Raw genomic sequence first — 57,671 nt, 5'->3', positions numbered from 1 at the left:
TCAAAAATAGCTTTTGTTCGTACCCGTTGAAGGGTGGCAGGAAGCATTTCGGTAACAAAAATTTCCGGAAAACCGTCATTATCTAAATCTGCAATATCAGCACCCATGGAGCCCATACTGATTTCCGAAATAACTTCCTCCAGTTGCTCCGAAAAGGTTCCATCTTTGTTGTTTATATACAAATAATCTCGCTCAAAGAAATCATTAGAAACAAATAAGTCAGGCCAACCATCTTTATTAACATCGGCCACAGAAACACCCAAGCCAAATCCAATGGCACTGCTGTAAATTCCGGCCTCTTTGGTTATCTCTATAAAATGGTCACCCTCGTTACGGTAAAATTTATTACCTCCTTGTGGATCAGGAATTTGCCGTTGTCCTTCCCGAAGGTCAAAAATACCCACTGAACGATTTGAATTATTAAGCAGGTAAAAGTCAAGGTCTCCGTCCAGGTCATAATCAAAAAATACTGCATGAAGCGACAAGCCTTCATCGGCTACGCCCCAGGCTTCTGAAGATTCCGTAAATGTAAGATCACCATTGTTGATGAACAGTTCATTATGCCTGATACCATTCCGTAAGGGACCGGATTTACAAACAAAAATATCCAATAAACCATCACCATTAATATCAACCATGCTAACGCCAGTTGACCAAACTCCAGAACAAGCTACACCTGCCCTTTCGGTAATATCTTCAAATTCAAAATTCCCCTTGTTGAGGTACAACTTATTATCAACCTGGTTTCCGCAAAAATAGATATCGATTAATCCATCATTGTTGATATCGCCAACAGCCACACCTGCGCCATTATAAAAATTGCGATAGGTATAGGCGTTTAATTTTTCATCGTAATTAAGATCATTGGAAAATTTAATTCCTGAGTGCAGGGAAGACACTTCTTCAAAAACAGGCAATTCAACAGGCCTGCCACACCTCATTACAGAAAGTGCAATTACAACTAGAAGGATGAAGCGCTTCATCAGAGAAAGACAAACTCAAACCAAGAATAAAACCGAAAATTAATCGCTAAGAAATTAAAAAGGCGCATGGATAATGCGCCTTTTTAATTGAATAACAGAAAAATCAATATCCAGGATTTTGAACTAAACCTGTATTTACTAGAATCTGGTTTTGTGGTATCGGGAAAATATTCTTGGATGGATCGGAAACAGGTTTCTCCCACCAAGCGGCATTATACTTGCCAAAGCGGATTAAGTCTGACCTGCGATAACCCTCCGCGAACATTTCGCGACCCCGTTCCGCCAACAAATCATCTGCCGTAAGCGCTGCCAACGGAGCAACACCTGCACGGGCTCGAACCTGATTAACTAACGACAAGGCTTCAGCACTACCAGGGGTTTGCCTCCATAACGCTTCAGCGCGCATTAACAGCACATCAGCATAACGGAAAATCGGGAAATCGTTACTTAAATTTGGCGCAGCACCCGTTTGAAACTCAAATTTGCCTACACGTGCACCTGCCTGACGGAAACTGTTTGGCGCAAGCATATTGATTTCAGGAGTAAACGTTAAAGGAGGGCCGTCTGGATCGGTTGGTTCTGCACTTCCATCAATAAGTCGAACACCGACAGCACTAAATTGCGGGCCAACCAGAAAACTTCCTTTACGCGCATCACCGTCAGAAAACGAATTATAAAATTCTTCTAGGCTTGCATAACCGTTCCACGGTTGTTGCTGTAAATTGAAGGTTTCTTGCGTTAAGTAGTGGCCTGTCATTTGTGCAAGGTTAAACCCACCAGCGTTAACTTCATCATAGTTAAGAATGAATATATTCTCAACTGAACCTGCATTATTTGCTTGGAAATTCCGGAAGAAATTTGTCTCCAATGAATAAACACCACTTGAAATTACTTCTTGCGCAGCGGCAGCAGCATCGGCCCATCGAGGAGTACCAGTATAAATACCGGCATTAAGATACAGTTTGGCCAACACACATTGAGCCACATACCAATTCATAGTACCATACGTGCGTGCTTTACGCAGATTATCCAAATTGGTTAAGATACTTGTCTCTACAAAGTTGAACACTTCCTGACGAGTCTTTGTATCAGGGGTTGTATCTGTTGTCGTTTCTGTAATAATGGGTACATTCCCATAAGCATCAAGCAACCATAAATAAACCATAGCTCTTAGCGCTTCAAATTCAGAACGTAACAATGGGTTAGTTCCCAAGGTCTTCAACAAGTTATTTATTGTAGCGATTGACGAATAGCAATATGCCCAGCCATTACCTATAGATTCCTCTGTAGGCAGGTACTGATGACGGTGAACGCGTATCCACTGACCACCATCTTCCCAGTCGGCACCCTTTTGGGCTATAACCATTTCATCGGATGAAATTTCATGAAGCGACCATAGGGAGTTATGCCCTCCCCAGGTACCGATTAACGGTACGTAAGCACTTTGTGCTACCGCGGCCAAGGCAATTGGATCTGTCGTTGTCCGTTGAACAGACTCAGGTATAGCGCTGAATACATTCTGATCAGGAGCCTCGCACCCCACAACTGCAACTAGAACCAAAGCTACAAAGGCTACTTTTAAGTTTAATTTTTCCTTTCTCATCTCCATTATTATTTAATAGTCAAATTAACGCCAAATGTAAACGTACGAGTGGTAAAGTACGTGTTTCTCCTCTCAATACCGGGTGCCAAAGATGCATTCAAGCCACCCTGTTCAGCATCGGTATACCTTACTTCAGGGTCAATTCCGGTATAGTTAGTTATAGTAAATAAATTCTGACCGGTTGCATAAATCCTCACATTGGAGAAAATGTTACCCACCTTGTTCAGGTTATAACCCAGTGTAATATTGTCCAAGCGGATGAACGATGCATCTTCAACATAAAGGGAAGAGAATGTTGGGGGCTGTGTAACGAAAGGTGTTTTGGAAGTAGTTACGCTGTTCCAAGTATTGGAAGCCGCATCCCGGTTTTCATAGAACCCACGATAGCTATTATACAATGTATGACCGAACACACTACGTAACAAAAAGTTTAAATCAAAGTTTTTATAAACAAACGTGTTGGTAAAACCAAGTTCACCGTCAGGAAGGCCGTTACCAACGGGTTGCCACAAATTTAATGGGTAGGATGCATTTATTGGCCGCCCTTCGTTATCGACATAATTTCCATTTTCATCTGTTCCGCCATAAACAGGGGCGTACATTTCACCCAGTGTTTGGCCAGGACGGTTCCAAACAATAGGGTTGTTGTTTTGTCCAGGAGAGCCCGGTGTGGATAAACGAATTTCAGAAAAGCCCAAATCACCTACACTAAACTGCTCAATAGTTGGCCTGGTGTAAAGTGTAAAATTCAAATTTGGAGTCCACTTTACCGGGCCAATGTTCAACTCATTATAGGATACTGAAAATTCAAACCCTGATGACTTTATCTTACCAATGTTTGCCCATGCACGACCCACAACATTGGCAGGTTGTGAAGCATCAAATGGATTTGGTGCGCCTTGTGGAATATCTACTTCAAACAGAAGGTCATCTATACTACGCGTATAGTACTCAACTGAACCGGTTAGTCGATTACCAAAGAAACCGAAATCAATACCATAGTTTATTTCGGTCTTCTCTTCCCACTTTAATGTTGGGTTTGGATCGCGGGCTTGGCGAGCTGTTACAAATCGATCGTTTGTCGTTAACGGATTTCCATCAAGGTCTACAATACCCCCGGGAACCAATACCGGCAAAGCCAGATCAGAGAATGGCGGAAGTGAACCCGTTTTTCCATAAGAGATACGGGCTTTCAAATTACTTACAGGCCCGAGATCGACCAAATCAGAAATCGTTACACCACCACTGGCGGCAGGGAAAAGACCTGTCTTTTCCTGTGAACCGAAACCGCTCCATGATTCAGAGCGCAAACTTGCTGAAAAGAAGTAGCTGCCTTTGTAATTTAAGTTCACACGTCCAAAACCAGACAATAAAACGTCTTCAGAATAATATCCATCAGCTTGTGTGTTAACACCGTCTCGGGTTGATCCCCAGGCAAGGTTCCTGAAACTTTGGAAGTCATATAAAAACCGGTTTACACGTTGGTTAAAACCCTCATAACTTCTCTTTTGAGAAGCCCAACCCCCTAAAAATTCAGCGTTCAAATCGTTCCCGAACTTACGGTTGTATTTGGCCGTAATTTCGAACAGGTCGTTCTTATTATCAAACACTGAACGTCTGGCCGAACCACGAGTTCCAAAACCCTCTAACCAATCATAAATGCTATAGAACGCCCCATCGATTCCCGTTTCCCTGTTTCTTGAATAGTTAATGGAAGCGGTAAGATTTTCAATTATATCGTAATCAATCCGGTAATTCGTTAATGAATTTGTTCTTTCTCCAACAAATTGCTGCTGTTTGCTTAGTGCTACAGGATTATAAAAATCGAATAAATTTTGTTGGAAATAACCACCATCGGCCGCAGAGTTTTCATTGTCAAAAATAGGTGCGGTTGGGTTGTAGATAACCGCATATCGAAAAGCTGCCATGTTAATAGATTCTTGCTTTCTGTCATTATATGCCAGGTTAACATTAAAACGGAGTTTTCCATCCAAAGCTTCCTGACCAAAATTTAAACGTGTATTCCAACGCTGAAAGTCAACGCCCTTTACAATACCTTGGTTGTTACGATAATTAACCGAAGCAGAGTAAGTAGTACCTCCACTGGCACCGGTAATATTTACGTTATTCGTATAAGATACACCTGTTTGAGTAAGTTCATTCAACCAGTTTGTGCGCGAGCCAAAGTCTTGTCCGCCACGGGCAACAAATTCCTCTGGAGACAATACTGTAATATTGTTAGCAATATTATCAATCGATACAAACCCGTTATAGTCAATATTAGTGTAGGTTCCTCTGCCACCTTTACCACTTTTTGTGGTAATCAGAATCACACCACCGGAAGCACGTGCACCGTAAATGGCGGCAGCAGATCCGTCCTTTAAAACGTCAATTGATGCCACATCGTTGGGGTCAACGTTATCCAGCGAAACACCCACTACACCGTCCAAAACTATAAGCGGCTCTGAACTGGCACCGAAGGTTGTAACACCTCTTAAGCGTAGGGTTTGCGATTGGTTAGGGTCGCCTCCCGGACGCACTACCGAAAGACCCGCTACTTTTCCCTGGAGTAACTGAGTAGGCGTAGTAACGTTACCACGGTTAAATTCTTTTGGACTGATACTGGCCACGGCACTGTTGATTTCCTTTTTCTCCTGTGAGCCATAACCAATCACAACCACTTCAGACAATGACATTACGTCTGAGGTCAGTGAAACATCTACTTGCGAGCGACCACCAACGGCCACTTCGGAAGAAGCATAGCCAACAAAAGAAAATACTAACGTAGCATTGGCAGAAACGTTTAAAGAGTAGTTTCCATTTGCATCGGTTGCAGTACCATTACTGGTTCCTTTTTCGAGAACGTTTACACCGGGTATTGGTGAATTGTCATCAGATGATGTGACCCTACCCGTAACGCGCTGTTGCGCGTATGAAGAAAAGCTGCCGACCAATAAAATGGCCATGAAACAACTCCGTATGAATAGGTAAAAATTATTCATGTTCAGTTTAGGTTAAGTTAGGTTGAGTGAATTATTTTTTAACAAAGGAGTAATTACCCGAGATAATGTTTATAGACACTTTGTAAACTCCTGCTTCAGCAATAGGGATGTTTGGTCCGTCTTGAGTACCAGTACCTGATGGAAAAGCACTTGCGCCCCAGTTAATCGCCCAACCTCCATTTGCCCTGAACTTGGCTTCGTTAGCAGTAAGCGTAACCGTCTCAATTTCCCAGAGGGCGGGATTAGCGGAATTCCTCGTCATTGGGGTATCGGCCCCCCAGCCTCCAGGAGTTGCTGAACCAATTAGCCCTACAAGATCGAAGTTTTGTCGAACCTGGAACCTACGAACATCACGTGTGAAATTACCTTTTGTATCGGTTGCTGTCGAAATCAGCCAATAGAAGTTATTTACTACGAGATCAGAGGTAAATGGCCGTTTAACTTGGGCAGATAATCCTGAAACCGAAACAGTAGCCTCCTCGACAACTGTTATTGAGTCATTTTCCAATAATTTATAGGAGAACGTCTGAAGGGGCGACCTTGACACACCCTCGTTAGCACCATCCGTTAGGTTAATAATGATGTCGGTTCCATCAAGGAAAAGCGCCCCAGGGCTCTCGAAGCTCATAATTGGGGGTGAATCAAAAATTTCAGTATCAGCGAAACCATTATCGCAAGCGTTAAATAATGGGATGGCCAACAGAAGCAGAAATAGACTGTAAAGTTTTCTTTTCATACTATACAATTGGTTTAAAGATGTAAACAAAATATTATGAATAGGTTAAGTTCATTAAAGATAGTGAGGAACAACCCGCATTAACAACGCTAAAGCTCAAAAAAACAGCTTTTTTATTTCGGAATCGTCATCGCAAACGTTTTCGATAAAATTTAATCTAGTAAACTTGGCGGCTAATTGACCTTTTAATGCGCGTTTTGTTTAACCCTCAACGTATTTAGCTCTAATTTGAAGATCATCGACTTGTAGAACTTAAGTCGTCTAAGGCTCCCTAAGCACCCTTAACCTTATAACATTTCAACAACGCTTGAGTCCTTTTTAAGCGTATTAACTTTCTCTTTTAAATGGATGGTAAGTTCAGCGCCCTCCAAAAGTAATGCCTCAACCTTATCTTTTGTAATCTTTATCTTCAACACTCTCCCCCGGAACTCGATTCGAAATGAATAGGATTGCCATTGGTCGGGAATGAAGGGATTAAAATGAAGTTGTCCATCCTTTATCCGCATGCCTCCAAATCCTTTGATGACGCTTAGCCAGGTACCGGCCATACTGGTGATGTGACAGCCATCCTCAGTGTCGTTATTGTAATCATCAAGGTCTAGCCTTGCAGTACGCAAGTACATTTCATAAGCTTTTTCTTTGTATCCCAATAAAGCTGCCAATATGGAATGAACGCAAGGTGATAACGATGATTCGTGAACTGTCATGGGTTCGTAAAAATCAAAATTGCGCTTTATGGTTGCAAGGTCAAACTGATCTTCAAAAAAGTATAGCCCCTGAAGAACATCGGCTTGTTTGATAAAACATGATCGCAGAATTCTGTCCCACGACCACTTCTGATTAATCGGTCGGTTTTCTTTGCCCAAATCATAGACCGTCAATAGCTCCTTATCTAAAAATCCATCCTGCTGAAGAAAGATTCCACGGGTCTTATCTTCGGGATAATACATGTTGTCAACAATTTTCTTCCACTGCACAGACTCAGCTTCAGAAAATTTTACACGCGATGTAAGCTCATTGAACGCACGCTCATCCCTGGCTTTAACATAGTTAATGGCTTCTTGCGTGTAGCCTAATGTCCAGCAGGCTATGTAATTGGTGTACCAATTATTGTTGACATTATTTTCATATTCGTTCGGTCCGGTTACACCCAACATCACAAATTTCTTCCGCTCTTCCGACCAGTTTACACGTTGCGCCCAGAAACGGGAAATACCAATCAGCACTTCCAGACCATATTCGATCAGATACTCCTCGTCTCCCGTATATCGGATATAATCGAAAATAGCATAGGCTATAGCACCGTTGCGATGAATCTCTTCAAAGGTAATCTCCCATTCGTTGTGACACTCCTCCCCATTCATCGTTACCATGGGATAGAGTGCAGCACCATCTTTAAAGCCTAACTTGGCCGCATTCTCAATGGCTTTTTGTAAATGCTTATAACGATAGACCAAAAGGTTACGCGCAACATGTTGTTCAGCCGTGCCCAGATAAAATGGCAAACAATACGCCTCAGTATCCCAATAAGTGCTTCCTCCGTATTTCTCTCCCGTAAAACCTTTAGGACCAATGTTCAGGCGTGGATCCTCACCGGTATAGGTTTGGCTCAATTGAAATATATTAAAGCGGATACCTTGCTGCGCGGCTACATCTCCATCAATAGTAATGTCGCATTCATTCCATTTGTGTTCCCAAACTTTACTATGCTCTTCAAACAATTTTTCAAATCCTTTGAAAACCGACTCATCTAAAACTTGGGAGCATTGTTCTATTAAATGCTCCTTCTGGTGATTCTCGGAAGATAAAACGGCTGCGTATTTATAGACTGTAAGCACTTTACCTTCATGCAATTCAACTTCTGTGATGTTGCCCGCAAATTTGTCACGTGTTTCAGTTTTAATTTTCAATTGAACCTCCTGATCGTTCTCCTTTATCACATACTGCATACCAGTGGCAACATGATAATATGTCTTCTTAGTTTCGGCTACTACAATGCATTTCTTTTCTTCTGCCTTTTTATAGACTTCATCCCAGAATTTTTCATCATAGTTTGAATCGGTATTCTTAACGTCAGCATCTACAAAAAGCGAAAGGGTGGCTTTGGCTGAGAAATTCAGCGGTTTCAGGGCATACCGTATTGCGCCCAACTCACCGTTAGCCATACTGCAAAATCGTTGTGTGTTGACTTGCATCCTTTTTCCATCCGGAAAAGTTACCGTAAACGACCGCGACAGTAAGCCCGTTTGCATGTCGAGCACGCGCTTGAAGTTCTCTACTTTACATTTGGCCAGGTCCAATTGTTGATTGGCTACAGTAACGTGAACGCTGATCCAGCTTGGTGCATTAAGTACTTTGGCAAAATATTCCGGGTAACCATTCTTCCACCACCCTACCCGGGTTTTATCCGGATAGTATACCCCAGCCACATAACTTCCCTGCAAAGATTCACCACTGTACTGTTCTTCAAAGTTGGCACGCTGCCCCATGCGCCCGTTACCAATACTAAAGACGCTTTCAGCAATTTTGTTATAGTGTGGATCAAATCCATCTTCAATGATATGCCACGGGTGATGTTTGAAGTAATCCTTCATATTGTTTAAAGGTTTTTTAGAATATTGTAAGATAGTTTTTGAATATGATCAACTACGAAGTTGGCTTTGCTTAATTGCTGAGGTTTGCCTATACCAACGCACCGCATGCCTGCTCGCAAGGCAGCTTCAACACCAGCTTCGGCATCCTCAATCACTATGCACTCGGCCGGATAAACTTTTAGCAAAGATGAAGCTTTTAGAAAAATCTCCGGATCGGGTTTTGAGTTGGTAATCATTGTGCCGTCAACTATAGCTTCAAAAATGCTTTCAATTTCAAGCTTGTGCAAAACCGTTCGGGCATTTTTACTGCTGGAAGCCAAACCCACTTTTATGTTGTGTGCATGGAGCGAGTCAAATAAGGCCTTTGCCCCCGGAAAAATCTCCTCCTTCTTCATGGCCTGGATATACTCAACAAACCAGGTATTCTTTTTCGCAGCCAATCTTTCCTTTTCATCATCCGGCAAAGAAATGCCCCCGATTTCAAGGATGATATTCAGCGACTCAATCCTGCCAACACCTTTCAAACGTTCGTTATCATGTGGTGTTAGTTCAATACCCAGTTCCCTTGCCAGGCGTTGCCACGCCATAAAATGATAATGGGCAGTATCAACAATCACTCCGTCTAAATCAAAAATACATGCAGTCACTGTAGTGTGGTAAAAGTGAAAAATAAATTTTGCCTTAATATTAGCTTTAGTTTTTAAATGTTTTAGGTTTAAAGGTTGTAATAAAATCAATGAACAAACTCGGGTAACTGGTGAACTTTCAAAGCAAATAGTATGACTGCAAACGATTGCGAAAATTTATTGTAACTTGTTTCCCGAGATTAATAGCTAACCGAACAGAACGTATTGGCATGAAGTACAATCAAGTAACGATTAAAGACATTGCACGGGAGTTGGGCATTTCACCTTCAACGGTTTCACGGGCATTAAAAGATCACCCTGATATTAGCCCCGATACCAAAAAAGCTGTAAACGAACTGGCCGAGAAACTCAACTACCAACCCAATATTGTAGCCCTCAGTCTCCGCCAAAGTAAAACCAATACTCTTGGGGTGATCATTCCTGAAATCGTCCACTTTTTCTTTTCAACCATTATTAGTGGAATTGAAGATGTAGCCTATAGCGCTGGGTACAATGTAATACTGGCTCAATCGAATGAATCACAAACACGCGAAATATCGGATATCAAGGCGTTGTTCAACAGCCGCGTTGACGGCATGCTCATGTCGGTTTCACGCGAAACCACGAATTTTGAGCACATTGAATCGATGTTGGCCAAGGGTGTACCAATAGTTTTTTTTGATCGCGTTTACAATACCGACCATGCCAGCAAAATAGTGGTAGATGATTTCACCGGGGCGAAAGATGCCACATTACACCTGATCGACCAGGGGTGTAAACGGATTGCACATATTGAAGGCCCACCAAACCTCGACATTAGTAAACAAAGACTGGAAGGATATAAAGAAGCGTTGAAAGAAAACGGCATGGCATTCAGTAAAGAATTGATAGCAACTTGCCCTTCAGGCACCATTGAGGAAGGAAAAAAAGCGACTGAAAAACTGCTGGCCTTAAAGAACCCTCCCGATGGCATATTTGCCACGAACGACCCTGCTGCGATGGGTGCCATGCAGGCGATTAAAGAAAAGGGCTTAAAAATGCCGAAAGACATTGCACTGGTGGGCTTTAGCAATTGGTTTTTCAGCTCATTAATGGATCCACCTCTTTCCTCGGTTGATCAACCCGGGTTTGAAATGGGGCAAGAAGCCGCCAAGCTTTTGATTAGGCAGATTGAAAAGCAGGATAAGGATGAACATGATATCTTGCCGGAAACAAAAGTGCTAAAAACCAGGTTAATTGTTCGTGAGTCTTCCCTACGTAAGCAATAGCAACTCACTCAGCACTTTAAACTCTCATATTGATTTTTGGAATTTTGATAACTATACTGATTAGTTATTATTGAATTCCCCTTACTTTAAGGGAAATTTTATTGCAAATCTCCCTATGTCTAAATTCAAATCGGTACTTAGCCAACAGGTTGGCAACCTTTTAAGCTTTGAAAAAACCGCAGATGGTGTTTTACTTCAAACCGAAGGCGCTAAATTCTCGGTCCGATTCTACACTGAAAACATCGCACGGGTAACAGCCACACGCGAAACGTTCTTTGAAGATTTCTCCTATGCAGTAGTGACCACTCCGCAAGAAGCCAAAATAGAAATTAATGATTCGCCTGACGAAATATTGCTTACTACTTCAGCGCTTCAGGTACGGATTATTAAAAGCCCGGTAAAGATTACTTTTTTAACCATACAGGGACAGGTTATTAATGAAGACGATGATTTAGGTACGGCATGGAACGGTGAACAAGTGACCACGTACAAAAAACTCCAGGAAGGCGAACGCTTTATTGGCTTAGGTGAAAAAACCGGACCGCTTGATCGCAAAGGACAAGGTTATACCAACTGGAATACGGATGCCTATGCTTACCACACAGGGGCAGATCCATTGTATTGCTCCACCCCTTTTTATATCGGGTTGCATAGTAACCTCATCTACGGAATTTTTCTCGACAATACCCATAAAACATTTTTCAATTTTGGTGCGTCCAACAATCGGTTCTCCAGCTTTGCCGCAGATAGTGGCGAAATGAATTACTACTTCATACATGGCGCCAGTGTGGGTGAAGTCATTAAGCACTACACCCATCTCACTGGCCGTATGGAATTGCCTCCATTATGGAGCATCGGCTACCAACAATGCCGCTACAGCTATTATCCCGATAAGGAAGTGATGACCCTCGCCAATACATTCCGCGAGAAAGACATTCCGGCCGATGCGATTGTGTTCGACATCCACTATATGGATCAGTACAAAATATTTACCTGGAGTAACAAAGATTTTCCTGACCCAAAAGGGCTGTTGCAAAAGTTAAAACAACTTGGCTTCCGGGTGGTGGTGATGTGCGATCCGGGAATAAAAGTGGAAGAAGGCTATCATACGTATGAAGACGGAAAAGCCAAGGATGTATTTATCAAGTTCCCCGATGGTGAAAATTACACCGGCATGGTGTGGCCGGGGTGGTGTCACTTTCCGGATTTTACCAACCCCAAAACACGCAATTGGTGGAAAGAACAATTCAAAGATTATGTTGATTTAGGAATAGAAGGCTTTTGGAACGACATGAACGAAATTGCCACCTGGGGCCATAGCCTGCCGGAGAACATTGAAATGGATTTTGAAGGTAACAAATCCACCATGCGGAGGGGGCGAAACATCTACGGCTTTCAAATGGCACGTAGCACTTATGAAGGCACCAAAGAATTACTGAAAGGCAAGCGTCCATTCAACCTTACCCGATCCGCCTTTTCCGGCATCCAGCGATACTCGGCCGTTTGGACAGGCGACAATGTTGCCTATGATGAACATATGATGCTGGGTGTTCGTTTGGTGAATAGTATGGGCTTAACCGGAATTGCGTTTGCGGGATATGACGTGGGTGGCTTTGTTGGAAACACTGATGAAAAACTTTTTGCACGCTGGATTTCCATTGGCGCCTTCTCCCCTTTCTTTCGTGGACATACCATGATCAATACCCGCGATTCAGAACCGTGGACATTTGGTGAACGGGTGGAAGAAATTTCACGCAACTACATCAAACTACGGTACAGGCTGCTCCCCTATTTGTATTCACTCTTTTACGATGCATCAAAAAGGGGTATGCCGGTAAACCGTTCACTTGCCATTGACTATCCATTTGACAATCATATTTATGATCATCGTTTTCACAATCAATACCTGTTTGGCCCGGCACTCTTAGTAGCGCCCGTGGAAAGCAACAAAGATCTTGTGAAGGTTTATCTGCCGGAAGGTAACTGGTACGAGCTTCTTACCGATGAACAACATTCGGGCAACAGCATCATCGTAGCCGATTGCCCGTTGGACAAACTTCCGGTTTATGTGAAGGGTTCATCTATTATACCCATGCGTGAAAAAGCAGGTTCAACCGTTGCTGATCGTGGAGAGGTTTTGGAAATCCATGTGTACAAGGGTAACCACGACAACAGTTTTGTATGGTATGAAGACGATGGTGAAACTTTTGCCTATCAGCAAGGCGAATTCTGTACACGTAAAATGGAATATCTGCACGCTGAAGGAAAATTTATAATCCACGCGGCTGAAGGAAAATATTTACCTGGTTACAAGTCGATTAATATTTTCTTTCATGGATTTGACGGACTTCACTCACCTTCTTTAAATGGCGTTTCACAATCCCTGCAAAAGAAAGATTATCGCTTTGTTCAGCCCATGGCCAATTACGATCCGGTTAATACTATGCCCGATGGACCATCGGTAAAAAACTTACCTTATCTTACGGTTGTGTATGATCAAAAACAAGCCGTTATTCAATGGTAGAACTCTTGTTATTTATAGATAGTAAGCCCATTAAAAAAGTAAAAGCATGTCATCATCAACAGCACCCGTTATAAGACCAAGACTAAGCTTTTGGCAAATATGGAACATGAGCTTTGGGTTTATGGGTATTCAGTTTGGTTTTGCGCTACAGAATGCAAACACCAGCAGAATATTTGAAACACTCGGCTCTGATCCGAAGAATCTTGCATTGTATTGGTTAGCGGCTCCTGTTACTGGTTTAATCGTACAACCCATAATTGGTTATTATAGCGATCGTACATGGCATCACAAATGGGGCCGCAGAAGACCCTTCTTTGCCATAGGCGCTGTTCTGGCTTCCATTGCGCTTTGCCTTATGCCTAACTCCCCTGCGTTATGGATGGCCGTTGGAGTGCTGTGGATTATGGACGCTTCAATTAACATAAGTATGGAGCCATTCAGGGCATTTGTTGGTGATATGCTCCCTCCGGCACAACGAACAACAGGCTTTGCCATGCAGAGCTTTTTCATTGGCATTGGCGCTATCATAGCCTCTTTCCTACCCTGGATATTTACAAACTGGTTTGGCATTTCTAATGTGGCCGATGAACCGGGAGTCATTCCTGACTCTGTGAAATATTCCTTTTACCTGGGCGCCTTTATGCTTTTTCTAACCGTGATGTGGACGGTGTTCAGCACGAAGGAGTATCCACCTGAGCCTGGCGTAGAAGAAAAACTACGAAACAGGGAACGTAAGAAAATTGATAATGAAGAATTCTATGCTGCCAAATTTTCTAAACTCGGTACAATACTGTTAGTGTTGGCAGCTGTTGTCGCTGCAGTTGTGTACTCAACAGGCATTGAAAAAGAACTTTATGTTCTTTCATTGGGATTCGGAATTTTTGGATTGGTGCATCTGCTCGCAACCCTTTACATTAAACAAGGTCGGTCCTATCTCGGTCTGGTGAATATTGTCAAGGATTTTAATTCTATGCCAAAGACAATGATTCAACTGGCATATGTTCAGTTTTTCTCATGGTTCGCACTTTTTGCGATGTGGATTTACACCACATCAGCAGTAACCAGTCATATCTATAAATCATCCGACCCAACATCAGTTGCCTACAATGATGGCGCCTCCCTGGTTGGAAATTTATTTGGTACGTATAACGGTATTGCAGCATTGGCAGCGTTACTACTACCGGTATTGGCAAAGTATACCAGCCGTAGAATAACACACATGCTAGCACTTTTTTGTGGTGGCGGTGGGCTCATATCCTTCTATTTTATTGCTGATCCATTCTGGCTGTGGTTTTCCATGATCGGTGTTGGTATTGCCTGGGCTAGTATACTTTCGATACCCTACGCCATGCTTTCCGGTTCTTTACCAGCCGAAAAGATGGGCTACTATATGGGTGTGTTCAATTTCTTCATTGTCATTCCGCAAATTGTTGCCGGAACGTTGTTGGGCTTTATGCTAACACACCTCTTTAACGGAGAGTCCATTTACATTTTAGTGTCAGGAGGAGTTTCCATGATCATCGCTGGATTGCTCAATTTATTAGTTGAAGATCATGATGAGATAGTAATCAAAGAGAAAGTATGAGATTTCTTATTGTCATAGTTTTCTGCAATCCCCTATTCAGTTGGGCGCAGGATTATTCTGCCTACACCGAAACAATCAGAAATTTTTATACACTGCCTCAGGAGGCAGATGCACGCTGGCAAAAGTTAATGAATGAAAGCAAAATTCCGTTGGTGGCTGAAGACTCTGTGGCATTTCTCTTCCGTGGCGATGCCAAATCCATTTCATGGATGGGTGATTTTAACGGCTGGGGGTATGACAAAACTTTTCCGAATAAAGGTGCTCAGATTCCCAACACCAATATCTGGATATTAAAAGCTTCATTTCCAAAAAACGCGCGCATCGATTATAAAATACTCATCAATGAAAAAGATTGGATTCTTGATCCGGCCAATCCTCACCATCAATGGTCGGGCGTAGGTGGTGGCAGCCCGAATTCAGAACTGCGTATGCCCGGTTGGCAACCTGATCCGATTACGGTTTATCGGGAAAATATACCTCGGGGAAGACTTCATAAGGATGCCCTATTCGACAGTAAAATACTAGGGTATCAGGTAACGTACTCAACTTACCTTCCGCATAACTACAATACCGGCAAAACCTATCCCATCCTTTACGTAACCGATGGATACGAGTACCTGCATGAACGCATGGGCAACATGACAGTTATATTAGATAACCTTCTGGCCGATAATAAAATTGAACCCATATGTGTAGTCTTTATTGATCATCGCGAACCAGCAAACCGTTCGAACAACAGAAGGATGACGGAACTTTCCATGAGCAACAAATACCTTAACTTCATTACGCAAGAGTTTATACCCCTTATGGAAAGCAACCTAAGCGTATCGAAAGAACCTGCCCAGCGTGGAATATTAGGTACTTCAATGGGTGGATTAACCGCTGCTTACTTTGCCTTTTCAAAGCCAGAAATCTTTGGACTGGCTGGTATCCAGTCGCCAGCGTTCTGGTTTAAGCAGGAGATCTATGCTTTCTGCGATCAGGCCCAAAACCCTCCGGTAAAAATCTATATGACAACCGGTACGATTCACGATGCCAAAGAAGGTGCACTTAAAATGAAATCGATTCTGGAAAAAAATACCTGCACCTACCAATATACCGAAACCAACCAAGGGCATTCGTGGGGCAACTTCCGCGACACTATAGACGATATAGTGGTATATTTCTTTCCGAAACGGTAGCTGAATTCAGGCACCTTATTTGTAAGATTGCAGAAAATTGTAATTTCTATGCGCATATTCTACCTATCCAGCCTGTTTGTACTTTTAATTCTTAGTGCTTGCTCATCGGGAAAAAAAGCCTACCAGCGAGGTGATTATTACGATGCCGTAATGCAAGCCATTGGCCGGTTGCGCCAAAATCCTGATCACGCCAAGTCAAAGGAAACTTTGCGCAACAGCTACCCTGCGGCAGTGGATTGGCTGGAAACGGATGCCAAAAATCAAATCGCCTCCAATTCAAATACCAAATGGCAAAGCGCCCTTAATTCTTATGGCCGGATCAACAACATGTATGAAGCAATCCGCCAATCACCCGGAGCCTTGAAGGTGATTCCTAACCCTAAAAACTTCTACACCGAGATTGGTCCCCTGAAAGAAAAAGCAGCCGAAGAACTTTATCAGGCGGGCATTGCCTCGCTCATGAAAGGAACACGCGAAGAATCCAAACGGGCTTACTTCCAATTTAGTGAAGCCAACCAATACGTTCCGGGATATAAAGATGTAGTGGAGTATCTTGATAAATCAAAATTCGAGGCTACTACTTTTGTAGTGGTTGAGCAAGTGGCCGTACCTACCCGGTACAACCTTAGCGGAGGATTCTTTCAGGATAAGGTAGAAGAATTTCTTAACCGGAATTATCCCGAGCGGGGCTTTGTACAATTCTTTACACCTCAGGCTGCACAAAGTATGCGGCTGGCACGCACCGATCAGATTATGCGTCTCCAATTTGATGATTTCAGTGTCGGTAATACAACAGTTCGCGAACGCGAGGAAACCGTAAAAAAGGATAGCGTAAAAGTAGGTGAAGCAAAAGTTGACGGGAAAACCGTGCCCGTATACAACACGGTAACGGCTAAGCTTGTCACGGTACGAAAGGAAGTCATATCCGAGGGTTTGTTGAGCATGATCATTGTTGATGCAAGATCCGGTAGTGTCTTAACGCATCGCAAATTTCCAGGACGTTACGAATGGTTTACCACCTGGGGGCGCTTCAATGGCGATGAGCGTGCACTTTCACAGGCGCAAATCGATTTGTGCAAGCGAAGGGAAATCCAACCCCCCGATCCGCAATCCCTGTTCCTTTCTTTCGCCAGCCCTATCTATGATCAGTTAATTCCATCAATTCGCTCATTCTACCAAAATTATTAGGAACCATTACCTACTTTGAATGTGGGAGACACTTGAGTATGTAAGCCGGCAGACAAAACTGCCGGATTGTAAAACCATTTTACGCTTGTTCGGGTTTACTGTACCATGAGAAACGCATTGTTGTATATTTCCTTTGCGCTGTGGGGCGTTTCGTGCGCCCAGCAAAATGAAAAAAATAAACCAGAAAATATGAAAGGCGAATTAGCCGTGGCCACCTTTGGCAGCGGATGTTTTTGGTGTACCGAAGCCGTATTTCAGCGGGTAAAAGGCGTTGAGAAAGTTGTTTCGGGCTACTCGGGTGGCAACGTTAAAAACCCAACGTATCGCGAGGTTACTTCCGGCCTGACCGGCCATGCAGAAGTTACCCAAATCACCTTCGACCCAACCACGATTTCGTTTGAAGAATTATTGGAAATCTTCTGGGGAACGCATGACCCTACCACCCTTAACCGCCAGGGTGCAGATGTGGGAACACAATACCGCTCAGCAATCTTTTACCATAATGACGAACAAAAAAGACTTTCAGAGCTTTATAAAAAGAAATTGGATGCCTCAGGTGCATTCCCAAATCCAATTGTTACGGAGATAAGCCCCTATACGGCATTTTATCCGGCTGAAGATTACCACCAAAATTATTACAACCTTAATGGCAATGCCCCGTATTGCTCGTACGTTATACAGCCTAAGCTTGAAAAATTTAAAAAAGTTTTTCAGGATAAACTTAAACAGAATTAGAACCATCCACACAAAAATTTTCCCGACAACTAAAAATTATTGTAACCTTTGACTTAACAAATCGTTAAAACCTGTGAGTAGAGTAATTCTTCTCATAGGTTTAGGTTTAGGTAAACAAAAAAGTCCCGGGGCGCGGGACTTTTTTGCTTTTAAGAGGTTTTTAAAAATTCACTAATGTTATTTTAATTTTCACGCCTCTACTGAAATTTCCATAATACGAAGTATTTCTCCAGCCCGTCCTTTTACCGGAGAGAAATATGACCGGATGTTTACCGCGTCTCCCTTTCTGCTCAGCCGCTTAAATACTCCTTTGCGGGCTTTACCTGCTTCAAGATCGCGCCAAAACTGACGGTACTCCTCGCTATTCTTTTCTTCCTTGCTAACAAATATCCGGTGGTGCTCCCCTACAACTTCGTTTTGTGAATACCCAAGGATGGATAGATAATTTGTGTTGATCTTGACCAATTTTCCTTCCACGTCATATTCGGCCATGGCCAGGGAAGTATTCAGGGCTTGCATAGTACCTTCCGTTTCAGATTGGTTGCGCTGCATCTCTTCCTGGGTGGCCTGCAATTCTTCCATATTCTGGCGCATCTCTTCTTCCTGCGCGCGCATTTGCTCAGTCATCTCCTGCGATTCCTCCAACAAACGCTGGGTACGGGCATTGATCTTCACCGATGAAATTGTTGAAGCAATGCTCTCTGCAATTTTCTGCACAAACTCCATTTCATAATCAGCAAAGGTGTTGAACGATGCAATCTCCACGACCCCAAAAATCTGTTCGTTCACTTTTAATGGAACAATAAGGATAGCGGTGGGGTTGGCATCACCTAAGCCCGAAGAAATCTTAATGTAATTCTGAGGAACTTCAGTTAAATACACCGTATCACCCTCCTGCCAGGCCTGACCAGCCAGTCCTTCACCTTTGTGGATTTTATGATCGATAAATTTCTTTTTATCCCAGGCATAACATGCCTTCATGGACATAGTAGGCTCATCGCCAGACTCATCATCCATTATATAGAGGGCACCTTGATTTGATTTGAGGTATTTAACCAGGTTGGATATGATCTCGTCCGCAAGTTTCTCCAGGTCGTTGGTATTGGTGCGCAATATCTCCCCAAATTTAGCCAGTCCTTCCGTTGCCCAGTTTCTTTTGGCATCATCCTCCGCTACACGCGCAAGGTTGTTGCGCATGTTAATTAGGGCATTGCCCAACACATCATGCTCACTTAAAGGTTTAAAATCCGAGCTGTAGTTACCCTTACCGATATTCTCAGCAAAGTGCGTGGTAGCCTTAAGGCCGTTTACAAGGTTATCCATGGCGGTGGCCATCTCGCCAATTTCATCGTTGCTGAATTTGGTTTGCTTGTCTTCCACCAATTCACCTTTTCCAAGTTTTACCACCACATCTTTCAGGAAGTTAACCGGCCGTGTTATGGCCCGCATCAATAAATAAGCGCTAACCAATCCTAATAAAATGGTTATACCCGCCAGGATAAGGGTGATGTTCCGCAAATTCTTTGAAGAGTTAATCAGTTCTGCATCGGAAATAGTATTGATTGTTGTCTGTGCGTGGGCCAATCCTTTCAGGTCCACCAATATCTCCTCTAACTGTGGGTTAATTGTACTTTCCAAAACATCTTCAGCCAATAACTTGGTAATTCCGTCTTCATAGCTTTCAAACGAAATCAATTGAGAGGTAATTTGATCTTCAGCATAACGCTGCACGCGTTCAAAACTGGCAAAAACCGTGTCTACCAAAACTTTTTGGCTGTCGATTTCCCAGGTGTTCTTTAATGCTTCAATACGCTCCTTCAGGGCAGGGTATTCGTGGCTTACCAATAACTTCAGGGCATTTTTATTTTCATCGTTGGTTTGCAGGTACACCCAACTGGTAATCAGTTTCTGATACCGCTCAACGGTTAACACAAACTCGTTGATGGCATCTTTTGAAGGCCGTACGACTTCTGCCGATTTACTCACCACGTTATCAATTTGGTTACCGGTTAGGAAAATGATGGTGGCATTGATGACAAACAATACCATGACGGCCAGGAAACCTGCCAGTATTTTATTACCTATTGTGAGCCGAAACCGAAAGCGTCTTTTTTTGTTTTTCATAGGATCGAGAATTCTGCTAAAAAATTACTCATAAAACATACCGGCAATGTACGGAGTTTATGGATTCAGCACAGGCCGGAAATGCCCAAAGGCGAGCAAAAATAGAACTATTCCCGATGCTGTAAATCTCAAAATTTCCCAATTTTCTGACATCTGCGCTCTATTTCCACAACTTGTCAATTTTTGTGAATCCGCTAACTCCTTTTGCACCCTAAAACCTGCTATCTTTCCCTGAAACGTATACTTTATGTGTCGCCTAATGGCTTATAAAGGCACGCCAATCCTGCTGGATGAGCTGCTGTACAAACCCAACAATTCCCTCATCAATCAAAGCATCAATGCCAAAGAACTGGAAGAACCCTTGAACGGTGACGGTTTTGGTATTGGCTGGTACACACCGGCCATAAGCGCAGAACCTGCCACGTTTGTTTCGTTGAACCCTGCCTGGAGCAACCGCAACCTGCGCAACATGGCACCTAAAATCCAGTCCAATTGCATGGTAGCCCATGTACGGGCAGCAAGTGTTGGGGAAGTATCGGAGGCCAACTGCCACCCGTTTCAATACCATGAATTATTAATGGCGCATAATGGTGGTGTTGAGCATTTTTCAAAAATTAAACGCGACTTGCGGGCTGGGCTAACCGATTCGTTGTATAACTGGATAAAAGGGCAAACCGATTCTGAACATCTTTTTGCCACCTTGGTGAACAGGCTTTTGACCGAACACAAAACCGTTACGGCCGAATCAGTAACAGAGGCTTTTGAATATACTTTTCAACGCCTTAAAAGCCTGATGATGAAGCACGGCATTACCGAAGAAGCTTATTTAAACATGGTAGTAACCAACGGGCACTTTATTGTTGCTACACGTTACGTTACGGATGATAAGGAAGAACCGTTAACCCTTTACCATTCCGAAGGTAGCCGATATGTTGTAGAGGATGGTATTACACGAATGGAGGCCCCTAAAGATGACGATGAAGCTGTGCTGATCGTTTCGGAAAAACTAACCGATGGAGATCATTGGACGCTTATCCCAAAAAATCATTTCGTTATTGTTGAAGAAAACCTGAACGTTCGGGTAAAGCCTATCAAAGCTTAAACCTGCTTTGAAGGCAGGGCTATCTTCTTTAGTTTCGCTGGAAATTTATTACTGTGAAGTACGATGTAATTATTGTTGGTGGTGGTATTGTTGGCCTGGCCACAGCTTATCAACTGATAAAAAATAATCAGTCGATAAAAATTATTGTGTTGGAGAAGGAAACTTCGCTTGCACGGCACCAAACCGGCAATAACAGCGGGGTAATCCATTCCGGGCTATACTACAAACCCGGTAGCCTGAAAGCCACTAATTGCATACATGGCTACAACCTGCTGGTAAACTTTTGCAAAGAAAACAGCATACCCTTTGAATTGTGCGGAAAGATTGTGGTGGCAACAGAAAATGACCAGGTGCCTTTATTGAATAACCTGTTTCAACGTGGCCGGCAAAACGGCCTTAAAAATCTTGCGTTGCTCAACCCTGAAGAACTAAAAGAACGCGAGCCCCATGTTCACGGTGTAGCCGGGATATTCGTTCCTCAAACCGGTATTGTGGATTATCTTGTTGTGGCTGAGAAACTGGGTGAGTTGATCCGCAAAGCAGGTGGAGAAATTAAACTGAGTGAAAAGGTATTGGAAATTCGTGCTGAGGCATCGCATGTTCATGTTGAAAGTGAAAGAAAATCATACCAGGGAAAATTGCTGATTAATTGTGCGGGACTGTACTCGGATAAAGTGGCCCGCATGACCTCAAAGGTTAACCTGAAAATCATCCCCTTTCGTGGAGAATATTACAAACTGGTAAAAGAGAAGGAATACCTTGTTAAAAACCTGATCTACCCCGTTCCCGATCCAAATTTTCCATTTCTGGGTGTTCACTTTACGCGCATGATGCGTGGAGGTGTAGAAGCAGGACCAAACGCAGTGCTTGCCTTCAGGCGTGAAGGGTATAAAAAATCACAAATCCATTTGGGTGAGTTGGCCGAATCATTGGCCTGGCCGGGATTCCAAAAGGTGGCCTTTAAATATTGGCGTACCGGTCTTGGTGAAATGTACCGTTCATTCTCCAAATCTGCATTTACCAGGGCCCTTCAAAAATTGATTCCGGAAATACAGGAAAACGATTTAGCGGATGGCGGAGCTGGTGTTCGTGCACAGGCTTGCGATCGAAACGGTGGCTTGGTGGATGATTTTATGATACTGGAGGAAAGGCAAGTAATCAATGTTTGTAATGCACCCTCTCCGGCCGCCACTTCATCACTTGCCATTGGCGAAACCATTGCTACGTTAGCTTTCAAGAAAATTGAAGGATAGATATTGCTATTCTTCCCAACCGTTGCGGATAACCGGTTTGAAAATCCTGCAGACGATGCCCGCCTGGACACCCCAGATTTCAATGGTGTTATAGTATTTTTGATAGACCGCCCCAACGGAAAGATTTCCGTGCAGGACTCCAGCGCGAAACACCTGATGTTGGTATTGAACGCTGAATTCGCGTCTTGGGTTTGCCCCAGTGCTCCAGTCTTTTGAAAAGCGATACTCAAACCCGATTGTTTTGCTTTGATCAGGTGCATGGGCTGCCAGGTAAAAAGCAGACTCATTAAAAGATCGTTTGGCCTCAAAAGCCTCGGTCATAACACCCGTACCTGCCCGCAGGGTTATAAACCTGCTGGTAATAAGGTTCAGTTGTAAAATCTGCCAATCGTTAGTACGTATATGCTTAAAACCTTCAATGTCCTCTTCAATCAAATAGTTCATACGAAAATCTGTTGAGAACAAGCCCCAGTTGCCACGTATGCGTGGCCACAACACATAATAACTTGATGGCTTAATAGCCCCTTGCAGCATCACATCCAATGAAACCATAGCGGGATACCTCGCACGGTCATCACGGAGTTTGAACCCTTGCCACTGTGCAACGCCACTAAAAAGAAAATCAACCATGAAAAAGCTGCCACCACCAAAGCCAACATCATTTCCGCCAGAGCCCCCAGACGAACGAGAAGAACGCTCAGTATTGCTCTTAGAAGCGGATTTAATATCATCAACTTGCGCATAAGCCGACAGCGAAAGGGTTAGTATTATACTGAAGATTAGGGCTTTCATGGGGTTAGGGTTTAGGCTTTGAAAGCAATTAGTTTGCCATGTTAGCCTTTATCGCGGGTAACCGAAGCTTCAATCTCCACCAAATACTCCGGAGAAATCAGTGCCTTCACTTCAACCATTGTGGTGGCAGGCTTGATGGAATGAAAAAACTCGCGGTGGGCACGTCCAACTTCTTCCCACCGCGAAATATCAGTAACAAAAATCCGGGTGCGCACCACATCATTCAGCGTAAAGCCCGCCTCTATAATAACCCTTTCAATTTTTTGAAGGATAAACCGGGTTTGCTCGTACAGGTTATCTTTACCAACCAGCAAACCATTTTCATTTACCGCAACCGTTCCGGTTACCTCCAGTTGATTACCCACCAATACTGCACGTGAATAACCAACAATATCCTCCCATTTGGCACCGGTAGAAAAATTCTTTCTCATAGCGTTTTGTATTTTTGGTTCGTGAACAAGTTAACACCAGAAGAACTAACACGCTATAGCCGGCACCTAGTTTTGAAAGATTTTGGAAAAGAAAATCAAGAAAAACTAAAACAGTCGTCTGTACTGGTAATTGGAGCCGGAGGATTAGGCTGCCCAGCCTTACTCTACCTGGCCGCAGCCGGTGTTGGAAAAATCGGAATAGTGGATTTTGATAATGTCCAGGAATCAAACCTTCAGCGCCAGGTGCTCTTTACTGTCGAAAACATCGGCTATAATAAAGCACGGTCAGCCAAATACCATCTTGAAAAACTAAATCCGTTTGCAGAGGTCGTTGCTTATACCGAAAAGCTCACCTCCAAAAACGCCCTTGAAATTATTACGCACTACGATATTGTATTGGACGGCTCCGATAATTTCCCCACACGTTACCTGGTAAACGATGCTTGTGTGCTCACCAATAAGCCCTTGGTGTATGGATCGATTCTGCAATACGAGGGGCAACTTAGTGTTTTTAATGTTCAGGTTAGTCATGGTATGTTTTCGGCAAATTATCGCGACTTGTTTCCTGAACCGCCACAACCCTATGAAGTACCAAACTGCGAACAAGCCGGGGTATTGGGCGTGCTGCCCGGCACAATAGGAAGCCTAATGGCCAATGAAACCATCAAATTAATAACCAATATTGGTGAAACGCTTATTAACAAATTATTTCTTTTTGACAGCCTAACGCTGGACAGGCAATTCATAAACATACCAAACCGAAATACCCGCACCAAAATAAAAACATTGGTTGATTATGATGATTTTTGTGGATTAAATCAGCAGAAAAACAAATCTTTGGGCATGAAAGAAGTTACCGTACAAGAGCTTAAAGCCTTACTCGACTCGCAGGCTGATTTTCAATTGATTGATGTGCGTGAATTGTATGAATTCGAGCAAGCTAATATTGGCGGTGAACATATTCCGATGGCAGACGTACCGCATAATATTGACCGCATTCAAACCTCCAAGCAGGTAGTTATACACTGCCGAAGTGGCGGAAGAAGCGGAAATATCATTCAATGGCTTGAAAAGAATCATGGCTTCAAAAATCTCTATAACCTTAAAGGGGGTATTCTTGCCTGGGCAAAAGAGATTGACCCCTTGCTAGATGTTTCTTGATTTTTCGAAGTCCTTTAAAACTTTTTTGTAGGCCATAAAAGGCTTCCGACAATCATGGCAAATAAACTAACCATAACGGCCGGCACTAGTGACGGAATGTCTACTGGATAATATTCAAAATATATCCACGCGGCCATCCCCAGCATCATCGCCAGCACAGCACCAACAGAACTGCTCCGTTTCCAATACATGCCCGCAGCCATAGGAATGAATAGCGAAACAAGGCTTAAAATTGAAGCCCCACCAACCAACTCATAAATATTCGACTTTAAACAGGCCATAGCTGTAGCGATTACACTGACTGCAATAAGTGTCAACCTGGTTATCATTAAAAAATGTAAGTCAGTTGGCTTGTTTTTCATCATAGGTTTCAGGATGTTCTCCGTAACCACCGCAGCCGGGGCCAACATGGCAGAACTGGTGGTACTCATGATCGCAGAAAGCAAAGACCCAAAAAATAGAATCTGAACGGGCATAGCTGCATGCTGCAACACCATTGAAGGAAGGGTGAGCTGCGTATCACCATCAAGGCTTTCCGGATAAAGGAATTGGATACAAAGACTAATGAACAAGGGTAGCATGGCCACAGTAAGGTATAAACCTGCTGCATAATAACATGATCGCACGGCAACGGAAGCTGATCCTGATGACATGGAGCGCTGAAAAACATCTTGCGAAGGGATGGAACCGAGCCCTAAAACCGACCACGCAGCCAAATACGAAACAACTGAAACCGTGTTCGGCTCGGGAAAAAATTTAAAGGTTGATACAGGAGCAGATTGAATTACGTTTAATACCCCACCTGCTTTTGACGATAGTATATAAGCTAGCACACCAAGCCCTACAACAATAATAATGCTTTGAATAAAATCAGTTATGGATATAGCCCACATGCCCCCGATGAACGTGTATGCGGTAACCACAATGGAGCTTGCTACAATACCTTGCCAAACCGGAAGGCCTGCTACCACATTTAAAATCAAACCCAACGCTACCAATTGCGCTGCGATGTAACCAAAGTAAGAGGGTACCATAAAAATACTGGACACAAATTCAGTCTTTCTGTCAAACCGGTAGCGAAAGTAATCGCAAAGCGTAAGCAAGTTCATGGCATAGAGCTTACGGGCGAAAAACATTCCAAACAAAACCAGGCAAAGCGCTGCGCCAAAAGGATCCTCTATAACAGAAAATAATCCGCCTTTCAAAAATTCCGATGACGCTCCGAAGATCGTTTCGGAGCCAAACCAGGTAGCAAACAACGCAGAAGTACTCAGCACGATAGGCAAGCTTCTTCCCGCCAGCATAAAATCATTTGAGGTTTTTACCTTTTGTGCAGCCCAAATGCTGATCAGCACGGTGCCAATGAGGTAAAGGATTATTGAGGCAATTAGCAACTCCCGTAAGCAGGTTAAATTTCTGCTAAGATTACCTTTTTCCGGTTAAGTGTAAAGTAGTATAGATGTGGCTGCCTTGTTTACAAAAACGAAAAACCCCCGGAGTCCTTGACCCCAGGGGTTAATCTTGTCTATAGTTGGCTTTAATCTGTAACAAACATAAGGGAAGCTCATAAACCAACAATCGCGTAATCGTCAATCGGTTTAATGAAGGGATAAGGATGCCGAAAAGCAGGACAAGTTGAATCGAATGGTCTAAAAAATGAAAATCCCCGACATGTTCACGACAAGGGGGATTTTCAAAGTCTACAGTTGGCTTTAATCGATTGTAAAATTAAAAGAAAAAATTAAAAAAGCAACCCGGGTTTAAGTTTTAACCCCTATTTAATATCTGTGGTATCATTCTTAACGGAATCCGGTTTTATGAATTCCTGCTCAATTCGTTCTTTTAGCTGGGGTTTGGCCCCCGGAAAGGTGGTTCGCGTGGCTATATCGTAACTGGCATAAAATAGCAACGCAAAAAAAACAATTGCAAAACCAAGGAATATCTTCTTATTCCGCGTCATAAGGACTGTGAAACAATAATAAAGGGGCTTTCGCCCCTTATGTTTTGGTTTATTTAACCTTCTTAACCACGGCATCAAACGCTTCGCGGTGGTTCATGGCCAGGTCGGCCAATACCTTCCTGTTCAGGTTAATTCCGGCTATTTTCAATTTACCCATAAATTGAGAATACGATAACCCGTGTTCGCGAACACCGGCATTGATACGGGTGATCCAGATGGCACGGTATTCTCTTTTCTTGGATTTACGGTCGCGGTAGGCATATACGAGACCTTTTTCTACGGCATTCTTAGCTACAGTCCAAACATTTTTCTTTCTGCCAAAGAAACCTTTGGCGAGTTTCAGGATGCGCTTACGTTTAGCGCGGGATGCAACATTGTTGACTGATCTTGGCATTTTACTTTACATTTTTGGTTGGTGGCGAACCTTCTGTTTCAAGATTGCTTAGGCGCCAAAAACCGGGTTAAACATGTTGTCCCGAACTTTTCGGGACTAAACCGATTATGAATACGAAAACTTATACTGCGTAAGGAAGCATGAATTTCACGTTCTTCATGTCTTCGGCACGCACTACAGCTTTGTTACTTAATCTTCTCTTTTGCTTGGTTTCCTTCTTAGTAAGGATGTGGTTTTTGAACGCACGCTTACGCTTAACTTTACCGGTTCCGGTAATCTTAAAACGCTTCTTTGCGCCCGATTTGGTTTTTACTTTAGGCATTGTATCGAATAGTTTAAATCAAACTTTTATTTTCCTTTACCCTTAGGTTGAACCAACAGCGACATCCGCTTTCCTTCCAACTTGGGCATTTGTTCTACTTTACCGTGTTCCTCAAGGCCTTGGGCAAATTTTAGCAGCAAAATTTCGCCACGCTCCTTGTAAACAATTGTGCGGCCGGGGAAAAATACCGTAGCCTTAACTTTCGACCCTTCTTTTAAAAAGTTAACCGCGTGGTTCAACTTAAATTTAAAATCGTGGTCATCGGTATTAGGGCCAAAGCGGATTTCCTTTACTACCACTTTTATGGCCTTGGCCTTTATTTCCTTTTGCTTCTTCTTTTGCTCGTACTTAAACTTTGAGTAGTCGGTAACCTTACAAACAGGCGGGTCAGCATTAGGTGATATTTCTACCAAATCCAAACCCTGCTCTTGGGCTATTTTTAATGCCTCTTTAACAGGATAAACATCAATTCGTACATTTTCGCCTACTAACCTCACCCTGGGTGCGGTAATCCTTTCATTAATGCGGTAGGGCTCTTCTGGTCTGCTTGGCCCCCTGCGAAAGGGTCTGTTTGTCTGGTTTATAATACTTCCTCTGGTTTAAATTCTACAACATTTTTTGCTCAATGAGCCTATTTTATTTAAAAATAGGCTGCAAATATCGCCATATTATTCAGAAATCAAAACTTGGCGATCAGTTCTCAGGTGCTGCCGCTGAAGCCTTAAACTCCTCTACAAACTGGCCAAAAGGGATAGTACCGGCATCGCCCCTTCCATGGATGCGAACGGCTACTTTCTGTTCGGCTGCTTCTTTCTCACCAACGATCAGCATGTAGGGTATCTTTTTAACTTCAGCATCGCGGATTTTCCTGCCGATTTTTTCGTCACGGTCATCCAAAAAACCCCTGATATCCAAAGCCTTAAGGGTATTGAATACACTCGCTGCGTAATCATTGAACCGCTCGGATATGGGCAATACGGCAACCTGATCGGGCGAAAGCCATAAGGGGAAATTACCGCCACAATGTTCAATCAAAACAGCGACAAAGCGTTCAAGCGAGCCAAAAGGAGCCCGGTGGATCATTACGGGCCGGTGACGTTGATTATCCGAACCCACGTACTCAAGTTCAAAACGCTGGGGTAATTGATAATCAACCTGAATGGTACCCAACTGCCAGCTACGCCCCAAAGCATCTTTGACCATGAAATCAAGCTTTGGGCCATAAAATGCTGCTTCACCTTTGACCGCTACTGTTTTTAATCCCCGCTCATCGGCTGCTTCCTGTATTTCACGTTCGGCCCTGTCCCATAAGGCATCTTCGCCAATGTACTTTTGCTTATTTCCCGGATCGCGGAGGGAAACCTGTGCGGTATAGTTCTCGAACCCAAGCGATTTAAAAACATGAAGCACCAGGTCGATCACTTTGATGAACTCTTCTTTAACCTGGTCGGGCCGGCAAAAAATATGGGCATCGTCCTGAGTAAAACCCCTTACCCGGGTAAGCCCATGCAACTCACCACTTTGTTCATACCGGTAAACAGTACCAAATTCGGCCAACCGGATGGGAAGATCTTTGTAGGATCGCGGCCTGGAATTGTAAATCTCGCAGTGGTGCGGGCAATTCATAGGCTTGAGCAAAAACTCCTCCCCTTCATCTGGTGTATGAATGGGCTGGAATGAGTCTTTACCATACTTTTCATAGTGCCCCGATGTAACATACAGGTTTTTGCTTCCGATATGAGGGGTAACTACCGGATCGTAACCGGCCTTTACCTGTGCCCTGCGCATGAACTGTTCAAGCCGCTCACGAAGGATAGTACCCTTTGGCAACCACAGCGGCAACCCCATACCCACTTTCTCTGAAAATGTAAATAATTCCAATTCCTTACCCAGCTTTCGGTGGTCACGCTTTTTCGCTTCCTCCAAAAGATGCAGGTACTCTTCCAGTTCTTTTTGTTTTGGAAATGTTATACCATAGATGCGGGTAAGCATCTTATTCTTCTCATTACCACGCCAATATGCACCGGCAACGTTTAACAACTTGATGGCTTTAATGAAACCCGTATGCGGGATATGAGGTCCTCTGCATAAATCGGTGAAGTTGCCTTGCTCATAAAAAGTAATGGTTCCATCCGCCAGTTCGTTTATCAACTCCAGTTTATACGGATCATTCTTTTTGGTAAAAAAATCCAATGCCTCTGCCTTGCTCACCGCTCTCCTACTGAAAACACTTTCCTTCTTTGCCAGTTCCTTCATTTTCACTTCAAGTGCTGCAAGGTTATCATCGCCAAAAGCCTCACCGCCCAGATCAACGTCATAATAAAATCCGTTTTCAATGGGTGGGCCGATGCCGAATTTTACCCCCGGATGGAGCGCTTCAAGTGCCTCGGCCATCAGGTGGGCCGATGAATGCCAGAAAGCATATTTGCCACCGCTGTCACTCCACGTCAGAATTTTTACGGATGAATCTTTATCGATTTCTTTTGACAGGTCACGGATTTCTCCGTCAACTTCAATGGCCAGGGCATTCCGAGCCAACCCCTCACTAATGCTCTTTGCAACATCAATGCCTTTAATACCTGATGGAAACTCACGAACGCTCCCATCGGGCAAACTAATTTTGATAGTCATGTTTTGCTTTTAAAAACCTGCGCAAATATAAGGAAAGGCCAACCACTACAGTTTAAACTGAGCGGTAAACAATACCCCAAATTTACGGGCACGGTCGTTTTCCAAATAGGTAAGTCGGTGTACAAAATCAACCCGGATAAACCGAAAAATATTCTCAACACCATACCCCAGTTCAACGTAAGGTCTGTTGAAACTAAGGTTATTATTGCCTGCAGGAAAGGGCAAGGGTTCACTCAGGGTAAGGTTATCGGGTTGTAAATCACCGTAAATCACATTGGCCAGCCCGGTCAACCTCCATTTTAATTTTCGCATTACCGGAATCCTGTTCAGGATGAATCCTTCAAAATTCTGCCGGTATTGCATGGACACAAAACGATCGCTAAAAAACTCCCCAAAGTTCATCAGGCTGTAAATGACATCGGTATAAAATGGTGTTTCATTACCGATGTGAAAAGCCAGGAGCGGGTAAGGCAATACTCCATTGATGTATTCACCGGTTAGCGTTACCCTGCCAGACCCCAATGGTCCCATGGGTAACTTTTTCAAAACTGAGAACCGATACTTATCGTATTCAAAGTCGCTTCCGCCAACTCCCTTAAGTCCACGTGTATAACGTAGCGTTAGGATTGGCCACTTTTGGGCACCAAGGCTTACCCGTTCATTATCGTATTGGATAAACATTTCATCGCGTGCAAAACGGGATTCTATAATAACCTCAGCCGTCTGAAAATTCTGCTGTAACGATGATATATCGCCCGGGTTAGCATAGTACGCAAAATCAAATACAGGTTTAAAGGTGGTGTAGCGGACAGCCATGCGTTGTGAATAACCTTTAACAACCTCGCGCTGAAAATTAAAACGTGTTTCATCGAAGTAGTAGCCCCTCCGATAAATACCAAAACGTGTGGCAGCCAAAAAAAGATAATTGTCTGCCAGGTTTTCATCATCAATACCCACCCTGCCCAAATCACTGCGGGCGCGCACGCTTACGGTAGTCCATCTTTTACGATCAAGAATATGTTGGGCAAATGCCGAATACTTTATCGCTTCATCATTAAAGCCATATGCCAACTGCCCTCCAAAAACCCATTTCTTGCTAAAAAGATAATTGGTCCTAAAACCGGTTTGAACGCGAACGCCCTCAATATTGTTGAAGGCCATCAAGCTCAGGTAAGGCCCTATATCAATCTTGCCAACTTTTTTATAACCATTAACCAAAATTTTGGCGATATCAATGTACGTTCTGACAACCGGAATATTCTGAAGGGTGTCGATCATTCGGTAAACATTCTTTTCGGTTTCCGTTAACGGGTCGTGTCGTAGGTTGTTCCAGTGGTCTTCATCATGTTGGTTCAGTATATAGCCTTCATCCAACAAAATTTGCTTCTCGTAAAACTTTGGCTCTTTGGGTTTATTTACCACAATATTTTTATTAGATGAATAAAACTTAGCCAATAAACCCGCCCACTGATCGCGCACTTCGCCTACATCTACCAGCATTCGGTTTTTCACCGGTAACCATGCCCCGCCCTCCGTTTTACTGAGCTCTTGCTGTATGCGTATTTTCTCAATAAAGTTAAGGTTGGCCTGCTTGCCAATCGTTGCTTCAATCTGTTTCACAGCAAATTCAGCTTTGGTAATCCACATTGTGCCGGTAAAGGCAAGTGCTTGCGGGCTTTTTGGGAAGAAGTCAATACGGTAGCAATAATCATCACCGATATACAGGCTATCCATCAAATCATATTCATAATACAGTTTCCAGCCATCGGCTATGGGCGACACAAAATCCTTATCAAGAATGTTAAGCCAATTTTTATAGAAGTTATATTCCTGAAAAGAGGCCCCGACCAATTGTGCCATTAATGATCCATCTTCAAAACCCACCCCGCTTATTTTTGTCTCTTTTATGTTCTCAAACTTTAATTCGGGATTTGTGCGGTAGTAATATTTTGAAATACTTTCGGAAATGAATATCGGAAGCACAGGCTTGCCATCTTCACCGGCAATGCGTTCAATACTATCCAACACCTGGGTGATTCGTGATATGATCTTTTTTTGCCTGAACTTTTCAGTGATGTTATCAACGTCAATCTCAATTTTAGTATACGAATCGAACTCGTAAGCGCTGAGGGTACGTTTGTCGTTTACGCCTTTTTGTTCAACGACCTTCCGAAGGATAGGGAATGCAGGATTTTCACCTGAAAGAATAACAATATCGCGCAATCGAGTAACTTCTTCTTCCAGCTGAAAGTTAACCGTTTGAGAAATTCCTTTCTTTACAGCTTTTGATCGACTCCTGTAGCCGATGTAACTGGCCACCAGTGAGTCGGTGGGTGAATTGGTGTGCAGCAAATAATTTCCATCGAAATCGGTTGTGGTGCCAATGCTGGTTCCTTTGAACACAACATTAACAAATGGAATTGGATCACCGGTAAGCACATCCGTTATCTTTCCCTTAACAACAGTTTCCTGGGCGTGGGCAGCAGTCAGGATTAAGGCAAAAGCCAATATACACGACAAATACTTATGGAAATGCACAATTATACTGTACACACGTAGCGATTGACCTCAAAAATAATGAATTAAACTGTGCGATAGCATGATGAGTTGCGTCAGGAAGTAATATTAATTTCTTCCTTTTCGCCCAAATGCTGGGGATTGGTTTTTAACACATATAAATCAAGCACGGCCTTGGCCCTGGCAAAATATTCGCGAATCCTTACTTTTAATGCTGACTCAAGTTCAGGTTCTTGTGCGCCCATAGCAATAGCGTCAATACCATAATAATCGCTGATGAACAACGCCCGGTAACTATGAAACGATTGCGTAATAATTAAAATCTTTTCCTGCCCAAAAATTTCCTTACTGCGCACCACTGAATCAAGCGTTCGCAAACCGGCATAGTCGAGGGTGATAGCCGATGACGGCACACCCCGGGTCACTAAAGCCCTGCGCATGGCTACGGGTTCATTGTAATATTTCGTGCGGTTATCGCCACTTACTATGAAATGATCGATTTTTCCGAGCTTATATAGCTCTGCAGCCCGATCCATCCGATGATCGAAAAAGGGATTGGCACCGCCTCCAACAAGTTTATGGCTGGTGCCCAATACCAAAGCTACCCGGTGATCCATTACCTGGTCTGCGTTATCAAATACCCGGGTTTCCGTGCTTTTGACAACCCATACGTTAGCGGCTACGAACACCAAGATTACTGCTGTACTTGCCCCAAAGAGCACACGCTTTACCCACTTCATTTTTGAGAGGAATTAAAACCAACCGGGCACAAGTTACGGATTTGTACGCAGAAACTCTTTTTCGATTATTTCTGATCGTTTTACCATCTTCCTGTACCAGGCAAGCCGTAGCTGGTCTTTTTCTTCAACGCTTAACCCAAACGTCTCTTGCCCCATCTTCAACTTAGCGATGGCCGAACTCAGGCAGATGGCAACGCTGGCCGATATATTCAAACTTTCTGTAAAACCGTACATAGGAATGCGAACCCGGTGATCGGCACTGGCTAAAGCATATGGCGAAAGACCTTCCAACTCATTCCCGAAAATAAAAGCAACTTTTCCGCTGCAGGGATCAACATCATAAACCGACATATTATCCTCTGCCGGGTCAGTAGCATACAACGTATACCCGCGCTCTTTCAAGGCTGCAAAACAGGCTTCGGTGTTGTTTATTCCTTTGCGTTTGTAGCGGATAAGATTCTCCCATTTGTATGAACCCTTTAAAACGTATTTGTTCACTTCATACCTTGTGGTATTCTCTATAATGTGGATATCCTGTATGCCCATACATTCACACGTGCGCACGGCAGCACTGGCATTCTGCGATTGAAAAATATCCTCCAGCACAACCGTTACCTGGCGGGTGCGTTCTGCAAGTACCTTTTCAAGTACAGATTTTTTGTGCCCTGAAATGTAGTGGGCAAAATGTTCCAACAGCAATTGTTCCTGCCGTGACAAAGGCATAATCAACTAAATAAAGCGCCTGCTATGGTAGCGGTCATCATAGTGGCCAAAGATGCGGCCATAAGGGCGCGTAAACCCAACCGCGACAAATCGGCCTGGCGGTTGGGTGCCATGCTGCCGATGCCACCAATTTGTATGGCAATAGAACTGAAGTTAGCAAACCCACAAAGGGCATAGGTTGAAATGATTACGGATTTGTCGCTCAACACGCTCATTGATTTCATTTCGGCAAGCCCCAGGTATGCAACAAATTCATTAATTACCAATTTCTGTCCAAGTAGGCTGCCCACATGAATCGTTTCGGACCAATCTACCCCCATTATAAAAGCAAAAACCCTAAACACCTGGCCAAAAATATATTGTAAAGAAAAACCGTTAAACGATCCATTCGTGGTGGTTTGCACCCAAGTGTTTAACCCTGTCCACACACCAAAACCATCAACCAAAATCCAGTTAATGGCATAAATAATGGCAATAAATGCCAACAACATGCCGCCAATATTTAGCGCCAGTTTAACCCCTTCGGAAGCACCTGTTGCAAAAGCATCAATTACATTAACACCGATGGAATCTTTGCTTACGTTCAACTGCCGGTCAATTTTTTCAGGCTCATTTTCGGGGAGGAAAATTTTTGCCATAACAATGGCAGCAGGGGCATTCATAATTGAGGCTGATAATAAATACGTAGCAAACTTGCCATACTCTTGCGGGTTTCCGCCTCCTAAAAAAGTTATATAAGCACCCATTACACTTCCCGCAATGGTAGCCATTCCGCCAGTCATTAAACAATGTAATTCAGATTGCGTCATCCGGGCAATGAACGGGCGGACTAACAATGGTGCTTCTGTTTGCCCGAGGAAGATATTACCGGCCGCTGATAAACTCTCGGCCCCGGAAAGCCGCATGGTCTTGGTCATGATCCAGGCAAAGCCATAGACAATTTTTTGAAGCACACCAAGGTAATACAACCCGGCCGTAACCGAGGAGAAAAAAATTACCATGGGCAGTGCCTGGAAGGCAAACAAAAAGCCAAGGCCGTGGCGCGTACCTTCCTGGCTGTCACTGTTAAAAGCTAGATCACCGAATAAAAATTGTGCGCCCTTACCGGCAAAACTGAGGAACGTAACAAAACCATTGCCCAATGCGCTAAAGCCTTGTTGCACGATGGGTACCTTAGAAATAAGCAGGGCAATTACCACCTGGAGCACAACCCCTGACGCCACCAGCTTCCAATCGACTTTTTTTCGGTAAAGAGAAAAGGCAAAAGCAATGGCGATGATCACACCAATGCCAATCAATCCGCGCAGGTAATCCATTTCGTAATCGGGTTAAGGATTAATTCCGTTTGCTCAACTCATCGCGGATTTTGGCAGCCCGCTCGTAATCTTCTTTATCAATGGCCTCCTTCAGGATTTCATTAAGCTTGTCTACGGAATAGTTTTTAAGGTCTTCGGCCTTTCGTGATACAGGATCTTTTCTAACCTTGGCCTTTTGTTCAACCTTGGGCTCCTCTTCGTCCTGCTCATCGGTAAGTACTATGCCGGCCTCCGCCAGAATGTTTTCGTAAGTAAAAATAGGCGAATCGAAACGAAGACCTATAGCAATTGCATCCGAAGGTCGGGCATCAATTTCAGAGCGTTTCAAACCATCGGAACACACAATCTTGGCAAAGAAAACCCCTTCTTTCAGATCAGAGATAATAATTTCTTCAACGGTAAAATGGAAGTTATTGGCAAACGACTTAAACAAGTCGTGCGTCATAGGCCTGTTAGGAATAATCTTTTCTATTTCAATGGCGATGGCCTGTGCCTCGAACATTCCGATGATGATGGGCAAGCGCCTGTTACCTTCTGTCTCACCCAACACCAGGGCAAACGATCCCGATTGGGATTGGCTTGACGAGAGACCGAGTATTTCCAGTTTGATTTTCTTCACAACTATTTGGCTGCTTTAATCGCTTCGTTCAATTTAGGTAAAATATCGAAAGCATCAGCAACAATACCATAATCGGCAGCTTTAAAGAATGGTGCCTCGGCATCTTTGTTTATAACCACAATGCATTTTGATGAATTTACTCCCGCCAGGTGTTGAATAGCGCCTGAGATACCAACCGCTATATATAACTGAGGGGCTACTTTTACACCGGTTTGCCCCACGTGCTCATGGTGTGGTCTCCAGCCCATATCCGATACCGGCTTGCTACACCCGGTTGCGGCACCAAGGGTTTTGGCCAGTTCTTCAATACCTCCCCAATGTTCAGGGCCTTTCATGCCACGCCCGCCAGAGACAACAATGTTGGCTTCGGGAAGCAGCACCTCACCGGTTGCTTTTTCGGAAGAAGTAATTTTAGTAGAAAAGTCGGCATCGGATAGTGAAACCGTGTAGGGAGTTACCGAAACCGGGCTTCCAACTTCTTTCAACTCAGCCGCGTTCTTTTTTATACCGATTACCTTTTTTGGTTTTGTAAGTTCCACCTGGGCAAAAGCTTTGCCGGTATAAATGCTGCGCTTTACCACAAAACCTGAAGCCAGGTTTGGAAGCTCCACTACATTGGATGCCAGGCTGGCGCCAAGTTTGGCTGCTACCCTTGCGCCCACCGGTGTGCCCAATGACGAGTCGGCCAGCACCAGAACATCTGCGTTCTCATCCTGAAATGCTTTTGCAATAACGGTGGCATACGCCTGAATTACACCTTGATTAAGTTTATCATCAGCCGCGTGGAGTACTTTAGTGGCGCCATATTTTCCAAGGCTTTCAAGTTCGGCACTTTCCGCACTTCCCAAGGCCAATGCCGTAACCGAACCACCCATAGCCATAGCATGAGCAAACGCAACCGCTTCCAGCGAGTTCTTTTTTACTTTACCTTCCGCACTTTCAACAAATACCAGTATATTCATATTTAAAGGTTCAAGATTCAAAATCTATTTTACAACACTTTGGCTTCATTCCTTAGCAAGTTAACCAACTCCTGAACGTTATCGGCAGGAATCATCTTAACCGAACCTTTTGCCGGTGGCAATTCAAACTTCTGAAGTTTCACACCGCTATCAACGGTTGAAGGTTCAACTACTTTTAGGGGTTTGGTACGCGCGGACATGATACCGCGCATGTTCGGGATTTTCCATTCGGCTATCGGCTCCTGACAACCTGCAACAAACGGTAAGTTAACTTCAAGGTATTCTTTGCCACCTTCAATCTCGCGCGCAAGCTTTGCTGTGTTGCCTTCAATATCCAGCTTCATCACAGGAGAAACCGAGGGCATACCCAACATTTCACCTACAATACCATGCACGGCACCACTGTTGTAATCGATCGATTCGCGCCCCATCAGAATCAAGTCATAACCGCCTGCTTTGGCTTGCTCTGCTATCTGGGAGGCTACAAAGAATGAATCAGTAGGATCAGCATTAACGCGTATTGCATCATCTGCACCAATGGCCAACGCTTTTCGCAAGGTAGGTTCCGTATCGGCCAGGCCAACGTTTAGCACGGTAATGCTAGCGCCTGAACTTTCTTTTAGTTCAACGGCACGTGCCAGGGCATAGTCATCGTACGGGCCAATAATAAACTGCACACCATTCGTGTCGAATTTGGTGTTATTGTCTACAAAGTTGATTTTGGAAGTGGTGTCGGGAACGTGTGAAATACAAACCAGGATCTTCATCGTGCTGCCTCAAAATTAAACTGTACAAGAATTCTCAAACGGGCCTCAAGATAAAGCATAAAATCCGAAATTTGGAAGGGCAAAAACCCAAAATAAAATGAATTTGACGCGAATTGAGCAACTTTTGAAGTATGTGGAAGAAGATCCTAACGATTCTTTTTCACTTTACGCCCTGGCGCTTGAGTATAAAAAAAACAACCCGATTGAAGCCCTGAAGTTATTCCGGCAACTTTTGATCAACCACCCCGACTACTTGCCTACGTATTACCAGGCAGGACTGATGATGGAAGAATCAGGAAACATAAATGAAGCGCTTAATCTTTATGGGCAAGGGATTGGTTTGGCCCGTAAACAGAATGATATGGGTACATTAAAAGAGTTGCAGGCTGCTTACAATTTGTTAGCGGATGACCCATGAAGTCCGATTAGCAAATCAAAAATCGGTTTAACCGTTAAGCTTTTTTTCCACTGATACCTTAGCGCAGATGATTTATCAAAACGGCATATCTTCTTCGTTGCCCGAAACAGGCGGCTCGTCTTCAGGCTTGATTTGATTGATACGGCTTTCGCGGGTGATCATTCCGCTAAATGGATTCTCATGTGGTGTGGGTGAATCGAAGTCGGCAAACTTGGTGTACTTGCCAATAAACTTGAGCTTGGCTGTGCCGGTTGAGCCGTTACGGTGTTTGGCTATGATTACTTCTCCCATACCTTGCGTAGGCATGCCTTCTTCATCCACGGTAATCTTATAGTATTCGGGGCGGTAGAGAAATATTACCATGTCCGCATCTTGTTCAATAGAACCTGATTCGCGCAAGTCGGAAAGTTGTGGGCGTTTATCACCACCACGGGTTTCCACCCCACGGCTTAATTGCGAAAGCGCGAGTACTGGAACGTTCAGTTCTTTAGCAATGCCTTTCAACGCACGTGAGATAGAAGCAATTTCCTGTTCGCGGTTACCGCCTGCATCACCCCGCATTAATTGCAGGTAGTCAACAATTATCAATTGTATACCGTGCTCAGCCTTTAGCCTCCTTGATTTGGCGCGCAGTTCCAGGATTGAAAGTGCAGGCGTATCATCAATAAAAATAGGGGCCGATGATAACCGGTTGGTTTTATGTACGAGCTGTGCCCATTCAAATTCTGCCAATTGGCCTTTGCGGATTTTTTCGCCTTCTAGTTCTGCTTCGGCAGAAATCATACGATTAACCAATTGAACAGAAGCCATTTCCAACGAAAAAATAGCCACCGGTCTTTTAAAGTCAACCGCAGCATTGCGCATGGCCGAAACCACGAAAGCCGTTTTACCCATACCGGGCCGCGCGGCAATAATGACGAGGTCAGAATTTTGCCAGCCGGAAGTCATCCGGTCTAACGCAGTAAATCCTGAAGGCACACCGGTTAACCCATCTTTGTGCTCTTTTAGTTTTTGAAGCTCCTGTATCGCACGGTACATCAGGTTCTTCATGTTATCGTAGTTCTTGCGCAGGTTTGAATCCGATATTTCAAAAATGGATTGCTCGGTCTTGTCTAAAAGCTCAAATACATCTGTGGTATCTTCATACGCATCGTGATGGATTTGCGAAGCAATTTGAATAAGGTCGCGCTTTATGGCCAATTCAATAACCACGCGTGCGTGATACTCAATATTGGCGGCAGAACTTACCTTTGATGTAAGTTCAGCTATGTAATACGCCCCACCAACCAACTCGATCTTGCCGTTTTTGCGCAACTGGTTTACAACCGTGCGCATGTCCACCGGTTCCGATCCTTTAAATAGATCGATAATGGCGCGATAAATTTCCTGGTGTTGCTCGGAGTAGAAATGTTCCGGCTTCAAAAATTCAACAACTGCGTTAAGCGCACCCTTTTCTAACATGAGCGCGCCTAACACAGCCTCTTCCAGATCAAGTGCCTGGGGCGGAAGCTTGCCCAAGCTTTCGGAGATATCGCGCACCAAAAGTTTGCCCCCCTTACCGGAAGGCATTATGGTTTTACTTCCTGTCCGCATTGGCGTTGATCGGTTTTGCTCCATACCGTGGTTGTTGGACGTGTTGCTTTTTTACAAGGTGACAAACGTAAGCAAACACGTAATCCGGTTAATAACATTCGTTCAATAGAAAAGAAACCTGATTGCACACCCTCATTAACAAGTTGTGCACAAACTAAAATCCCAAAACATGTTCAAGTATAAACGATAACAACTGACAAGCCGTGACATTACCCGTCAACTTGATTACTTTTGCAAAACAACAATTTCCGTTACATTCGTAAGCACCAACAGAATATCTAAGCATGAACGTTCAACCAGCATCCATACTACAGCAATCTCTTGATAAGCAGCGAATTGTCATTACGGGAAGCCGGGGAACAACAACACTAACCGCCCTGTTGGTACATGTGCTCAACTATTACAAACGCTCTTTCGATTACGTAATGAGCGCACCTGCCCACGGCATCACGGAAACAGCGCGCATTACCCATGCACCCATAATTATTATTGAAGGCAATGAGCACACCATGCTCGACTACAAACACCATATTGGCCTGATCAGCAACATACTATGGACAAAAACTGATGAGTTCCCTTCAGAAGAAGATTATGTGATGTTATTCGATAAATTTGCCGACAACCTGCCAAAAGCGGGCTTGCTTTTTTATTGCGAAAACGACCCCATTGCGTTTGTCGTGGGTGCCAAACCCAGGACTGATGTACTGAGCACAGGGTACAAAATACATCCGCACACATCCGAAGCCGGTAAACACTTCCTGACAACCGGAAAGGAAAAAGTACCGGTGAATATTTACGGCAGCGTGAATTTCCAAAACATAAGCGGGGCGAAAGAACTACTAAAACGAATAGGGATAACCGCTGAACAATTTTACCAGGCCATTCCAAGCTTTCCGCTTTAAGGGCTGACGGCCAACCGTAACCAGCTTAACTACCAACGCATGCAATTGAATCTCCGTAACTCACTTTGTGTTTTCGATCTTGAAACCACAGGCACCAACATTACCACCGACCGCATTATTGAAATTGCCGTTATAAAAGTTTTGCCCAATGGCGAAATCCAAAAGAAAGCAACCATACTTAACCCAACCATTCCCATACCCGCTGAATCGACAAAGTTTCACGGCTTAAAAGATGAGGATGTTCAGTACAAGCCTACTTTTAAAGATGTGGCCAAAGATTATGCAAAGTTCTTTGAAGGTGCCGACCTGGCCGGGTTCAACGTTCTGAAGTTCGATATTCCGATTTTAGTAGAAGAGTTTCTGAGGGCCGGTGTTGAGTTTGATTACAGCCGAAAAAAAATAATTGATGCCCAACGTATTTTTCACTTCATGGAAAAAAGGACACTATCAGCTGCCTATAAATTCTATTTAGATAAGGAACTTCAGGAATCGCATACGGCAGAAGCTGATACACAAGCCACACTGGATGTGCTGTTGGCACAAATTGAAAAGTATGACGGGCAGCCCGTGGTTGATGGCCTTGGCCAGACCATCGGCCACATTAAAAATGATATGGAGTCGCTGGCGCAGCTCACCGGTTCAGGATTGGTTGACCTGGCCGGGCGAATGATCAAAAATGAAAAAGGAGATGAAATCTTTAACTTTGGAAAACACAAGAACAAAAAAGTATTAGACGTTCTAAAACAGGAACCCTCCTACTACGACTGGATGATGAACGGAGATTTCCCGTTGGATACAAAACGAAAACTCACGGAGATCAAACTCCGTGAGCTTAAGAACAAATAGCTGAAATTATTATCCCATACCCGCTGCTGATAGTGTGAACTACCCACGTATTGCCGTCAAGATCATCTTCTTCCTCAATGGATTTATTCATGCCAACCTGTATTCACGATTGCCCCGTGTGCAGGAACAATTCGCCATTGATAACGGTACCTTAGGATTTGTACTGCTCGCTTCATCCATCGGGGCCATTGGCGCCATGCCGTTTACCGGTTGGTTTATAATACGATTTGGTAGTCGAAGGATCACGTTATTCTCTGTCTTCTTCTACTGCCTGCTTGTGCCATTTGTTCCCTGGGCGTTTAACCTTGCCGGACTGGTAATTCTGTTTTTTCTGATGGGCATTTCAGCAGGCATGCTGGATGTATCTATGAATGCCCAGGCCGTAATGGTGGAAAAGGAACTGGGTAAACCCATCATGACTTCCTTCCATGCCCTGTTCAGTATCGGCATGATGCTGGGTGCAGGCATGGGCTCGTTGTTCTCCAAACTAAACACACCGTTGTTCACACACCTGGGCACAATCACGCTTATTAGTGTCGTTATTTCTTTTTTCATGCAGTATTATCTTATCCATGATAAACCAATGGCTAAACAGGAAGGCCCTGCCTTTCGTCTGCCCAATGTGGCTATGATCAGTATTGGCATTATTGCTTTTTGCAGCATGCTGGGCGAAGGTGCCATGGCAGACTGGAGCACCATTTACCTTGAAAAAGTTTCTCATGCCGATGCCGCACTGGCACCTCTTGGCCTGGCGGCTTTTGCTTTAGCCATGACGATCGGTCGACTGGCCGGTGATAACGCACGGTCCCAACTGGGTGATCAACGTCTTATCCTCATCTGCGGTGTTATTGCAATGGCAGGCCTCAGCATCGCTATCATTCTAAACAATCCCCTCTTTGTCATTACCGGTTTCTTTCTGGTGGGTATTGGACTTTCCGTAGTTGTACCTATTGCCTACAGCCTTGCCGGAAACGCACCTGATCTTCCGCCCGGTGTTGGGTTGGCTATGGTTACCACCGTAGGTTATTCCGGTTTTCTGGTGGGGCCGCCTATTATTGGTTTTATTGCCGATTGGCAAACCTTGCGCATTGCCTTCATCTTTGTTTTACTACTTTTTTTGGCCATGATTATTTTAAGTGGCCGTGTTAGACAGAAATCAACTAAGCCCTGATGTAAATTGACGAGACATACTGGCATCACATCTTTTTATGAATGTAATTTTAATACTTCAACGGAAGACAATATCATACTTTGACTATAAGAAAAACCCGGATTTTCCGGTGGATAGTAAAACGAAAGCTTACAGATTTGGATTAAGATGCACTCAACAAAACATAAGTTATTAGTATGAAAATGTTCTTAAGTATCCTGGCACTGTTAGTAGCTTTGAAATCACTTTCTCAAACTATGGAGGATAAAAAGGGTTACATCGGTATTACCCTTGGTCCAGCATTTCCGTTAGCCGATATTAAAGACAAGGGCGATGGCGGTACGGGGTTGAATTTAAATCTGGTAAACTTTGGGTACACTTTTGGAAAAAATATTGGCATCTCCGCACTGTGGTCTGGCGGAGCCCATTTAAGTAAAAGCCTGCAGGAAGATGCAATATCAAGTTATGGCACTTTACTGATTGGTCCACTATACAGAATTCCCATTACTGAAAAATCTCATCTTCACGTAAAGGCAATGATTGGCAGCGTGTACTCGGCTTTTGAATATAAAATTGAAGATTTTAGAGCCGAAGCTCAAAGCTGGTCTATCGGTTATTCCTTTGGAGCAGTGTATACCTATAGTTTTTCAAAAAACTGGTGCCTTATGCTGAATACCGATTACCTCTCAGCGAAATCATCGGTGTATGTGGATAATGGAAAAATAGCAGCCATTAACGTTAACGCTGGCGTTGGCTTCAGATTAAAATAGGTTGAAAATTATTCTCCCGCTATCTTGAAAATTCTCGCTAACATTTGCTTTACCTTTGTGCGCTTGCTTTTTTCATGATCAGAAAATTCAACACCCTTTTCCTCGCGCTCTGCCTCTTGGCATGGTCTGTCATTACCCCTGTACAGACTGGTCAGGGCAAACAGGGCTTCAAAGCTGCATCCGGCAAGGTGGTTTTCCAGAACCTTACCACTGCCTCCGCTTCAACAGATACTGCGGTGAAGAAATTCACCGACTCTGCATTAAAAGCTTCAACAAATTTCCGCTTATCACGATTACTGATTTCTTCAGTTCAATCCGTCATATCGCTGCACGGATTTATTTACCGTCATCCTATTTTTAATACTCTCTCGGCTCAGGCACCCTGAACTTTTCAGAAGTATACTGCTCCCCAACTAAACGGGTAGGGCCATTCACTTTTATTTCACCTTCTGAAATCATCATTTACGTATGAAAAATGTAATCGAATTCTTTGCACGCTATTGGTTCCCGCTCATTATGCTAGCCTCCTTTATCGGACTCATGATCGCGGTAGCTAATTTTTAATAGTAGTTATTCAATATTCCTGACACCAAGTTGTAAATATGTCTATACCATCCACTGAAAACCGGGGCCAGTGGGGCTCTCGTTTTGGTTTTATAATGTCGGCCGCAGGTTCGGCCATTGGCCTCGGCAACATCTGGCGCTTTCCCTACCTTACTGGCGAACATGGCGGTGGCGCCTTTGTATTCGTTTACCTGGGCATTGTTCTGCTAATAGGCGTACCCTTGTTGTTCACGGAAATAGGGCTGGGGCGGCTCACCCGAAAAAGCACCATCGGTGCCTTTCGCGACACAGGCGCTGGCCCGGTGTGGCTTGGCTTCGGTGCCATACTCGCGCTGTTGGTCAGTTTTTTTGTACTTTCTTACTACAGCGTAATTGCCGGGTGGACCATCGGTTATGTGTTTAAATCGCTTACCGGTTCAACCTCTTCCTTTGCTTCTTTCGCAGCCAATCCGCTCTACACCATACCGCTGTTGGGCGTGGTGATTGCCATTACCATCTCCATTGTGTTGGGGGGAATTTCCGGAGGAATTGAAAAAGCTACTAAAGTTCTCATGCCGGCCTTGCTTGTTCTCATTCTCGTTGTAGCGTTACGCAGCGTAACGCTCGATGGCGCATGGCAAGGTGTTGTATTCTATCTTACCCCCGACTTCTCCAAAATCACCGCCAACACTATTCTTGCAGCCTTAGGTCAGGCGTTCTTCTCGCTGAGTATAGGCTGGGGAATTATGGTAACCTACGGTTCGTACCTCTCCAAACAAACCAACATTGTTAGTAGTGCCGTGTGGGTTGGGCTTATGGACACCACCGTGGCATTGCTTGCCGGATTGATGATCTTCCCGGCCGTGTTTGCGTTTGGAAAATCTCCCGAAGCCGGCCCCACACTTGTGTTCCAGGTTTTGCCCGAAGTGTTCCGCGCAATTCCCGGTGGCGCTATTGTGGGGGCAGTGTTTTTCCTGATCCTCATGGTAGCTGCCATTACCTCCACCATCTCCATGCTTGAAGTGCCAGCCTCCTACTTTATCGATGAGAAAAAATGGAAACGCAAAAAAGCCTCCATCTTCATCGGCATCCTGGCCTTCTTCGTGGGCGTTCCCGCAGCCCTATCATCCGGGGGTTCGGAGTACTTCTCTAACATGACCCTGCGGGGATTGGATGTAAATGCAGTATCGACAACCGTTAAACCGATAAACGGTAACTACCATGTTGTACTGACAGGAACTGTAAAACAAGAGAATGTTAATCGATGGGAAACTGAACTGAAGGAAGAGACTAACACCGAATTCACGGGTACAGAACCCCGCGATGAACATGTAGCCTTTGTCTTTCGTTCGGAAACCTCCGCTACTGCATTTGCTGATAAGATCGGCAACCAGAACCGCGGTTTCCTGTCTATCCTCGATTATTACTTCGGCACATTCTTCATTATAGTCGTGGCATTTACGACCTGCGTGTATGCAGGTTGGAAAATGAATGTAAAAGATCTGGTAAACGAACTCGGAGAAGGTTCGGAAACTTTCAGAAAAACCATTTGGGCACAACAAGCCTACATATTTTTCATCCGCTTCGTGTGTCCGCTACTTATCCTCGCTGTATTGCTGAATATGATGGGCGTATTCAACTTCGGCTAAAAAGAAACTACCTGTAAACCGCAGACAGCGTCATCCGAAAGGGGGCGCTGTTCTGTTTTTTAATGAGGTTATTCAGTAGCCCAAGATTGATTTTCCTAACGGTAACAAAGGAAAATAATTTAATCAACACTAATCAGGTATGTGGTATAGGTGATGTAAGCTAGCAATAGAATAACAGCCTCCCACCGGTCGAGTTTGGAACGGTTTAATGTAAACATGAAAATCATCAACACGATGGTAGAACCCAGCAGCACATAGATATCAAAGTTCAATGCTGTATTAAAGGGTATTGGAGAGATCAATCCGGTTGTACCCAAAATGAAAAATACATTGAAGATGTTGGATCCGATTACGTTTCCGATGGCGATGTCGGTGTTACGCTTAAAAGCGGCTACTGCCGATGTGGCCAATTCAGGTAAAGATGTTCCGGCAGCCAGAATCGTTAGGCCGACTAACTTCTCACTCAACCCAAAGTAATGTGCAATGTCGATAGCACTGTCTACAACAAGCTTGCCCCCACCGATCAACATACCCAGCCCTAGTATTACCATGCCTGTTGCCGCCAGCATTCCATAAGTCTTCGCATTGGTCTCAGTGTCCTCACCCGTTGAATTTTTCATGGTTTTGTAAACGTAGCCCATGAAGGCTACAAAGAACAGCAGCAACACCACACTGTCAATACGACCAAGCGAATTACTAGTTTCATTCCGGGTGAGTTCGTCATTCACCAGAAAAAATAACACACCTGCCGCCAGCAACGATATGGGTATCTCAAACTTTACGGTACTCTTTTGCACCACCAGTGGATAAATGGTACCTGCAAGACCAAGAATAAAAAGGAGATTGAAGTTATTGCTGCCAATCACATTACCGAAGGAGGCATCATTTTGTCCGTTTATAGCCGCCAGAAGGCTCACAATCAATTCCGGCATGGAAGTGCCAAAGGCCACCACGGTTAATCCGATGGCCAGGTTTGATATTCCATACTTCTTTGCTATTGATGATGCTCCGGCTACCAGGAAGTCTGCTCCCTTAATCAGGATTACAAATCCGGCCAACAGCAAAACTAAGTTCATCATCGTTCCGTAGGGTTAAAATATTAAATGAATCATAGATAGCTTTCCATTAGGATATAGGCAGCAGCACCGGCAGCATATCCTATGAGGGCCAGTAAGCTGATCTTTTTAATGTACCAGATGAAATCTACCTTTTCCATTCCCATTACAGCCACACCCGCAGCTGAGCCGATAATCAAAAGACTTCCACCTGTTCCGGCACAATAAGCAAGATACTCCCAAACCATATGGTCCGGGGGATAGACAGAAAGATCGTACATGCCCATGGTTGCCGCCACCAGTGGCACATTATCAACAATGGCCGATAGTAAACCGATTAATGTAACGATGATCCGCTGGTCACCAAACGTTTGCTCAAGTGTTTGAGCAAAGTGTTGTAATACCTGCATCGTTTCCAGTGCACCTACGGCAAGTAAAATTCCAAGAAAAAACAACACACTGGGAACATCTATTCGTTGAAGGGCACCGGCCACCGTATAGTGTTTACGATTAGCCTCGTCTTTCTCAGGATTAAGTAATTCCGACACGATCCAGAGTATACCTAATCCAAGCAAAATGCCAGCATAGGGAGGCATGTGTGTTAAGGTTTTGAAAACAGGAACAGAAATCAAAGCACCCACGCCTGCAAAGAGCATTACTTTTCCATGTGATGTGGGTGATCCATCAACAGCATGTTGGGTTTCCGCTAAGGCATTGAATGAACGCTTCATCGTAAAACCTAGAAATAGCAATGGAGCCATCAAGCAGATTACACTCGGCACAAAGAGCATTTTCATAATATTCAAAGCAGTAATCTGTCCTCCAATCCACAACATGGTAGTAGTTACATCCCCTATGGGAGTCCACGCACCACCTGCATTAGCTGCAATAACCACCATACTGGCAAAAAAAAGTTTTGTCTCCTTGTCAGGGATCAATTTCCGCAACAGTGAGACCATCACGATGGTGGTTGTGAGATTATCAAGAATAGAAGAAAGAAAGAACGCTAACCAACACACCAACCAAAGCAGGGTTTTAGGATTTCGTGTTTTGATCCTGTCGGTAATCAACCTGAACCCATGATGGGCATCCACCAATTCAACAATGGTCATGGCGCCTAACAGGAAGAACAGTATCTGGGAGATTTCGGCCAGATGTTCGGAGAGGGAGAAGGTTACAAATTCACGGTGGAGTTCTTCGGGTGAGGCATCATTTGAGGGGGCGTGTTCCACACCGGAAATTGTAAGAAACTTTTGATAAGCTTGACTTTGCAATAACCCCTCTTCCGGAGAACTGATCATAAACAATGTCCAGCAAAGAACACCGGTTACAATGGCAATGGCAGTTTTGTTGATTTTTAAGGAATGTTCAAATGCAATACCCAGATAGCCTAGAACAAAGACTACAATAATAAGGGTAAGCATAGGCAAAAATGAACTTCCACAAAGATCATGGAATTAATCAACAGGTTGGTCGATTTCATGCATTTTTATTTTTCCTTCTCAGATAAGCAAATAATTTTCCTTGTGTAACCCTATGTTTTCAATTCGAATTTGCTCTACTTTTGTTTTTCCAAATAACACCTCCCTGCCAGTCTTCTTGATTTTAGATATTCTTATCTCCCCTGAACTTGGCAAAGTTATTTGTTCAGTTCCTCAGGATATGCCCTGTAATAACTTATTGTTGATTCACTGAATGCGGTATGGAATTCTATCAGATTCTGATTATCCTGCTTTTCATTACCGCAATTGTTGATCTGATTGTAGGGGTTAGCAACGATGCCGTTAATTTTCTCAATTCCGCCATCGGATCTAAGGCGGCACCCATGCGCACCATTTTACTGGTAGCCAGTGCCGGTATTCTTATCGGATCCGCATTTTCTAGTGGCATGATGGAAGTCGCGAAAAATGGACTTTTTAACCCTTCCTTTTTCACATTCGACCAGGTGATGTACCTTTTTCTGGCCGTTATGCTAACGGATATTATCCTGTTGGATTTCTATAACAACATCGGGTTACCTACGTCAACAACTGTTTCGTTGGTATTTGAAATTCTTGGTGCAGCTTTTGCCATCGGGGTACTACATTCATTAATGCAGGGTTTAGCATGGCAGGACATACCTCTTAGTAACATCCTGAATTTCTCCAGCGCGATAACCATTATCAGCGGCATTTTCCTTTCTATATTCCTTGCATTTATTCTAGGCTCCTTTATTCAGCACATCGCACGATTAGCCTTTACCTTCTCGTTGAAAAAGTCAGTCAAAAAATATGGCGCAATATTTTGCGGACTATCGATCACTACCATACTCTACTTCCTGCTGATCAAGGGAGCAAAGGGAAGCGCATTGATTACGGATGTACAGGTGGAATGGATCACAAAACATACCTTCTCCCTCCTGCTCAGCAGTTTTGCATTTTTCAGTATGCTGATCCAGTTCATCATGTGGTACACGCGCATCAACCCCCTGAAAGTAGTTGTGCTGCTGGGAACCTTCGCGCTCGCTATGGCCTTTGCCGGTAATGACCTGGTAAATTTTATTGGTGTTGCCGTTGCAGGTATGACGGCTTTTAATAACTGGTCGGCATCCGGCATTCCGGCTGATCAGTTTCATATGGTTGGCTTGGCAAAAGAAGTAGTGACACCGGCATGGATCTTATTGGCTGCTGGCATTGTAATGGTTATTACGCTTTGGACCAATGCCAAAAGTCGAAAAGTTACTGAGACGGAAATATCTCTCGGCCGTCAAGATGAAGGTGAAGAGAAGTTCCGACCTAACGCACTGTCACGCATATTGGTTGGAGCAGGCTTGCTTACCGGCAGAGCATGTGACCTAGTGTTACCAAGGTCATGGTCAAAATCATTGGAGAAAAGATTTGCAGCGCAAGAAGTAACACCCATAAACGAAAAGGATCAACCGTCTTTTGATCTGGTGCGCGGATCTGTAAACCTGCTGGTATCCAGTGTGCTCATTGCGTACGGCACATCCCAAAAGTTGCCGCTCTCAACAACATTCGTCACGTTTATGGTAGCTATGGGCAGTTCCTTTGCTGATAAAGCGTGGGGTCGCGAGAGTGCCGTGTACAGGGTTGCCGGAGTAATGAATGTAATTGCCGGATGGCTGATAACAGCCCTGATTGCCTTTACAGCCAGCGGACTTGTTGCCCTTATTCTCTTCAAGACTGGCCCAATAGGCATACTAGTAGTAACAGCTTTGAGTGCTTTTGTTTTGATTAGAAGTCATGTAGTGTTTGCGCGAAAAGGTAAAAAAGAATTGGCCAATAAGAAGATTTTTTCAAGCCAGCTCAAAGACCTGAAACAGGCTGTTGACGAAAGTAATGAGGTGACGATCAGAAACCTTAAAGTATTAATGAAGGTATACACCACCAGCGTTGATTCACTGGCGAAAGAAAAAAGAAAAACTGCAGTGAAGACGATGCTTCGCATGCAGGAACTCAGAGCAGAAGCCAACATCATCCAGCATAAAATAATTAAGTATGTAAGGAAAATGCCCAGGCATAATTTACCCGCTAGCCGTTTGTATATCCTCATGTTTGATCATATGCAGGATCTGTATCAAAGTACGTTGCTGATCAGCGAAAGCTGCACAGAACACCTGAAGAACTACCACACCACGCCATCAAAAAATTTCCTGCAGCAGCTTCAGGAAATTGAAAAGGGACTGACTGAGTATACCGCGCTGGTGTGTGAAGACATTGGTTCATCAAGATTTACTCACGCTGAAGCACTATCATCGTTACATCAAAAATTAATCAACTCAATCAATCAAACCATCGATGAACAAATCATTGCCCTGCAAAAGGATAGTATCGGAAACAGGATTGGACTTTTACAGGTTCGTATAATATTGGAGTCTAAAGACATCGCGACTACGCTTCAGCAGCTATATACGCTCTATCGCGATTACAACAAGAAGGATGAGAATACACCTTAACGAAGCAAATCAGGTGCAAATACGCTCATTCACTTAATCCTCTCCCACACTTCACTAACCGGATTACCCGTAGTGCCTTTGCCCTTATGGTACCAATCAGTACCCTCTAAGCGGCAATCAAACGTTAACGACATTCCTGCACGGGAATTGTCGCGGGAAAAGAAGCTGATGGTTTCGGTATACTTACCATCTTCAAGTTTATAGGTTCCACCACCGGTGCCCATAAATTGTTTGGTTTCATAATTGAAAGCCGCCCATTGAAAATGGTTGCCGGAAAGTATTTTTATGGTTTGTCGGGGCGATATACCTCCCCTGCGCTCACCCGCTACACCGTTGTCGTCAACACGTGCACCAAAGCGCCATGCACCACTTAATGGCAAGGCTACAACATCCACTTTTCTCCAGGTTTCCTTCAATACCATGCCGTGCATTGGCGCTTCAATGGTAAGTTCACCCTTCTTCAAAGAATAAGAATAGGTAACCGGTTGCCGAACTTTAGTGCTGTCGGTGGTATAGAAGTCCAGCACTTCTGTATAATTTTTCTTGTCTGTACTATAATTTCCACCACCAGCTTTTATAAATTTTCCTTCTTTGTCGTATAGGGCAAACATGAAATACTTTTCACTGTAAATTTTAATGCATTCATCGGCAACGGGTTTACCATTTTGTGAAATGAGCTTCCATGCCCCGTCAAAACTTTGTCCGTAAACCACACCTGCCGTTAAATTGAATATCATCAAAAACTTCATGGCAGGGTTCATAATAACAGTGCTTAAGTTCAACATTCAAAATTCAACATTTGATATTCGTAATTCTGCATTCGTCATTTCTTATAATACTGCATGGCTTCGGGTATCCAGCTGTTCAAATCACGCACACGCGTTTCATGTGAGGGGTGTGTCGACAAAAACTCCGGAGGAGCCTGCCCACCACTGAGTGCACTCATACGTTCCCAGAATTTTGGTGCCTCGTTAGGATCATAACCCGCCATCGCCATAAAGATCAATCCCATCTTATCGGCTTCAGATTCATGCTGGCGGCTAAACTTGAGCATGCCAATACTCGTTCCTGCACCTACAGCCTGCATGAAAAGTTCATTGCCCAGCGTTGGGTTCTGTCCCATTAAGGCACCAAGTGATTGAACACCTACCTGCGCTACCATTTGCTGACTCATCCGTTCACGACCATGATTGGCAATAGCATGGGCAACTTCATGACCCATAACCACCGCCACGCCAACTTCATCTTTGCAAATGGGCAATATGCCTGTATAAAAAGCAACCTTGCCACCGGGCATGCACCAGGCGTTCACGGTTGGGTCTTCAATTAAATTGAACTCCCAGGCAAATCCGTTTAGTTGGGAAGAAAGATTCTTTTCGGCCATGTATTGTTCTACAGCTTTCTGGATATTTACGCCCACACGCCTAATCATGGCTGTTTGCTCAGCATTTCTGGATAATGGACCCTGCGTGATCACTTCACGATACTGTTGATTGGCCATCGGAATAATTTCCGCATTAGAGATAAGACTTAATTGACTGCGGCCTGTGACCGGAACAGTAGCGCACGCATAAACGATAAGGCCGCCTATCAAAAGAACAATTACATTTCTGATCATACGTTGTAAATTTGAATCAAAAATACACATTCACAATCAGATTGTTAATAGCTTTGTATCCTAAATAAAGTGTTATGAGAATTTTCGCCATCGGACGCAATTATGTAGAGCATATTCAGGAACTAAACAACGAGCGCCCTGACGAACCCGTGATTTTTACCAAACCCGATACGGCCATACTGCGCAACAATGCACCTTTTTATTACCCCGATTTTTCAAACGATATCCATCACGAAGTTGAACTGGTGCTGCGCATCTGTAAAGAAGGCAAGAACATACAGGAAAAATTTGCCGGCAAGTATTACGATTCCATCGGTATTGGCATAGACTTTACCGCGCGCGACCTGCAGCAAAAAGCAAAAGAAAAAGGTTTACCGTGGGACATCGCCAAAGGCTTCAATGGCTCTGCCCCAATATCGGATAAATTTATTCCCGTAAGCGAATTCAGGAACCTTCAGGATATTAATTTCAGTTTACAGGTTGATGGCGTTGTGAGGCAACAGGGAAACACCAGCTTAATGCTTTTTAGTTTCGATTATATTGTAGCATACTTATCTAAATTTTTTACACTGCGAACCGGAGATTTAATTTTTAGCGGAACCCCTAAAGGAGTAGGCCCCGTGTCGGTTGGCAATGTGTTAACGGCCTTTATCGAAAATGAAAAATTACTTGAATTTGAAGTTAAGTAAGGAAACACCAGTCATAGGTAATTGGCGCACCGTTTCTGCTGTTTTTTGTATCGTTGGTTTGCTGCTACGGTCAACCACAGGCTTCGCGCAGTTCAGCGAACCCGATATTGAAGTAGTAAAGGGTGGTCAATACGTTTTCCCGATACGACCGGGCAATCCGGCCTCATTATCAGGAACGATGGGCGAACTGCGCAGCACACATTTTCACACCGGGCTTGACATTCGCACCAATAATGAAATAGGCTGGCCGGTTATAGCCGTACAAAACGGATACATATCGCGAGGTGGGGTAAGCCCAACAGGCTTCGGAAATGTACTGTATGTGAAGCATCCGGATGGGAACACTACCGTGTATGGCCACCTTGATCGGTTCAGCGATGCCGTAGGCGATTATATTTTAAAAGAGCGCTACAGGCGCAAATCCTCTTCCATCGATTTATATTTTCGCGAAGGGCAGTTTCCGGTAAAAAAAGGCGACACCATTGCCTTTGCAGGAAACTCCGGTTCATCTGGAGGGCCGCATTTACATTTCGATGTGCGCGATCCAAACAACCTGGCGCTCAATCCGCTCAAGTATGGCTTTAACGAAGTACGTGACAACACACCACCCGTTGCCACAAAAATTGCTTTTAAAACACTGGACATTAACTCGCGCATCAACGACCGGTTCGGCAGGTTTGAATTTTATCTGCAACGCTCAGGGTCTGATTATTTATTGTCGCAACCTATTTTAGCTTCAGGTACTATCGGTTTTGAACTGTTGGCACACGATGTAGTCGATAATGCCCGGTTTAAATGCGGGGTAAATACTATTGAAGTGTATGTTGATAGCGTACTCATCTTCAGGCAAAATATAGAGCAGCTAAACCTTACCCAGGGAAGAACCATTTACACCGTAATGGATTTTAAAAAATTAACGAACGAAGGCACACGGTTTTACCGGCTTTACCAGGAAGATGGCAACAACCTTCGCTTTTATTCAGCCTCACCGGGCAATGGAAAACTGAAGGTTAACCCGACAAAACAATCGCACATAAAAATTGTAATGAAAGATTTTCACGGCAACACCAGCACCGTGCGTTTCAGGCTTAAGCCAAGTGAACCTGTAAAGGAGATCATTACACTTGAATCGGCCAAGTCAGACCTAACCTGGGAAATTGAAGACAACACCATGGTCATCGCTTCAAAATCCTGCGATCCGGAAAACCAGCCGGCTTCGCTTTATTTAAAAGGAACAGCCGTTGGGCTTGAACCGGCCTATTACAACAGCACACGCGATGTTTATTTAATTGACTTAAGAAAAGCCCTTCCGGATTCAATTATTCTATGCGACAAGTCTATCGTACCCGGTTTTAAGGCCATGGTGCCTTCCGGAACGGAGTACAAATACTACAGCGACCGAATGGATATCCGCTTTCCTGATCGGGCACTTTACGATACACTGTATTTTATTGCCCGCCATGAAATACGGAACGACAGTATGGAAATTTATTCGCTTGGCCCATTGGCTGCTTTTAGCCGTGGTATTTCGGTTACCTTAAAACCTGCTAAAACATATCCTAACCAAAAAGCAACTGGGGTTTACCGGGTGCGGGGTAAATCCTACTCCTACGAAGGGGGCGAATGGTCGCAGGGCAAGCTTACTTTCTACCCACGCGAGACAGGGGATTTCACCATTTTAACCGACACCGTACCGCCATCAATAAACCGTATTTATGTAAATAGTCAAGCTGTAAGGTTCCGCATCAGCGATAACCTTTCCGGTATTGCATCGTACGAAGCAAACATTAATGGAAAATGGTTGTTACTGAATTATGATGCTAAAACCGGTATTATTGTTTCGGAGCGTTTGAATTCCAAGGAATTATTAAAAGGCGACTTTGAATTGACAGTTACCGATCAAGCAGGAAACAAAAAGACATACACCCAAAAAATACCTTAACCATGGCACTCTCTGCAGGCTCCAAAGCTTCTGATTTCAATGTCAATGATCAGGATGGAAAATCCGTAAAGCTTTCTGATTTCAAAGGCAAAAAAGTAGTACTCTATTTCTACCCGAAAGATCAAACCCCGGGATGTACCGCTGAAGCCTGCAACCTGCGCGACAACTACAAAGCCTTGCAAAAACAAGGTTACGAAGTTTTGGGCGTGAGCACCGATAATGAGAAATCGCACCAGAAATTTATCGCCAAAGAAAAACTCCCCTTTCGCCTGCTGGCCGATGTCGATAAAACCCTGCACACCAAATACGGAACATGGGTAGAAAAATCGATGTATGGAAGAAAATATATGGGTACCGCAAGGGTTACTTTCATTATCGATGAAAAAGGGGTTATTGATGAAATCATAGAAAAGGTTGACACAAAGAACCATACCGACCAAATACTAAAAGGTATAGGTACCCCTCCCACCAAGCCAGCTAAAAAAACGGCACCCAAGAAGAAAGCCGTGGCAAAAAAATCAACAGCAAAGAAGACGGTTAAAAGGAAAAAGTAGGATCAACATTCTGAAGTCTGAATACTGAATGTTGAATGACGATTTTTGAATTTTGAGGCGAGACCATCAAAGTTTAAAAGATTTTGGATGAAGTGACGGGGCACACTATATTCACACCGTTTTTAACCCCGTCAACGCATGCCCCAACCCGACATCAAGCACCTTCAAAAATTAACTTCTCAAATACGCAGAGACATTGTGCGCATGGTTCACGCCTGCCAATCGGGGCACCCGGGTGGTTCGTTAGGCTGTACTGAATTCTTTGTAGCACTCTACTTTCATGTACTAAAACGTAATAAGGATTTCCATATGGACGGAACAGGTGAAGATATCTTCTTCTTGTCCAATGGTCATATTTCACCGGTTTGGTACGCAACCCTGGCACGGGCAGGCTACTTCGATACGAAAGAACTTTCCACTTTCCGCCTTTTAAATACGCGCCTTCAGGGTCACCCGGCCACCCATGAAGGTCTGCCGGGCATTCGTGTTGCCTCCGGATCATTAGGCCAGGGTTTATCGGTTGCCATTGGTGCTGCCCAAACAAAAAAACTTAACCATGACAACCATTTGGTTTATGTATTGATGGGTGATGGCGAACAACAGGAAGGCCAGGTGTGGGAAGCTGCCATGTATGCCGCCCATCATAAAGTGGATAACCTGATTGCCACCATCGACTACAACGGCCAACAGATTGACGGCCCCGTAAAAGAAATCCTGGACCTGAAAAACCTGAAAGCCAAGTGGGAAGCTTTTGGTTGGGAGGTGCTGGAATTTAACGGTAATAATTTAGAAGAAACTATTGCTGGATTAGAGAAAGCGAAAAGTCTTACCGGGAAAGGCAAGCCCATACTCAACCTCATGCATACTGAAATGGGTTATGGTGTTGACTTTATGATGAATTCGCACAAGTGGCATGGTGTTGCACCCAATGATGAGGAATTGAAAAAGGCATTGGCGCAGTTGGAAGAAACGGTTGGGGATTATTTGATCCCACGATAAGTGAGTAGATGGTCCTACCCACTCACGCATAGTTTTTAATCTTTACAAAACCCATTAAACTGGGCTCTCTCTGCTTTTCTGTCTTCAGAACATATCCGTATATTTAACTATGGATAACCTTCAACTATTCTCCGAATACTTCCTTGTTCGGTTACTTATCAACATCATTTCCATGGTTGTACTTATACGGTTCATTTACTACCGCACATACCTCAAGCGGAACTTATTCTTTACCTTCTTTCTTCTCAATTTTATTGTATTCCTGCTTACGTTTATGCTGGAAAAAGCAAAAGCTTTCAACTCGCTTGGTAGCGCCTTTGGTTTATTGGCAGCTTTTTCATTATTGCGCTTTCGAACGGAAACCTTATCGGCCAAAGACATGACTTATCTGTTCATAATTATGGCCCTGGGACTGATCAATTCGATTATGCGTGGATCGTACCCTGAAATTATGATGGTGAATGGGCTAATCCTTACAGCCGTTTTTGCTGTTGATGGAAACGTGTTGATGCGGAATCAAAAAACAAAAACAGTGGAGTATGAAGGGCTGGAATACATTCAATCGGAACATCACCCCAAGCTTATACTGGAATTACGTAAACGCACCGGGTTGGACATTCAAAAAATTTCCATCGAGCGCATTGATTTTGGCCGGAACCGTGTAGAAATTAAAATGTATTATTTTTAGTTATGCAACATCGTATTTTGCTCCTGTTTTTCTTTTTCGTGATGAGCCTCTCTTCGCTTGCGCAAAAAGAAAGCCTGACATCCCTGTTTCAAGATCAGGAAGCCCTTACAGTGCGCCTTAATTTTTCCATCAAAGAAATAAAAAAGATTAAAGGCGATTCAATATACACAGCCACTTACATGAACTATAAAAGCAACACAGGCCAATGGGATTCGGTAGAAATCGGGTTGCGGGCACGTGGAAATTTCAGGCGGGCAAACTGCACCTTCCCTCCCTTACGCGTTAAAATGAAAAAGGGCGATAGCGATAAAACTCCTTTTGCAGGAAATAAAAACCTTAAACTGGTAGTGCCCTGCCAAAGCCCGAAATCCTACAGCGACCTGATCATTAAAGAATTTATGTGCTACAAACTTTATGAGGTTATATCCCCCTATCATTTCAACACCCGCCTGGTGGACTTA

The 57,671-nt window shown here is 43.9% G+C and carries 50 protein-coding genes (2 of these 50 only partly in view); 23 read left to right on the top strand and 27 right to left on the bottom strand.

Features of this window, described 5'->3' with window-relative positions:
- The 6 genes from KIT51_09385 to pgmB form a co-directional block, all read right to left on the bottom strand.
- Window positions 1-611, bottom strand: the beginning of a protein-coding gene (locus KIT51_09385) for a VCBS repeat-containing protein (GenBank protein UYN88435.1). Its footprint begins 2,350 nt before the window's first position; only the first 611 of its 2,961 coding nucleotides appear in the window; its start codon is at window positions 609-611; its stop codon lies off the left edge, out of view.
- Between the two features lie 475 nt (window positions 612-1,086).
- Complete coding sequence (locus KIT51_09380; protein UYN88434.1) at window positions 1,087-2,586, bottom strand: RagB/SusD family nutrient uptake outer membrane protein; 1,500 nt, start codon at window positions 2,584-2,586, stop codon at window positions 1,087-1,089.
- An 8-nt stretch (window positions 2,587-2,594) separates the two neighbouring features.
- Window positions 2,595-5,588 carry a SusC/RagA family TonB-linked outer membrane protein gene (locus KIT51_09375; protein UYN88433.1) on the bottom strand — a complete coding sequence of 998 codons (2,994 nt, stop codon included), beginning with the start codon at window positions 5,586-5,588 and terminating at the stop codon, window positions 2,595-2,597.
- Between the two features lie 31 nt (window positions 5,589-5,619).
- A complete protein-coding gene (locus tag KIT51_09370) occupies window positions 5,620-6,324 on the bottom strand; it encodes a SusF/SusE family outer membrane protein (protein UYN88432.1) in 705 nt (234 codons plus the stop codon).
- Between the two features lie 287 nt (window positions 6,325-6,611).
- On the bottom strand, window positions 6,612-8,918 hold the full coding sequence (locus KIT51_09365) for a glycoside hydrolase family 65 protein (GenBank protein UYN88431.1): 2,307 nt from the start codon (window positions 8,916-8,918) through the stop codon (window positions 6,612-6,614).
- A gap of 5 nt (window positions 8,919-8,923) precedes the next feature.
- Window positions 8,924-9,565 (bottom strand): beta-phosphoglucomutase, encoded by a 642-nt coding sequence (gene pgmB, locus KIT51_09360; GenBank protein ID UYN88430.1) that lies wholly within the window; start codon window positions 9,563-9,565, stop codon window positions 8,924-8,926.
- 209 nt (window positions 9,566-9,774) lie between these two features.
- Between pgmB and KIT51_09355 the strand changes: the two genes are divergently transcribed.
- The 6 genes from KIT51_09355 to msrA all read left to right on the top strand — a co-directional run bounded on the left by KIT51_09355 (window position 9,775) and on the right by msrA (window position 18,025).
- A complete protein-coding gene (locus KIT51_09355; GenBank protein ID UYN88429.1) occupies window positions 9,775-10,812 on the top strand; it encodes a LacI family DNA-binding transcriptional regulator in 1,038 nt (345 codons plus the stop codon).
- Between the two features lie 115 nt (window positions 10,813-10,927).
- Entirely contained in the window at window positions 10,928-13,336 is a 2,409-nt protein-coding gene (locus KIT51_09350) for a glycoside hydrolase family 31 protein (protein ID UYN88428.1), read from the top strand.
- A 46-nt stretch (window positions 13,337-13,382) separates the two neighbouring features.
- Window positions 13,383-14,921: an MFS transporter gene (locus KIT51_09345; protein UYN88427.1), complete on the top strand. Its 1,539-nt coding sequence runs from the start codon at window positions 13,383-13,385 to the stop codon at window positions 14,919-14,921.
- Window positions 14,918-16,102, top strand: coding sequence for a hypothetical protein (locus KIT51_09340; GenBank protein UYN88426.1), 1,185 nt, complete (start codon window positions 14,918-14,920; stop codon window positions 16,100-16,102). The genes KIT51_09345 and KIT51_09340 overlap by 4 nt, the downstream gene beginning before the upstream one ends.
- Window positions 16,103-16,150: 48 nt before the next feature.
- Window positions 16,151-17,290, top strand: a complete 1,140-nt coding sequence (locus KIT51_09335; protein ID UYN88425.1) for a hypothetical protein — start codon at window positions 16,151-16,153, stop codon at window positions 17,288-17,290.
- 105 nt (window positions 17,291-17,395) lie between these two features.
- The gene (msrA, locus tag KIT51_09330; GenBank protein ID UYN88424.1) at window positions 17,396-18,025 is read left to right on the top strand and encodes a peptide-methionine (S)-S-oxide reductase MsrA; all 630 of its coding nucleotides are present in this window, start codon (window positions 17,396-17,398) and stop codon (window positions 18,023-18,025) included.
- Between the two features lie 189 nt (window positions 18,026-18,214).
- Here the strand turns inward: msrA and KIT51_09325 are convergent, their stop codons facing one another.
- Complete coding sequence (locus KIT51_09325) at window positions 18,215-20,149, bottom strand: GAF domain-containing protein (GenBank protein UYN88423.1); 1,935 nt, start codon at window positions 20,147-20,149, stop codon at window positions 18,215-18,217.
- 247 nt (window positions 20,150-20,396) lie between these two features.
- On the opposite strand from KIT51_09325, the gene KIT51_09320 reads away from it, so the two are divergent.
- Together KIT51_09320 and lhgO are read left to right on the top strand one after the other, a co-directional pair.
- Window positions 20,397-21,251: a class II glutamine amidotransferase gene (locus KIT51_09320; protein UYN88422.1), complete on the top strand. Its 855-nt coding sequence runs from the start codon at window positions 20,397-20,399 to the stop codon at window positions 21,249-21,251.
- Between the two features lie 53 nt (window positions 21,252-21,304).
- Complete coding sequence (lhgO, locus tag KIT51_09315) at window positions 21,305-22,504, top strand: L-2-hydroxyglutarate oxidase (protein UYN88421.1); 1,200 nt, start codon at window positions 21,305-21,307, stop codon at window positions 22,502-22,504.
- A 6-nt stretch (window positions 22,505-22,510) separates the two neighbouring features.
- On the opposite strand, the gene KIT51_09310 is transcribed toward lhgO, so the two are convergent.
- Window positions 22,511-23,296, bottom strand: a complete 786-nt coding sequence (locus tag KIT51_09310) for a hypothetical protein (protein UYN88420.1) — start codon at window positions 23,294-23,296, stop codon at window positions 22,511-22,513.
- A gap of 41 nt (window positions 23,297-23,337) precedes the next feature.
- Window positions 23,338-23,727, bottom strand: coding sequence for a RidA family protein (locus KIT51_09305; GenBank protein UYN88419.1), 390 nt, complete (start codon window positions 23,725-23,727; stop codon window positions 23,338-23,340).
- Window positions 23,728-23,748: 21 nt separating this feature from the next.
- Between KIT51_09305 and moeB the strand changes: the two genes are divergently transcribed.
- On the top strand, window positions 23,749-24,888 hold the full coding sequence (gene moeB, locus KIT51_09300; GenBank protein ID UYN88418.1) for a molybdopterin-synthase adenylyltransferase MoeB: 1,140 nt from the start codon (window positions 23,749-23,751) through the stop codon (window positions 24,886-24,888).
- Window positions 24,889-24,902: 14 nt separating this feature from the next.
- Here the strand turns inward: moeB and KIT51_09295 are convergent, their stop codons facing one another.
- The 13 genes from KIT51_09295 to KIT51_09235 all read right to left on the bottom strand — a co-directional run bounded on the left by KIT51_09295 (window position 24,903) and on the right by KIT51_09235 (window position 37,839).
- Window positions 24,903-26,282 (bottom strand): sodium:solute symporter family protein, encoded by a 1,380-nt coding sequence (locus KIT51_09295; GenBank protein ID UYN88417.1) that lies wholly within the window; start codon window positions 26,280-26,282, stop codon window positions 24,903-24,905.
- A gap of 380 nt (window positions 26,283-26,662) precedes the next feature.
- Window positions 26,663-26,848 carry a hypothetical protein gene (locus tag KIT51_09290; GenBank protein ID UYN88416.1) on the bottom strand — a complete coding sequence of 62 codons (186 nt, stop codon included), beginning with the start codon at window positions 26,846-26,848 and terminating at the stop codon, window positions 26,663-26,665.
- 49 nt (window positions 26,849-26,897) lie between these two features.
- Window positions 26,898-27,242 carry a 50S ribosomal protein L20 gene (gene rplT / locus KIT51_09285; GenBank protein UYN88415.1) on the bottom strand — a complete coding sequence of 115 codons (345 nt, stop codon included), beginning with the start codon at window positions 27,240-27,242 and terminating at the stop codon, window positions 26,898-26,900.
- 121 nt (window positions 27,243-27,363) lie between these two features.
- Window positions 27,364-27,564, bottom strand: coding sequence for a 50S ribosomal protein L35 (gene rpmI, locus KIT51_09280; protein ID UYN88414.1), 201 nt, complete (start codon window positions 27,562-27,564; stop codon window positions 27,364-27,366).
- Window positions 27,565-27,590: 26 nt separating this feature from the next.
- Window positions 27,591-28,088 carry a translation initiation factor IF-3 gene (gene infC, locus KIT51_09275; GenBank protein ID UYN88545.1) on the bottom strand — a complete coding sequence of 166 codons (498 nt, stop codon included), beginning with the start codon at window positions 28,086-28,088 and terminating at the stop codon, window positions 27,591-27,593.
- Window positions 28,089-28,257: 169 nt separating this feature from the next.
- Window positions 28,258-30,195 (bottom strand): threonine--tRNA ligase, encoded by a 1,938-nt coding sequence (thrS, locus tag KIT51_09270; protein ID UYN88413.1) that lies wholly within the window; start codon window positions 30,193-30,195, stop codon window positions 28,258-28,260.
- A 45-nt stretch (window positions 30,196-30,240) separates the two neighbouring features.
- Window positions 30,241-32,685 (bottom strand): carboxypeptidase-like regulatory domain-containing protein, encoded by a 2,445-nt coding sequence (locus KIT51_09265; protein UYN88544.1) that lies wholly within the window; start codon window positions 32,683-32,685, stop codon window positions 30,241-30,243.
- Between the two features lie 122 nt (window positions 32,686-32,807).
- The gene (locus KIT51_09260; protein ID UYN88412.1) at window positions 32,808-33,452 is read right to left on the bottom strand and encodes a YdcF family protein; all 645 of its coding nucleotides are present in this window, start codon (window positions 33,450-33,452) and stop codon (window positions 32,808-32,810) included.
- A 33-nt stretch (window positions 33,453-33,485) separates the two neighbouring features.
- Entirely contained in the window at window positions 33,486-34,175 is a 690-nt protein-coding gene (locus tag KIT51_09255; protein ID UYN88411.1) for an RNA methyltransferase, read from the bottom strand.
- A gap of 2 nt (window positions 34,176-34,177) precedes the next feature.
- Window positions 34,178-35,491, bottom strand: coding sequence for a NupC/NupG family nucleoside CNT transporter (locus KIT51_09250; GenBank protein ID UYN88410.1), 1,314 nt, complete (start codon window positions 35,489-35,491; stop codon window positions 34,178-34,180).
- A 19-nt stretch (window positions 35,492-35,510) separates the two neighbouring features.
- Window positions 35,511-36,110: a bifunctional nuclease family protein gene (locus tag KIT51_09245; GenBank protein ID UYN88409.1), complete on the bottom strand. Its 600-nt coding sequence runs from the start codon at window positions 36,108-36,110 to the stop codon at window positions 35,511-35,513.
- A gap of 2 nt (window positions 36,111-36,112) precedes the next feature.
- On the bottom strand, window positions 36,113-37,072 hold the full coding sequence (locus tag KIT51_09240; GenBank protein ID UYN88408.1) for an electron transfer flavoprotein subunit alpha/FixB family protein: 960 nt from the start codon (window positions 37,070-37,072) through the stop codon (window positions 36,113-36,115).
- Window positions 37,073-37,101: 29 nt separating this feature from the next.
- Window positions 37,102-37,839, bottom strand: coding sequence for an electron transfer flavoprotein subunit beta/FixA family protein (locus tag KIT51_09235; GenBank protein ID UYN88407.1), 738 nt, complete (start codon window positions 37,837-37,839; stop codon window positions 37,102-37,104).
- Window positions 37,840-37,936: 97 nt separating this feature from the next.
- Here KIT51_09235 and KIT51_09230 point away from each other — a divergent pair, with 97 nt between their 5' ends.
- Window positions 37,937-38,257 (top strand): tetratricopeptide repeat protein, encoded by a 321-nt coding sequence (locus KIT51_09230; protein ID UYN88406.1) that lies wholly within the window; start codon window positions 37,937-37,939, stop codon window positions 38,255-38,257.
- Between the two features lie 75 nt (window positions 38,258-38,332).
- On the opposite strand, the gene dnaB is transcribed toward KIT51_09230, so the two are convergent.
- Entirely contained in the window at window positions 38,333-39,874 is a 1,542-nt protein-coding gene (dnaB, locus tag KIT51_09225; protein UYN88405.1) for a replicative DNA helicase, read from the bottom strand.
- Between the two features lie 260 nt (window positions 39,875-40,134).
- Between dnaB and KIT51_09220 the strand changes: the two genes are divergently transcribed.
- From KIT51_09220 to KIT51_09195, 6 genes are all read left to right on the top strand, one after another.
- Complete coding sequence (locus tag KIT51_09220) at window positions 40,135-40,752, top strand: hypothetical protein (GenBank protein UYN88404.1); 618 nt, start codon at window positions 40,135-40,137, stop codon at window positions 40,750-40,752.
- Between the two features lie 39 nt (window positions 40,753-40,791).
- Window positions 40,792-41,598 (top strand): 3'-5' exonuclease, encoded by an 807-nt coding sequence (locus KIT51_09215; GenBank protein ID UYN88403.1) that lies wholly within the window; start codon window positions 40,792-40,794, stop codon window positions 41,596-41,598.
- Window positions 41,599-41,632: 34 nt separating this feature from the next.
- The gene (locus KIT51_09210) at window positions 41,633-42,769 is read left to right on the top strand and encodes an MFS transporter (protein UYN88402.1); all 1,137 of its coding nucleotides are present in this window, start codon (window positions 41,633-41,635) and stop codon (window positions 42,767-42,769) included.
- A 176-nt stretch (window positions 42,770-42,945) separates the two neighbouring features.
- Window positions 42,946-43,518: an outer membrane beta-barrel protein gene (locus KIT51_09205; protein UYN88401.1), complete on the top strand. Its 573-nt coding sequence runs from the start codon at window positions 42,946-42,948 to the stop codon at window positions 43,516-43,518.
- Between the two features lie 74 nt (window positions 43,519-43,592).
- Window positions 43,593-43,904 (top strand): hypothetical protein, encoded by a 312-nt coding sequence (locus KIT51_09200; protein UYN88400.1) that lies wholly within the window; start codon window positions 43,593-43,595, stop codon window positions 43,902-43,904.
- A 216-nt stretch (window positions 43,905-44,120) separates the two neighbouring features.
- Entirely contained in the window at window positions 44,121-45,710 is a 1,590-nt protein-coding gene (locus tag KIT51_09195; protein UYN88399.1) for a sodium-dependent transporter, read from the top strand.
- Window positions 45,711-45,829: 119 nt separating this feature from the next.
- Here KIT51_09195 and KIT51_09190 read toward each other — a convergent pair whose 3' ends face one another.
- Together KIT51_09190 and nhaD are read right to left on the bottom strand one after the other, a co-directional pair.
- Complete coding sequence (locus KIT51_09190; GenBank protein UYN88398.1) at window positions 45,830-46,789, bottom strand: calcium/sodium antiporter; 960 nt, start codon at window positions 46,787-46,789, stop codon at window positions 45,830-45,832.
- Between the two features lie 29 nt (window positions 46,790-46,818).
- Window positions 46,819-48,189: a sodium:proton antiporter NhaD gene (gene nhaD, locus KIT51_09185; GenBank protein ID UYN88397.1), complete on the bottom strand. Its 1,371-nt coding sequence runs from the start codon at window positions 48,187-48,189 to the stop codon at window positions 46,819-46,821.
- A 278-nt stretch (window positions 48,190-48,467) separates the two neighbouring features.
- Here nhaD and KIT51_09180 point away from each other — a divergent pair, with 278 nt between their 5' ends.
- Window positions 48,468-50,720: an inorganic phosphate transporter gene (locus KIT51_09180; protein UYN88396.1), complete on the top strand. Its 2,253-nt coding sequence runs from the start codon at window positions 48,468-48,470 to the stop codon at window positions 50,718-50,720.
- A gap of 29 nt (window positions 50,721-50,749) precedes the next feature.
- On the opposite strand, the gene KIT51_09175 is transcribed toward KIT51_09180, so the two are convergent.
- Window positions 50,750-51,481: a hypothetical protein gene (locus KIT51_09175; protein UYN88395.1), complete on the bottom strand. Its 732-nt coding sequence runs from the start codon at window positions 51,479-51,481 to the stop codon at window positions 50,750-50,752.
- A 62-nt stretch (window positions 51,482-51,543) separates the two neighbouring features.
- Window positions 51,544-52,338 (bottom strand): M48 family metallopeptidase, encoded by a 795-nt coding sequence (locus KIT51_09170; protein UYN88394.1) that lies wholly within the window; start codon window positions 52,336-52,338, stop codon window positions 51,544-51,546.
- Window positions 52,339-52,412: 74 nt separating this feature from the next.
- Between KIT51_09170 and KIT51_09165 the strand changes: the two genes are divergently transcribed.
- The 6 genes from KIT51_09165 to KIT51_09140 form a co-directional block, all read left to right on the top strand.
- A complete protein-coding gene (locus KIT51_09165; protein UYN88393.1) occupies window positions 52,413-53,027 on the top strand; it encodes a fumarylacetoacetate hydrolase family protein in 615 nt (204 codons plus the stop codon).
- Complete coding sequence (locus KIT51_09160) at window positions 53,014-54,969, top strand: M23 family metallopeptidase (protein UYN88392.1); 1,956 nt, start codon at window positions 53,014-53,016, stop codon at window positions 54,967-54,969. Before KIT51_09165 ends, KIT51_09160 begins: the two co-directional genes overlap by 14 nt.
- 2 nt (window positions 54,970-54,971) lie before the next feature.
- Window positions 54,972-55,523: a thioredoxin-dependent thiol peroxidase gene (gene bcp / locus KIT51_09155; GenBank protein UYN88391.1), complete on the top strand. Its 552-nt coding sequence runs from the start codon at window positions 54,972-54,974 to the stop codon at window positions 55,521-55,523.
- A gap of 138 nt (window positions 55,524-55,661) precedes the next feature.
- Complete coding sequence (locus KIT51_09150) at window positions 55,662-56,522, top strand: transketolase (GenBank protein UYN88390.1); 861 nt, start codon at window positions 55,662-55,664, stop codon at window positions 56,520-56,522.
- Between the two features lie 109 nt (window positions 56,523-56,631).
- Window positions 56,632-57,210, top strand: a complete 579-nt coding sequence (locus KIT51_09145) for a DUF4956 domain-containing protein (protein ID UYN88389.1) — start codon at window positions 56,632-56,634, stop codon at window positions 57,208-57,210.
- 2 nt (window positions 57,211-57,212) lie between these two features.
- Window positions 57,213-57,671, top strand: the 5' end (the start) of a protein-coding gene (locus KIT51_09140; GenBank protein UYN88388.1) for a hypothetical protein. The gene runs 567 nt beyond the window's last position; 459 of the gene's 1,026 nt are visible here — the first part of the coding sequence; it begins with the start codon at window positions 57,213-57,215; its stop codon lies off the right edge, out of view.

The organism is Cyclobacteriaceae bacterium, assembly GCA_025808415.1.
Taxonomy (GTDB): Bacteria; Bacteroidota; Bacteroidia; order Cytophagales; family Cyclobacteriaceae; genus UBA2336.
This window is presented reverse-complemented; position numbering and strand designations above follow the sequence as displayed.

What these genes read in the sequence shown, in the direction of transcription:
- KIT51_09380 (UYN88434.1), bottom strand. Translation starts at nt 2,586, where the DNA reads ATGAGAAAGGAAAAATTAAACTTAAAAGTAGCCTTTGTAGCTTTGGTT.
- KIT51_09375 (UYN88433.1), bottom strand. Translation starts at nt 5,588, where the DNA reads ATGAATAATTTTTACCTATTCATACGGAGTTGTTTCATGGCCATTTTA.
- KIT51_09370 (UYN88432.1), bottom strand. Translation starts at nt 6,324, where the DNA reads ATGAAAAGAAAACTTTACAGTCTATTTCTGCTTCTGTTGGCCATCCCA.
- KIT51_09365 (UYN88431.1), bottom strand. Translation starts at nt 8,918, where the DNA reads ATGAAGGATTACTTCAAACATCACCCGTGGCATATCATTGAAGATGGA.
- KIT51_09355 (UYN88429.1), top strand. Translation starts at nt 9,775, where the DNA reads ATGAAGTACAATCAAGTAACGATTAAAGACATTGCACGGGAGTTGGGC.
- KIT51_09350 (UYN88428.1), top strand. Translation starts at nt 10,928, where the DNA reads ATGTCTAAATTCAAATCGGTACTTAGCCAACAGGTTGGCAACCTTTTA.
- KIT51_09345 (UYN88427.1), top strand. Translation starts at nt 13,383, where the DNA reads ATGTCATCATCAACAGCACCCGTTATAAGACCAAGACTAAGCTTTTGG.
- KIT51_09340 (UYN88426.1), top strand. Translation starts at nt 14,918, where the DNA reads ATGAGATTTCTTATTGTCATAGTTTTCTGCAATCCCCTATTCAGTTGG.
- KIT51_09335 (UYN88425.1), top strand. Translation starts at nt 16,151, where the DNA reads ATGCGCATATTCTACCTATCCAGCCTGTTTGTACTTTTAATTCTTAGT.
- msrA (UYN88424.1), top strand. Translation starts at nt 17,396, where the DNA reads ATGAGAAACGCATTGTTGTATATTTCCTTTGCGCTGTGGGGCGTTTCG.
- KIT51_09325 (UYN88423.1), bottom strand. Translation starts at nt 20,149, where the DNA reads ATGAAAAACAAAAAAAGACGCTTTCGGTTTCGGCTCACAATAGGTAAT.
- KIT51_09320 (UYN88422.1), top strand. Translation starts at nt 20,397, where the DNA reads ATGTGTCGCCTAATGGCTTATAAAGGCACGCCAATCCTGCTGGATGAG.
- KIT51_09310 (UYN88420.1), bottom strand. Translation starts at nt 23,296, where the DNA reads ATGAAAGCCCTAATCTTCAGTATAATACTAACCCTTTCGCTGTCGGCT.
- KIT51_09305 (UYN88419.1), bottom strand. Translation starts at nt 23,727, where the DNA reads ATGAGAAAGAATTTTTCTACCGGTGCCAAATGGGAGGATATTGTTGGT.
- KIT51_09290 (UYN88416.1), bottom strand. Translation starts at nt 26,848, where the DNA reads ATGACGCGGAATAAGAAGATATTCCTTGGTTTTGCAATTGTTTTTTTT.
- rplT (UYN88415.1), bottom strand. Translation starts at nt 27,242, where the DNA reads ATGCCAAGATCAGTCAACAATGTTGCATCCCGCGCTAAACGTAAGCGC.
- rpmI (UYN88414.1), bottom strand. Translation starts at nt 27,564, where the DNA reads ATGCCTAAAGTAAAAACCAAATCGGGCGCAAAGAAGCGTTTTAAGATT.
- thrS (UYN88413.1), bottom strand. Translation starts at nt 30,195, where the DNA reads ATGACTATCAAAATTAGTTTGCCCGATGGGAGCGTTCGTGAGTTTCCA.
- KIT51_09260 (UYN88412.1), bottom strand. Translation starts at nt 33,452, where the DNA reads ATGAAGTGGGTAAAGCGTGTGCTCTTTGGGGCAAGTACAGCAGTAATC.
- KIT51_09255 (UYN88411.1), bottom strand. Translation starts at nt 34,175, where the DNA reads ATGCCTTTGTCACGGCAGGAACAATTGCTGTTGGAACATTTTGCCCAC.
- KIT51_09250 (UYN88410.1), bottom strand. Translation starts at nt 35,491, where the DNA reads ATGGATTACCTGCGCGGATTGATTGGCATTGGTGTGATCATCGCCATT.
- KIT51_09240 (UYN88408.1), bottom strand. Translation starts at nt 37,072, where the DNA reads ATGAATATACTGGTATTTGTTGAAAGTGCGGAAGGTAAAGTAAAAAAG.
- KIT51_09235 (UYN88407.1), bottom strand. Translation starts at nt 37,839, where the DNA reads ATGAAGATCCTGGTTTGTATTTCACACGTTCCCGACACCACTTCCAAA.
- KIT51_09230 (UYN88406.1), top strand. Translation starts at nt 37,937, where the DNA reads ATGAATTTGACGCGAATTGAGCAACTTTTGAAGTATGTGGAAGAAGAT.
- dnaB (UYN88405.1), bottom strand. Translation starts at nt 39,874, where the DNA reads ATGGAGCAAAACCGATCAACGCCAATGCGGACAGGAAGTAAAACCATA.
- KIT51_09220 (UYN88404.1), top strand. Translation starts at nt 40,135, where the DNA reads ATGAACGTTCAACCAGCATCCATACTACAGCAATCTCTTGATAAGCAG.
- KIT51_09215 (UYN88403.1), top strand. Translation starts at nt 40,792, where the DNA reads ATGCAATTGAATCTCCGTAACTCACTTTGTGTTTTCGATCTTGAAACC.
- KIT51_09205 (UYN88401.1), top strand. Translation starts at nt 42,946, where the DNA reads ATGAAAATGTTCTTAAGTATCCTGGCACTGTTAGTAGCTTTGAAATCA.
- KIT51_09200 (UYN88400.1), top strand. Translation starts at nt 43,593, where the DNA reads ATGATCAGAAAATTCAACACCCTTTTCCTCGCGCTCTGCCTCTTGGCA.
- KIT51_09195 (UYN88399.1), top strand. Translation starts at nt 44,121, where the DNA reads ATGTCTATACCATCCACTGAAAACCGGGGCCAGTGGGGCTCTCGTTTT.
- KIT51_09190 (UYN88398.1), bottom strand. Translation starts at nt 46,789, where the DNA reads ATGATGAACTTAGTTTTGCTGTTGGCCGGATTTGTAATCCTGATTAAG.
- nhaD (UYN88397.1), bottom strand. Translation starts at nt 48,189, where the DNA reads ATGCTTACCCTTATTATTGTAGTCTTTGTTCTAGGCTATCTGGGTATT.
- KIT51_09180 (UYN88396.1), top strand. Translation starts at nt 48,468, where the DNA reads ATGGAATTCTATCAGATTCTGATTATCCTGCTTTTCATTACCGCAATT.
- KIT51_09175 (UYN88395.1), bottom strand. Translation starts at nt 51,481, where the DNA reads ATGAACCCTGCCATGAAGTTTTTGATGATATTCAATTTAACGGCAGGT.
- KIT51_09170 (UYN88394.1), bottom strand. Translation starts at nt 52,338, where the DNA reads ATGATCAGAAATGTAATTGTTCTTTTGATAGGCGGCCTTATCGTTTAT.
- KIT51_09165 (UYN88393.1), top strand. Translation starts at nt 52,413, where the DNA reads ATGAGAATTTTCGCCATCGGACGCAATTATGTAGAGCATATTCAGGAA.
- bcp (UYN88391.1), top strand. Translation starts at nt 54,972, where the DNA reads ATGGCACTCTCTGCAGGCTCCAAAGCTTCTGATTTCAATGTCAATGAT.
- KIT51_09150 (UYN88390.1), top strand. Translation starts at nt 55,662, where the DNA reads ATGCCCCAACCCGACATCAAGCACCTTCAAAAATTAACTTCTCAAATA.
- KIT51_09145 (UYN88389.1), top strand. Translation starts at nt 56,632, where the DNA reads ATGGATAACCTTCAACTATTCTCCGAATACTTCCTTGTTCGGTTACTT.